Below are 57,671 nucleotides of genomic sequence, written 5' to 3'. Positions count from 1 at the left end.
ACTTATTTAAAAAATAACGATCATGTGAAACAGCTAGGATTGTTCCATTATATTGCTCAAGGGCTTCCTCTAAAACTTCCCTTGATTCAATATCAAGATGGTTTGTCGGCTCATCTAGAATTAGAAAATTGATGTCTTGATACATAAGTTGCGCAAGTCTTAACCTCATTTTTTCTCCACCGCTCAGTTGCGTTACTTTCTTAAATACTGCTGGACCATAAAATAAAAACTTAGCCAATATATGTCTTGCTTCTCCTTCTGTTACAGCTACATACTCTCTAAACGCTTCCAATACATTACTCTTCACATTTCCATACGTATGCTGTGATAAATAACCAATCTTGACACTACTACCAATTCGAATTTCACCAACGTCTGGATTTATTTCTTTTAATAGTAGTTTTAATAATGTAGTCTTTCCTGTACCATTACGACCAACGATAGCCGCACGCTCTTGAAAACGAACATGTAAATTCGCTTGTTCAAATAAAGGTCGGCCAGCAAAACCTTTACTCACTTCTTTCATTACAACAACATCTTTCCCGCTTCTCTCTTGCCCTTCAAACTGAAGACCCATCTGTTTTCGTTCTAAAATTGGCCTCTTTAATTTCTCTATACGTTCTAACGCACGTTCCATATTTCTCGCTCTTTTATGCAATCCTTCATTCGGAGGGTTCGCTTGATTTGCCCATTCACGTAGACGCTTAATTGCTTCTTTCATTTTCTTTATTTTCTTTTGTTGCTCCTGATAAGCTTGAAACTCTTGAAGTAATCTTTCTTCCTTCTCCTCAACGAACTGAGAATAATTCGTATGGTACACGTGAATCTCTCCATCTTCCAAATCAAAAATTTTCGTTACAACTTCATCAAGGAAATAGCGATCATGTGAAATAACCATAACTGTTCCAGTGTATTCTTTTAAAAATTGCTCTAACCATTCAACTGCAAATAAATCTAAATGATTTGTTGGTTCATCTAATAGAAGTAAATCTGGTTTCTGCAATAGCATATATGCAAGGCTTACTTTCGTCTGTTCTCCTCCACTTAATTCTGTAAATACTCTTGAAAATAAGTCTGTCACTTGTAAGCCATTTGCTACCTTCATTATATTTGCTTCTATTTCATAACCACCAAGAAATGCAAATTTTTCTTGAATTATTCCGTACCTCTCCATTAGCTTTTGCAAAGAAGATTGTTCCTGTTCCTCCGCCATATTTTTTTCTAGAGCATGCATTTCTTTTTCTAATTCCTTTTCTACTTTAAAAGCGGAACTCAATACATCATATACAGTCAGGACCTCATCAAACTTCGGAATTTGTGCGACATGACCAATACGTGTACCTTTCTTCATATGGATGGCTCCTGCATCCAAACTCTCCATTCCCGTTAGAAGCCCAAAGATTGTTGTCTTCCCACTACCGTTACGCCCAACTAACCCAACACGTTCACCATTCTTTATTTCAAGCGATATATTTTCAAATATGATGTTTCCACCAAAAGATTTCTTTACATTATTTACACTACAAATAGTCATTTTCCGTACTCCTTTCAATATAAAAAACCATGAGAAAGAAACATTCCCCATGGTTTTTCGGCATAGAAAAAGGAAGCCAAATAGCTCCCTTTTCACACGTTTATTAAAAATGGGTGAAGAGATTTCTATCGTTCAATAGTCACTATGCAATTGTTAAAAAAGGGCATACGTATCCCGTTAACAACTACATCATGAAAAATCGCACGACAAAAATAGATAAAATCTAAAAATTTGGCACGTGCAGCTAAAGAACGTTTCATCTCATTCACCCCTTTCGTACGGAATTTAATACTTACTTCTTTATTATACTTTCCAATTTCATGTTTGAATAGTCATTTTTCTGAAAATAATGAAGATAGACTAAACATTTCAATAAGTGACATCAAATCTTACAAAACTGTTATGTTCACGTAATGGAAAGCGATAGTACGAAAAGATGCCTCCCTATACAATAAAGATGTAAACAAGAGAGACAAACAAAAGGAGGAAACAAACATGATGAAAGAAATCGTAAAAGCAATCTTTGAGGTATTAGTGAACGGACAAGCAGTTGTAAAAGAACTAAATGAACTATAAAAAGGAGTGAAGAAATATGATGAACATGGTGAAAATGATTTTACACGCTTTAGTCGATGCAAAAGCAGTTAGCCAAGAATTAAACCAACAATAAAAAGGGGTATATGAATATGAAGAAAGCCATTATTATCATTGCAAGCACAGCAATTACTTTATACACAATAAAAAATAGAAAAAAGAAAAATAATGAAAATGTTCTATATTATCCATACACACTATTAGAGAAAAAATAAAAGACAAGGTACCCTATCGTAATGAGGATATCTTGTCTTTTATTTTTTCCATATTTCCTTTAGAGGATTTCCTTCTCCTTTTCCCGAATGTATTAAGCGGGATTTTTACACATATTTTAAAGGGGCATATATACAAATGGATACACAACAACTATATTTTTTAAACGATATCGGTAAACAAAAACCAGAAAGTATTCGGAATAGAAGCGCTGCATGTCCATTTTGCGATAAAGAACATTTAACGGATATTTTAGCAACTGATGGTTCTATTATTTGGTTGAAAAATAAATTTCCTACATTACAAGATACATTTCAAACAGTGTTAATCGAAACCGATAATTGCGAAGATCATATCGCAACATATACAGAAGAACATATGCGGAAATTAATGCAATTTTCTATTCAACATTGGTTACACTTACAGAAAAACAAGGAGTTCGCATCTGTGATTTTATATAAAAATCACGGTCCATTTTCAGGTGGAAGTTTGCATCATGCACACATGCAAATTATCGGAATGAAATATGTAGATTATCTTGAAAATATTGAAGAGGAAAATTTCCAAGGAGTAATTGTTCAAAAAAATGAACGCATTGAGCTTAATATTTCAAAGCGTCCCATTATCGGCTTCACTGAATTCAATATAATCATTGATAATATTTCATATATAGATGAAATAGCAAATTACATTCAGCAAACTGTACGTTACATACTGACAGATTTTCATAAAGGATGCAGTAGTTATAACTTATTCTTCTATTACTTAAATGGAAAAATTATTTGTAAAGTTGTTCCTAGGTTTGTCGTTTCACCGCTGTATGTAGGATATAAAATACCTCAAGTTTCTACAAAACTAGAAGACGTAAAAATACAACTAGCGGAGTATTTCACAAAATGACACGATTATCAAAAAAAATAGAGTAGGTATCAAAACCTACTCTTTTATTACACCTTTATTTCGATAGTACACATCTTCTAATCCGATGTTATACTTCATGTTATTATCCGTCCACTCCGGCCCTAAATTCCCTGGCCATCCAGATGTATTCGCTATATATTTCAGTAATGCAAAATCAGTCAAACCTTTTTGCACCCCGCGCTTATATCCTTTCATCAAATGCGGCATTGCAATTTGTGCATTTGTACGTGGATCTTTTAGCTCATCATCAGTTAAATGTTCTGGTGCAAGCCCGCCGCCGCGGTGTAGTTGAAACAATCCGAATGAAGTTCCATTATCTCCAACACTCCTTGGATTTAATCGACTTTCATGCTCAGCAATTGCAAGAGGTATCCATTCTGGAAGATTTACTTTCTTCGCTTCCTCTATAATGATTTGTTTCACCTGTTTTGCTTCTTCTGAATCAACATAACTTGTTCCATTCACTAGCTTATCCATTCCTTCAGACTTTCCTTGGAAATATAAATATACTCCAAGAACAACTAAAAATCCTACAAAGAATTTCTTCACTACCTCTACCTCTTTCTCCGCTGAAATTTGTCCCCTTTCAGCCTTCCCTTTACAATTACCTACATTCTATTACTCTTTTATCATAGCAAATAACTATACATATTATCATCATGCTTTAGACCGATTTTGTGAAAAAACAGCTGGTAAATACGTGCAAAAATGTAACTTTCATAGACTATAACGTATTTATTGTATATAATTGTAAACTGAACTCTATATATAGAATAGGAGCATACAAAATGAAAAAATGCCTAACACTCTTGTTCAGCATTTTACTACTCATCCCTACCTACACCTCTGCACAAACATCATCAAAACCAAAAGTACTTGTTTTGTATAGTACACAAGACGATAAAGTTTCAAATAATGTCCAAATCCTTAATACTCAATTAGGACATTTTACAAATGATATAACCGTAAAAAACTTAAAAGAAGCAACTTCAATTAATAACGTGTCCTCCTATACACATATTGTTTATATCGGTGAAACAAAAGAAGCGTTTTCTAATGAAACGAAACAATTTCTAGAAAACTTCTCCGGCCCTGTATTAGTATTAGGACAAAATGTTGAACAATTATCTAACCGTTTTTCTTTCATTACATTGAAGAGCGACGATATACGAGTTAATAAAATTGAATATCCAGACAAGAAGCTAAAAAACATCTTAGAAGAGGAACGATTAATTCAATCGTTTGATACAAATGGAACTGTGCTTGCTAACGCTTTAAGCTCAAATAACACTAATCCACTAATCGTTCAGCATGAAACATCTTATTATGTTGCAACACCTAATCTCTTTGACTGGATGTCTCATTACGTCGGTGAAATGTTATTTTCTTATTTCGGCCAAAAACCAACGACGAATAAAGTTGAAGCTTATTTACGTCTTGAGGATGTTCACCCAGCAGCGGATATAAATCAATTGAAAGAAATTGCTCAGTTACTAAAAGAGAAAAAGATCCCTTATATAATTACTGTTATTCCGGTATATAAAGATCCAGATACAGGAAAGATAATACATTTAGAAGATAAACCAGAACTAGTCGATCTTTTACGATCTATGCAAGATGATGGTGCAGCAATTATTATGCATGGTTATACTCACCAATTTTATGACAGCGAAACAGGTGAGGGCTTTGAGTTTTGGGATGTAAAAACAGATCAACCAATTCGCCAACCGAAGCATGAAAAACCGAAGACAAAAGATGACTTTCCAAATATAGAGGCATATAACCAATATGTAAAAAAAGGGGAAGAGTTTGAGGAAAAATATACGAAAGATCATATCGAAAAAGGAATTCAAGAACTTGTAGCTGCTAAACTATATCCTGTTGCCTTTGAAGCACCTCATTACACGATGTCTCAAAAAGGATATGAAATATTATCAAGATACTTTTCAACTTATGTAGGACAACTACAGTTAAATGATACAACTTGGAAATCCATGCACTCACCATATTATACAAGTACTCCGTCATTTTTACATGGAATGAAACTATTGCCTGAAACAGTCGGATTTATTGAAGAAGATAAGCCACAAACTATTGCTAAAATGAAAGAACGTGCTCTATCTGTTTCTAAATTATCCGATGGGATTATTGGAGCATTCTATCATCCTTACTTAGGTGTGAAACCATTAAAAGAAGTATTAAAGGATCTAGAAAGTATTCCAAATATAGAATGGATTGATTTACAAAAGGAAAAGAATGAAGTAAAAATGAAAGATATTCATATTACGACGAATAAAGACGGCATTCACGTTGAAAAACCAACCAGTGCGAATGACATAATTGATTATATAAAGCAATATGGCTTCTTCCTTATACTAGGGTTCGTTATCATTGTCTTTCTTTTATTATTAAAACGTGCGAAAAAATTAGAATCCTAATACAAAACCACCGAGCGGAACGCTTGGTGGTTTTTTGTCCTATATCAAACCGTGGCATTTTACTAAATAAATTCAACTTTTACTTTTTCCGTTACATGATTAAAACTATAATTCTCCTATCCTTTCAAATAAAATCGACTTGTATTTTCATATATTGTTTCTGCGACCTTATCAATGGATATGTTTTTTATAGAACTAATTTCCTTTAATACCTCTCGAATCATTCTTGGATGCGTTATAACACCCTCTTGAAATTCCCACGGTCCATCTGTTTCTACCATCATATATTCAAGCGGATAATACGAAACGATTTTTCTAATCTTCTCCTTATGTAAAACATCCGGTGTAATCGAAATATAATAACCATTTCTCATCATCCGTTTCATTGTTTCATCGCTTCCTTTAAACCAATGGAAGTGTGCACGTGAAACTTTATATTTCTCTAGCAAATCACATACAATGTCAGCATCTTCATAAACTGCGTGTAATACAATCGGCAAATTATACTTACTAGCTAGTTCTATAAATTTTTTCAATACAGCTATGTATGGATCTGCAGCAATTCTTTCATCTTCTTTTCTCAAATAATAGGGCAAACCTACTTCACCAATCGCAACAATTTCCTCTGCGTTCTGTTCAATAAGTTGATAAATCTGTTCACACTCTTCTTTATGAATCTGTTGCTCTGGATGAAACCCTATCGCTGGATATATAAAGGGATACTTCTTCGCTAAAGATAACGTTTCCTTACAAGATTGATAATTCATAGATACCGCAATAAGCCCCTTTATTTCCTTACTATTTTCCACCTCTTTTAGTAATCTGCTCTTCTCTTCATCCTTATATTGATCAACATGTATATGACTATCAATCCATTTCATCTTTATGCCCCCATAAAAAAAACAAGAAAGGACTTCCTTTCTTGTTTTAGCATCTATATTATTTAACAATTAAGTTTGTTATGATATCAAATAATCCAATACACACTACGGCAACAGTAAAGTAGCTACAGAAATCTTTAATTGGTAACTTCACTACTTCTTCTTTACGCATCCCATTTTTCTCCCTTCTTACTAGATCCCTAATTATTTTTCTATCTGTATCTATTATGCAAAAAATATGACAAATTTACTATCGAATTAACTTACGTAAACCTTACAATGTTGTAAGGTTTAAAAAAGATCCCCATCTTTATTCAGATGAGGATTATTAAAAATTAGTTGGTTTTTCATTCTTCATTACAAACAGAAAGTAATACATTGAGACTTTCTAGTTACACTATATGAAAATTACTATCTTTTAACTATCGAATTACATTACAGAAGGCTTACATGTTTGTAAGTTATGTGTAATGTAATTCGATAGTTCTCCTTACTTATATTTCGTACAATAAAGTTAGAAAGTAAGCCAAATAAGAAGAACAATCACATAACCAAATTACATTGCTAGTAGCTACTCTTCTTATAGCTTTCACCCATGCTACTACAATGTACCCCCTTCCCCTTTATATAACAAAAAAGCCTTAGTCTATATGGACTAAGGCTTTTTTGTTAACCTTAAAAATACCCTTACCCAGTATTTTTATTTTCGACAAAAAATAGCTGGGGGTATATTTCGCTATCTCACCGTTAAAAGTTTACTCTTCGCATTTATAGGAATATTTGCAACCTCAATCTCTTCAATGGACTCACCGTAACGCCCTTTTGCAAAAACCTTTAATGCTTCATCTCTCTTTAACATATGCTTAACCGTTTTCTTTATTTTCTGCTCTCTACCACGTTCATCAAATGCAATAAATTCATATTCATACCACTCATCACCGATATGCTGACCAATTGTATTCACAACCGTATAGTATTCTTTCGTCTTATACAGTGGATTATATTTATCGATAACCGGTCCAAGTTTCGTAGGCAGTAACATTACTACTATCACTATCATCGCTATTATAGTAGTGATCATTTTTTTCTTCATAATAAACATTCCTCCTCTGCAGGATATATATACATCCATTTTAAAAAGGGGGAATAAAATCTACTATTGAATCTCATTACATTACACTTACATTTTTGTAAGAATTAAAAAAGGTGAACGAATTTACTCGTTCACCTTTTAGCTTGCTTTAAAGCCACCGCCAAGTACATCACGTACATCATGTATAACAACGAAAGCATCTTCATCTACCCGGCTAATAACTTGTTTTAACTTAACAAGCTCTTGTTTATTAATAACAACATATAAAACTTCTTTATTTTTACCAGTATATCCGCCGCGCCCTTCTAATACAGTAACACCGCGTGTCATATTTTTCGTAATAGCTTCACGAATTAAATCTGGTTGATTCGAAATAATCGTAACAGCCGTTTTTGTGTCCATTCCTTCTACAATGAAATCAATCACCTTCGCTCCAATGAACACAGCCACAAGTGTATACATCGCCTTTTCTTGCCCTATTATAAATACAGAACCAGCAATTACAACAATATCAATAATTAGTACGCCTTTCCCTACACTCCAACCTAAATATTGATTTGCTAACTGAGCTAAAATTGCTGATCCTCCCGATGTACCTCCGGCTTTGAACATACAGCCTAATCCAATACCCACAAATAAACCAGCAAATAAAGCTGCTAATAATGTATCACTATTTACATGATACTCAATATGTTCTGTAACGTATAAAAACAAAGATGTTTCTACAATCCCTAAAATTGTATAAATCATTGTTTTCTTATCAAAAAATTTATAACCAACAGCTAGTAAAATTGCATTTATAGCAAAGTTCACAATTCCTGGTGACCAATCAAATAAGTAGTACGTAACAACCGTTAAACCAATAATTCCACCTTCCGATAAACGGTTTGGAATTGCAAAGTAATTAATACCAATTGCGAATAATAATGAACCAATTGTAATTAGTGTTATTTCCTTTATACGTTGATTAACCATAGTTCATACCCTCCCCCCATTTGACATTGTATCACTATCTCCTAGAGGTTTAGAAGTGGTTTTTATTCCGCATTTTCCCTCTTAAAAATTGAAATATTATGTTTAAACAGAGGGTTGATTAATTATTCATATTTGCTCTAACTGCACGGACAAATCGCTCCACATTCCCTTTCTGAATATACTTAGCGCGAATGGTTTCATGACTACAAGTAAATTCAAAATACGGATGAAAATCTATGCTATCTATATGCAAATATGAATACTCTTTAAATGTTGGAGAATAGTACGGAAATTTCCCGTAAAAAAGGAGACGTCTAGTAGTGGCAACAAAAACCCCATGTTGATACGATAATATAAAATTATCCTTCTCAAATATCCCTACCACAAAAGCCAGAATCTTTTCATCATCATCTACATACTTTTTCATACTCGATAAAAGTTCATTCATGCATATTCCTCCAAATTCTATTCACTGCATTAACACTTGAAAAGAATCCATGGATTATTACAGACCGGTTTAACTCCTTTATAAAGTATGAAACGCGTTTCCTGTCAAAGATATTTCAAAAAAATAATCCGTTATGCGATTATACACATAACGGATTACGATTAAACTGTAGAGCGTTCCACAAGTTCGTATGGAATTTCCAGCTTTTCTTGTTCAGAACTCTCGTCATTCACTTTTCTATGCAACATTTCAAAAGCAGTTTTCCCTATCTCCTTTAAATTTTGATCAATAGTTGTCAATTGTAACACTTGCGAGATAGGTTGATTATCAAAGCCAATAATCGCTAAATCCTCAGGAACTTGAATCCCTAATTTTTCAACTTCTGTCATAACCCCAATCGCAACTTCATCACCTGCTACTATTAATGCTTCAGGAAGATCCTGCATCTCTTTTAACTTATGAGCCACTTTTACACCATCTTCTAGTGTAAAACATTCTGTAAAAATCCATTCTTCATTAACCTCTTCGTCTATAGATTGCAATTGCTGTTTATAAACATCAAAACGTTTTTGGCTACTTGGCCCTAATTTCCTTCCCGTGCAATAACCAATTTTTTTATAACCTTTCTCAATCAAATAATCCATTCCTAATTGAAAGGCCGCTGAATGATTCGTATATACACTTGAGATGTTTGAAATATCATTGTCTTCACAAGCAATTATTGCGCCGTAAGAAGCATATGGTTCTATCGTTTCCCAATCATTTGCACGTGAACAAATAATAAGACCATCCAATTGTTTTGTTTTTAACATATGTAAACTTTTCATTTCTTCTTTTTTATTATAATTCGTTTGGCAAAGTAGCACCCTGTAATTATGCGCTAACGCAGTCTCCATCATTCCGCTCACCATCGCATCAAAACACGGATGATTAATATACGGTAAAATCACACCAACAATATTCGTTTTTCCTTTTGATAAATGAACAGCATTTGCGTTTTGCGAGTAATTCAATTTCTCAACTATCTCTATAACCGCTTTCCTTTTTTCTTCACTTACATATGGGTGATCATTCAACACTCTCGAAACAGTCGTAACTGAAACTCCCGCCATCTTTGCAATATCTTTAATATTAGCCATACACTCACCTCTACCTTTAACTTAATGAATCTCATGAACATATGTCAAATCTTCTTATCATTACACCTTCATTCGTTTCTCTTACAAAAGTGTAATTTTTCTGTAAGCTAATTCGATAGTTACTTTCCGCAACATTTCATACAATTGAGTCAGAAACAGGGTAACAACTATTCGAAAAGGAGCGGATTAATATGATGAACAAAATGAAAACGAACAATTTCTTAAATACAATGGGCATGGTATTTTCCGCTCTTATCGACGCAAAAGCTGTTGCTTCTACATTAAACAAGTAAGGAGAATATATTATGAATAACATCACTTTTAACAAATTAGATTTTTTAGGACTAGCTAGTGGCTCGCTTCTTCTTACTGCTTTTATTTACGCCGCTACGCTTGTATAACTTTGTGTCCCCTTTCCCCTTTATTATAAATAGTAATAGAAAAGACGACCGTCTATGCCCGGTCGTCTTTTCTTATTTTTGATTTGATTGCAAAGCTTCTTTTAACTCCTCAAACTTCTCATTTAATTGATCTGTCATCATTTTCATAGCGGTTTTTCGATCTATTTGTTCTCCAGCCTCAATTTGAATTGGATCTCCAAAAATCAATTGTGCCTTTTTCCCCTTTATTAATTCTTTTACACTTGATGGACCAACATAAGCTGCTGGTACTAACGGAACATTAGAACGCATCGCAATTGTCACAGCACCCGCTTTTAATGAAACATCTTCCGCTGATCTTGTTCCACTCGGAAAAATCCCTACTACCTTTCCTTCTTTTAATAAACGTGATGGAATTTTAAGTGTACTTGGTCCTGGATTCGCACGATCTACAGGGAATGCATTTACATTTTTAAAGAACCAATTTTTGAATTTCCCTTCAAATAATTCTTTTTTGGCCATGTAATGAATTTGAGTTGGATACATCCCTGTAGCTAACATTAATACATCCATAAAACTTGTATGTGTACATGCAACAACATACGGTCCACCTTCTGGTAGCTTTTCTCTTCCTTGTACTTCTACTTTCCCAGCTGTTTTAAATATATATTTCAACAAAAATGTAATTGGTTTGTACATTTATTTCGTTCCTTTCTAAACATCCGAAGTATAATCATATTCTTACAATAATTATAACACTAAGTTTTAGGAGTTGGTAATAAAATTAAGGATGAATTGTTAAATTTCAATTCTTACAAAAGTGTAATTTTCTTGTAAGCTAATTCGATAGTTACTTCTTACTATATTTCATACAATTAAGTCAGAAACAGGGCAACAATTATTCGAAAAGGAGCGGATCAATATGATGAACAAAATGAAAACGAACAATTTCTTAAATACAATGGGCATGGTATTATCGGCTCTTCTCGATGCAAAAGCTGTTGCTTCTGCATTAAACAAGTAAGGAGAATGTATTATGAATAACATTACTTTTAACAAATTAGATTTTTTAGGATTAGCTAGCGGCTCTCTTCTTCTTACTGCTTTCATTTACGCTGCTACGCTTGTATAACTTTGTGTCCCCTTTCCCCTTTATATAGAAAAAGACGACCGTCTATGCCCGGTCGTCTTTTTAATTTTTTCTTTCTTTCAATTCTTTTAAAAGCTGTATCAGCTCAGCTTGTTGTTTTATCTTTTTACGACCATTTCGATTAATTGCTGCAAGCTCACAGGCAACTCCGACGGCGAAGAAAAACAATAAACTTTCTAACATGTGAAATCCTCCATTTGCCTATTAAACAGCTTGACGTAATTGTTCTTCTTGTAAAACTCTCTTATTTATATTTTCTTCTTTTCTCTGGCAAACGTTATTGCGAATAAGCGCTGCAATAACAAGTACAGTCCCTATAATATCAAACATTGTGATCTGATACCCTTGCATCATCATAATAACTAAAGTCGTAATTGGTACAAAATTAATAAATAAAATCCCATTAATGGATGATAAAATTTTCACACCATAGTTCCAAGCAAGTAGCGCTACAATACCTGGCAATGTCATCATAAATAACAAATCATACTTCACAATAGAAATCGTTCCCATACTAGGAACTGAAACATATCCAAGCGACGTAATAATTACCGTTATAATTCCTGTAACAGTCGTACCGAATACACACGTCAACGTAGAATAACGTAATGTTGACCAATCACTACACGTTTGACCACCCATCGTATAAATAACCCAGCCTACAACACCAATAAATATAAATGCTAATGAGAACATATTATCTTTCAATGTTACAAAGAAACTCATGTCACCTTTTGTAATAACAAACACAGCTCCTACAAAAGCAATAACCATACTCGTTATCATATACTTCTTCGGTTTTATATGCTTATATCCCCATAAAATACAAATAGAAATCATCGGCATAAGTGATTCCATAATGGAAGCTACCATTACACCCGACTTACCCATTAACATTTGCCCTAAAAATATGAGGACATTATATACTGTAAATGCCATCGTTCCAAAAAAGACGAGTAACTTTCCTCTTCCCTCTAAACGAAATGCCTGTTTTCCTTCTTTCATTAACAACAATACAATCAGCATTATCGCCACTGCTCCATAACGAATAAGCGAAAAATAAAATGGATCTATGTATTCTAGCGCATGATCAGCAACTGGAAACATCGCTCCCCATGACATACTCGCAATTAAACACGCTAAAGCCCCTATTATCATTTGACCTCTTCTCACCGCAATCCCCCGTTTCTTTCTATTTGCACAAAGAGAATTGTAAAAGAAAAAATATATCACGTAAAATGATTCAAAATGATGTTAACTATCATTTATAATGATAGTTAACATCAAGGGGGATTACAAAATGGAATTAAGAGACTTACAAATCTTTAAAAGCGTTGCCGACCAGGGTAGTGTAAGTAACGCAGCAAAGGAATTAAATTATGTACAATCAAATGTAACTGCACGTATTAAACAACTAGAAAACGAATTAAAAACCCCACTCTTTTACCGCCATAAACGAGGAATGACTTTAACAGCTGAAGGAAGAAAAATGCTCGTTTATGTTAATAAAATTTTGCAAGATGTCGACGAACTAAAACAAGTATTTTTAGATAGTGAAACACCCTCCGGTATATTAAAAATCGGTACAGTAGAAACAGTAAGTACATTACCTACCATTTTATCTTCTTACTATAAAAGCTATCCGAATGTCGATTTATCATTACAAGCGGGTCTAACAGAAGAATTAATTAGAGAAGTACTTGATCATCAATTAGATGGTGCCTTTATATCAGGTCCTATTAAACATCCACTAATCGAACAATACGATGTTAGTACAGAAAAATTAGTGCTTGTAACACAAAATAAAGCTTTTCATATAGAAGAATTTACAACAACGCCTCTACTCGTTTTTAACCAAGGATGCGGATACCGTTCCAAACTAGAACGATGGCTGAAAGACGAAGGTTTGCTACCAAAAAGAATTATGGAATTCAATATATTAGAGACAATATTAAACAGCGTTGCACTCGGCCTCGGAATTACACTCGTACCACAGTCTGCTGTCCATCATCTTTCTAAAGCAGGTAAGGTACATTGTCATGCAATCCCTCAAAAATACGGCAGTATTTCAACGGTTTTCATACGCCGTAAAGATAGCTATATGACGAATTCAATGCGTAGTTTTTTAAAAACAATTGAAGAACATCATCATATCAATATGCTGTGAAAGACATTCTTACATGAATGTCTTTTTTTCTTACAAAAGTGTAAGTCTTTCGTAAGCTAATTCGATAGTTGCAAGTGGACATATTTCCTATAATTAAGACATAAGCAGGGCAACAACAATTCGAAAAGGAGCGGATACGCATGATGAACAATATGAAATCAAATAAATTTTTAAATACAATGGGCATGGTGCTATCCGCACTTGTCGATGCAAAAGCTGTTGCAACTACATTAAACAAATAAGGAGAGATTATAATGAACAACATTACTTTCAACAAATCAGACTTTATCGGACTTGCAAGTGGAGCTACTCTTCTTACGGCTTTCATTTATACACTTGCTCAAGGTCTTGTTTAACACTTTGTTTCCCCAAACCCCTTTATATAGAAAAGGCTGCTCGTCTTATAGACAAGCAGCTTTTTAGTTTGTTTCATATATAATTTGACCTGTTTTCGTAATATCATATCCGCCAATTGCATTTAATTCATTATGAAATTCTTCCGATTGCAGAATGTCTTTCACGACTTCAATCAGCTCTTCATTTTCTTTATTCTTCAAAATTACTAAATCATACTGTTCTTTCATGATTGGAATAAAGTCCACATTTACAATTTGCGAAAACTTTTCTGAACCTACTCCTACATCAGCTTTTCCATTTGCAACTTGCGTGGCAACACCCAGATGATTCGATTCTTCCCATTCATATCCACTAATATCAGCTTTATTTAATTTTTGGATTCGTAATTGTTCATCCACTAACACTCTAATACCAGAACCCTTTTCTCGATTTACAAACTTTATAGTGGATCCGGATATGTCGGCCCATGTCTTTATTTTCTTCGGATTTCCTTTTTGGACATAAAACCCTACATTTCTGGACAATAAATTAATCATAAGACATGGCTGTCCTACTAAAATACGTTTTACGTAAGGAATATTATATGTACCCGTTTCACCATCAAACAAATGCAAACTAACGATACTTCCTTCTCCTTGATACATTTTCACTAAACTCGTTAAGCTACCTTGATACGCTCTTAAAACATTAGAACTTGGCAAACGATTTTCTATACGTTTAGCTAACATATCTAACGTTAGTTCTTGACCACTAATAATACACGTGTTCAAGATACTACTACCATCGTTTTTTACAGGATTAACTTGTACTTTTCCTGTTTTCATTTGCTTTATATATTGATCTAAATCTGCTGCATCAATGCGCATCTGTCTACCAACTCTATAAGAAGGAAGTTCTCCTTTTTTAATTAAGTCGTATACAGTTAATTTTGATACTTTTAATCGCTTTGCTACTTCTTCCGTTGTGTAGGAATGATGATCCATAGACGATTCCTCACTTTCTCCTTTCATTGTAACAAAGAAAAGAATATTTCTCCTATTTTTTAAAAATAGATATATGTTCAAATTATATTCAATTATAACTAGTTATATTTAGTTATATTTAGTTATAATTAGATGTGTCGAAATGAAAGGGGATTTTTTTATGAATAAATTTACATTACGTTCCATCGGGGCACTTATACTTTCTTTCCTTCTTATATTTAGCACTGCTTGTACAAGTGGGGAAAAGCATACAAAGTCAGCTGCTAAAAAGGATAAAACAGTTGAACTCACTATCTCAGCTGCTGCAAGCTTACAAGATGCATTAAAAGAAATCGAAAAACAATATAAAGAAAAAGAGCCAAATATCAAACTTTCTTTTAACTTCGGTGCTTCTGGAGCACTTCAACAACAAATTGAACAAGGTGCACCTGCTGATTTATTCTTCTCCGCAGCAGAAGATAAATTCCAAACCCTTGTAAAAAAAGGATTCATTAATGAAAAAGAAGGGAAAAATCTTCTTGGAAATGAACTAGTTCTAGTCATCCCTAAAGATAGTTCTCTTACAAAATTTCAAGATTTAAAAGATGAGAAAATCAAAAAAATTGCACTTGGTACACCTGAATCTGTACCTGCTGGAAAATATGCAAAGGCTTCTCTAACACACGAAAACCTTTGGAATGATGTTCAAAATAAAGTCGTATTTACAAAAGATGTTCGCCAAGTGTTAACATATGTAGAAACAGGGAATATCGATGCTGGTATCGTATACAAAACAGATGCTCTCATTTCAGATAAAGTAAAGATTGGTGAAACAGCAGCAGCTACTTCTCATGAGCCAATCCACTATCCTTTAGGTGTTATAAAGGAATCTAAACATAAGAAAGAGGCGACTTCATTTTATGAGTATTTGCAGTCAAAAGATGCACAATCTATCTTTAAGAAATATGGATTTACAGTCCTGTCGTAATTACTATGAGCATTGATGCTATTATATCGCCTGTCTTTCTATCTTTAAGAGTAGCTGCGTGTGCCACTATTCTCGTTACAATTTTAGGGACGATTGTCGGGCGAGCACTAGCTCGCTCCTCATGGCGATATAAAGTACTATTAGAAACCATATTTTTATTACCAATGGTACTTCCACCAACTGTTATCGGCTTCTTTCTCATTATCATTTTTGGAAACAACAGCCCGATCGGAAGGTGGGTTGAATCATTATTTCAGCAGTCTATTATGTTCACATCTACCGCTGCGATCATCGCTTCTACAGTTGTTGCATTTCCGCTTATGTACCAATCAGCGAAAACGGGATTTTCTATAGCAAATGTACAAATTGAAGAAAGTGCTCGTGACCTTGGCGCAAGTGAATATCAAGTTTTTCTGCACGTTACACTTCCGCTCGCATTTCCTGCATTACTAAGCGGGATGATTTTGAGCTTTGTCCGCGCGCTCGGTGAGTTTGGTGCTACACTTATGTTTGCCGGGAATATCCCTGGTAAAACACAGACAATCCCGACTGCAATTTACATGGCCATTGACGCAAGTAATATGCAACTCGCCTGGACACTTGTGGTTATCACTATTAGTATGTCACTCCTATTTCTGCTATGTATTCAGCTTATTAACAAAAGAATTACTAACCCTTAAAGCAGCTTTTTTGGAAGCTGCTTCTTTATTTCTTAGGAAATAAAATATACCACCGGGAAATAACTGAATTTTACCTCTTATTTAAATATACATTTTATTTGAATTCACTTTCTAAAATAGGCAATTTCCTGTTATTATATGGAGGTGTTTCAAAAAATGAAGAAATGAAAACGCATTTATATCGTGAATTCTTCATCCTGTTTTAGCGATCGGTAATCTTCTACTCTATTAGTGGGGCATTACCGATCGTTAGAACGATATGTAACTATATTGGTATAGCAAACCGAAGGGAGTCTTGTAATGGACATTTTATTAGCGCTTCTTCCTGCAATTGCATGGGGAAACATCTTATTAGTAAGCGTAAAAATGGGCGGTGGTGCATATAGCCAAACGGTAGGTATGACAATCGGTGCTCTATTCTTCGCAACAATTATGTATGTATTTACTCAACCAGCTTTAACAATGACAATCTTAATTGTTGGGTTTATTTCAGGTTTATTCTGGGCTTTAGGACAAGTAAACCAATTAAAAACAGTTGAAAAACTAGGTGTTTCAACTACCGTAACAATTTCTACTGGTATGCAACTTGTTGCAACTTCTATCTTTGGGGTTATCGCTTTCCGTGAGTGGACTACTACTACAACGATTATTCTGGGAACGATTGCAATCCTATTAATCGTAGTTGGTGTTGTATTCACATCACTAGATGATAAAGAAAATGCTCAGCCACCAGGACAATTGAAAAAAGGACTTCTTACTTTAATTGTTTCTACTTTCGGCTATCTTGTATATGTAATTATTATTCGTTGGTATAATATCGATGGTTGGTCTGCTATTTTACCACAAGCAGTTGGTATGTTTGTTGGTGCGGTTGTACTGACATCTAAACATAAACCATTTAACAAATATGCAATCCGTAATGCTTTATCTGGTTTACTATGGGGAACTGGAAACTTATTCTTACTTCTTTCATTACCACGTGTTGGAGTAGCAACAAGCTTCCCATTATCTCAAACTGGAATCGTTATCTCAACATTCGGTGCGATTGTATTCTTAGGTGAAAAGAAAACAAAACGTCAATTGATCTTTATTGCACTAGGTAGTGTTTTAATTATCGGCGGCGCTGTATTACTTGGTATGACAAAAGCATAATCTTATATTCTATTAGTAAACCCCTGAAGCATATGTACTTCAGGGGTTTTTTAATTCTAATTATTTTCTAGATATAATTATTTGTATGTTCTTGCCCCTTATAATTGCTCTTCCACTCTAGCAAACCAGCTACACATATAAAGAGATTAATAATAGCTAATATTAGCATGACGTATAAACCAGTAGAAATATAAATTACAATGCTAACTACGTTATATAAAATCCATAAATGCCAGTTTTCTAATATTTTTCGACTTAACATAAATTGAGCCACTAGTCCCAATACGGCATTTAAAGCGTCTAAATATGGACTTGTTGACTCTAAATAACGGACTTGATAATAACCCCAACCAATCCAAGCAACTAAAATAAAACTTATATAAAAAGTCCACCCTTTCAAATCTAAACGAACTGTTGCTTTTACCTCTCCCTCCCCACTTCGTGCAATCCAATAATACCAACCATATACATTAAATATAAATTGAAAAGCGGCTAATACTGCCATTGCATATAAACCTTGTGTAATAAAAATGTATAGAAATACCGCAACAGTAATCATGCCAAATAAAAAGTTGGATACTTTTTCTCTCGCTAATAACCAAACATTAATGATCCCCATAATTGATGCGAAAATTTCAATATAACTCGATTGAATATACAATCCAACTAATACACAAATAATACTAGAAACAAGTAAAAAAAGTGGACTTCTAACCATATTTATCTCTCCCTAGATGTGTAATAAATTCCCTATTACCAGTATAAGGAATAGCCCTTTCCTTTACCATGAATTTCCGCCTTCTCATTATCCATTCCATCTACGGTAAGTCTTTTCTTTTTACAAAATTCTCTTAAAGATGATATCGTTTTTATAACATATCTCTACTAGAAAGGAATAAAGGATATGCCTAACAAACATCGAATTTTATTTATTGGTGCTGGTCGTATGGCAGAAGCTATATTTTCCGGATTACTTAAAACAAGCAAAGAATACATCGAAGAAATTATCATCTCTAACCGAAGCAACGTAGAAAAGTTAGAACAATTACAAAGGCGATATAATGTGTCTATTACAACGGATTGGAAGCAGCATATTACATCTGTCGATACGGTTGTTTTAGCAATGCCACCTTCTGCTCATGAAGAATTATTAGCTGAGCTATCTCCGTTAATATCAAATCAACTTGTCGTAACAGTAGCAGCTGGCATTGGACCATCTTATTTAGAAGCTAGACTCCCAAAAGGCACACCTGTTGCTTGGATTATGCCTAATACAGCTGCTGAAATTGGAAAGTCTATCTCCTTATATACAATAGGACAATCAGTAACCGAGATGCATCAAGAAACCCTGCAACTGCTTTTAAGAGGTATTGGTACTTCGCAACTTTGTACTGAGGAAGAAGTTCATCAGCTTACTGCAGTTACTGGAAGTGCACCAGCCTTCCTTTATTACTTTGCTGAAAGCTTAATTGAAGCAACAAAAAGTTATGGAGTCGATGAAGAAACCGCAAAACATCTTGTCATTCAAATGATTTCTGGCTCTGCTTCTATGCTCGAGCAAACGCAAAATCCAGCTAACCTCCGCGAACAAGTAACAACGCCAGGTGGTTCCACAGCTGAGGGTCTCAAAACTTTATACGAATATAATTTTTCAGAGGCAATTCAAAAAGCAGTAGAAGCAACAAACAAAAAAGCTAGGGGGAAATAATATGATTTTAACAAGTTTAAAAGATTATACAACATTACATAACGGTGTAAAAATGCCTTGGTTTGGTTTAGGTGTTTTTAAAGTAGAAGATGGTTCAGAAGTAATTGATTCTGTAAAAGCAGCAATTAAAAATGGCTACCGCAGCATCGATACTGCAGCAATCTATCAAAATGAAGAAGGCGTTGGACAAGCGATTCGTGAATCCGGTGTTTCACGTGAAGAATTATTTATTACCTCAAAAGTATGGAATAGTGATCAAGGATATGAAACAACACTTCAAGCATTTGAAACTACATTAGAGAAATTAGGTCTAGAATATTTAGATTTATATTTAGTACATTGGCCTGTAAAAGGGAAATATACTGAATCATGGAAAGCATTAGAAAAACTTTATAAAGATGGCCGTGTTCGCGCTATCGGTGTGAGTAATTTCCACATTCACCACTTACAAGACGTATTTGAAATTGCTGAAATTAAGCCAATGGTCAACCAAGTGGAATATCACCCACGTTTAGCACAAGAAGAGCTACATGCATTCTGTAAAGAACATAATATCCAGCTTGAAGCTTGGTCACCATTAATGCAAGGACAACTACTAGATAATCCAACGTTACAAGAAATTGCGACAAAATATAATAAATCAACTGCGCAAATTATTTTACGCTGGGATTTACAAAACGAAGTTGTAACAATCCCTAAATCAATTAAAGAACATCGCATTATTGAAAATGCAAACATCTTCGACTTTGAATTAAGTGCTGATGATATGAAAGCAATTCAAGCTTTAAATGAAGAACGTCGCGTTGGTCCAGATCCAGATAACTTTAACTTCTAGTAGAAAAACCACTGCCATATGCAGTGGTTTTTTCGTTTGAGAAAACTGAAAATTTAAACTATATTTCATTTGGTTGACACTTCATTATTCAAGGTGTAAGATTTTGAATTATCAAAGAAACACAAAAATTAATAAAATTTATTCGTTTACTCATTGTATCAAGAGAGGTGGAGGGACTGGCCCTTTGAAACCTCGGCAGCAGGTTCATTTTGAATACTGTGCCACTTCCTGCAAGCTTTATGCTTGAAAGATAGAATGAGGGACTTCGTTTATATACGGGTGCATAACTTGTACGTAAAAATCCCTCTTTCTCAATATGAAAAGAGGGATTTTTTATTTTTCATTTCCCTCATCATCATCCAAACTTAATTATTTAGGAGGAAAATCAAATGAAAAAGAAGTTTGTACCCGGTATTGCATCAGTTGTAGGAGTAAGTATTTTATTAACTGGTTGCGGTAGTTATAAAAACGAAGCAAGCGGAGCAAATGCAAAAGACGAGGCACCTAGCAAACAGGTTTTAAATTTATCTTCACCTACTGAAATACGAACAATGGATACGGCCCGTGCTACAGATACTGATTCTGGTCAAGTAATGAGAAACGTATTTGAAGGTTTGTATAATCTTGGTGAAGGTAACAAACCTTTCCCTGGCGTTGCAAAATCTCATGAAGTAAGTGGCGATAAAACAAAATACACATTCCATTTGCGAGATTCAAAATGGTCAAACGGCACTCCTGTTACAGCGAAAGATTTTGTGTTCGCTTGGCAGAGAGCCGTAGATCCAGCAACAGCCTCTGAATATGCATTTCTATTCTTTGATATTAAAAATGCAACAAAAATTAACAACAAAGAACTTCCAGCCGACCAACTTGGTGTAAAAGCAGTTGATGACCATACGTTTGAGGTAGAATTGGAGCGTCCTGTTCCGTATTTTATTAGCTTAACAGCGTTCCCAACATTTCTACCAATTAACGAGGAATTCTTTAAAGCACAAGGTGATAAGTACGCTTTAGAAGATAATACAATCTTGTACAATGGAGCTTTTACACTAAGCGATTGGAAGCACGAACAAAGCTTTAAATTTAAGAAGAACCCTACCTATTGGGATAAAGATACTGTCAAACTAGAAGAAATCAATTTTAACGTCGTAAAAGAAAAATCAACAGAAGTAAATTTATTCGAGTCAAAACAATTAGATCGTATAAAACTAACATCTGACTTCGTTGATAAATATAAAAAAGATGCTAACTTTAAAGAACGTCCAAATGTAGGCGTACAATTTTTACGCATGAATCAACAAAACAAAGTACTTCAAAACGTTTCTGCACGCCAAGCAATCGATCAAACAATTGATAGAAAATCCTTTGTAAATACGTTATTAAATGATGGCTCTACACCAACATTTGGTCTCGTTCCAAAAAACTTTGCAAAAGGACCTGAAGGAAAAGACTTCCGTACTACAAACGGCGATTTAACAAAAGTTGATACAAAATCTGCACAAGAGTTATGGAAAAAAGCTAAACAAGAGCTTGGTTCTGAAAAGATAACATTAGAATTATTAACGAGTGATGCTGACCTTGATAAGAAAACTGGTGAATTCTTAAAAGGACAGCTAGAAAAGAATCTAGATGGATTAACAGTAAATATAAAACCTCAGCCGCGTAAGCAACAAGTTTCGCTTTTATTAAAAGGTGACTACGAAATCGGAATTGACGGCTGGAGCCCTGACTTTGCGGATCCAATTACATTCCTTGAGCTATTTACAACGAATAACCCTTATAACTTAGATCATTACTCTAATAAGGAATTCGATGAAACAATAGCAAAAGTGAAAACAACTTTAGCTGGTGATGAAAAAGCTCGCTGGGAAGCATTACTAGAATCCGAGAAAATATTATTTAAAGACTCTGTTATCGCTCCTCTTTACCAAAAAGGCGAATCTTATTTAGAACGTTCTTATGTGAAAGGAATTGTGCAAGTAGACTTTGCGGGTCAATTAAACTTCAAGTGGGCAAAAATTGAAAAATAAAGTAAAACCGTAATAAGTGGGGGTTCTTCATCCCCACTTATTATTAGCCCACACCAATTGTTTTTTTAGCAAAATATATTAAAAGTAGGTTCTCTCACACAAGAGAATCTACTTTTTTAATATATTATTCCAAGAAATTAACATTCTATTTTTATTATTGACATATAGTTCTTTCCAGTGTTAATATTCTAAATAATCAAAGAAACAAAATATTTCACCATCAAAATATAATGTCTACTAAGTTGAAACATATAACGATAGATTATAGCTCAACATGTATATACATATAGAACACCTGATTACCTATAAACAAATATTTATAATAGGTTCCATCTCCTTCTATAGCCACTTCAAGACATGGACATTATGACGTTACGAACAACACATTTAGGGAGGAACGAACAATGAAGAAAAAAGTTGTACCTGTTGTTGCATCTGTTTTAGGGGCAAGTCTATTACTAACTGCTTGCGGGGGAAATAAAGATAATGCAGGCGGAGCGAAAGCAAACGATAAAGTACCTGATAAACAAGCAATTAACTTATCATTCGCTTCAGAAATTCCAACAATGGATGTTGCAAAAGCAACGGATGGGGAATCCATGAATGTAATGCGCAATGTTTTTGAAGGCTTATATGCAATGGGAGAAGATAATAAACCGATTCCTGGTGTTGCTGAGTCGGTTGACATTAGTCCCGATAAAACAAAATATACATTCCATCTGCGTGATTCAAAATGGTCAAACGGTACTCCTGTTACAGCAAAGGACTTCGTCTTTGCTTGGCAACGTGCCGTAAATCCTGATACAGCAGCTGAATACGCATTCTTATTCTTCGATGTACAGAATGCGAAACAAATAAACCAAAAACAATTACCAATTGATCAACTAGGGGTCAAAGCTGTTGATGACAAAACGTTAGAAGTACAACTAGACCGTCCTGTTCCCTACTTCTTAAGCTTAACGACATTCTCAACATTCTTGCCAATTAATGAAGAGTACTTAAAGTCTCAGGGCGATAAATACGGTTTAGAAACAAATCATTTAATTTACAACGGTGCTTTCACATTAGATAACTGGAAACACGAACAAAGTTTCCAATTGAAGAAAAACCCTAACTATTGGGATGCTAAAACGGTAAAATTAGAAGAAATCAACTTCAATGTCGTTAAAGATAAGTCTACAGAAGTGAACTTATATGATTCAGGACAAATTGATCGCGTTGCTTTAACTGCAGAGTTTGTTGATAAATATAAGAGCAATCCAAACTTCAAGGAACGCGCTGAAGTCGGCATTCAATTCTTACGACTAAATCAGAAAAATGAAACATTAAAAAATCAACATGCACGCCTTGCTATTAACGGCGCAATGAATAAAAAGGCTTACGTAGAAACAATTTTAAATAACGGTGCTATTCCAGCTGAAGGAATGGTTCCTGCGAAATTTGCAAAGAGTCCAGAAGGCAATGACTTCCGTAAAGAAAATGGAAATCTAGTCAAGGATGATGTGAAAACAGCGAAAGAAAACTGGAAAAAAGCAAAACAAGAACTTGGTACTGACAAAGTAACAATCGAACTATTAACAAGTGACAATGCTTTAGCTAAAAAGACTGGTGAATATTTAAAAGGTGAATTAGAAAAAAACCTAGATGGATTAACAGTGAATTTAAAACCACAACCACGTAAACAACAGTTGAAACTACTATTAAGTGGTGACTATGAAATTGGTATTGACGGCTGGGGCCCTGACTTCGCTGATCCAATTACATTCTTAGATTTATTTACAACAGATAGTGCTTATAACTTCGATAAATACTCTAACAAAGAGTACGATGAGCTAATTCATAAAGTGAAAACAGATTTAGCTGGCGATGAAAAAGCACGCTTTGAAGCAATGAAGCAAGCTGAAAAAATTCTATTACAAGACGGCGCTGTCGCTCCTTTATACCAACAAGGTCGTTCTTACTTACAACGCTCTTTCATTAAAGGACTTGTAACGACTGACTTCGGTGGTGAATTTAACTACAAGTGGACAGAAGTTGCAAAATAACAAAAGTAAAAAGGTATCCTACGAAGGATACCTTTTTACTTTTATACAACTTTAACTACAGAGCTTCTTCTTCCCTTTACCATTCCTTTTATAGCTAAAGTCTTCACTGCTACTAATTGTGTAACCAATACAATAACTAATAATGAAATAATATTTCTCTCTAAACTAACTCCTCCGAATATTATTGTATAATAGCCATTTGCTGCATATGTTACTTGAAATGGTTTGATACGTTTTAGAAAGCATTTCAGTACCTCCCTCACAACTTCAATTTACCATATACATACAAATCATTTTTGATTTAAATTGCGGATGAGCCCTTGTGACTGCAGGATAATAATTTATTTTCAACACATACATAATTACATGTTTTTGGGAAAAACTTGTATAGAACGAATTTACATAAGGAGGAATTTATAATGAGAATTCTACTATCAGTTTTATTAGCTCTTATGCTAGTACCTGCATTAACAGGATGTAAAGCGCCTGCAAAAGAAGACACAACTTCTAATAAAAAGACGACTGAAGAAGCAAAAAATGAGGCTCCTGCAGATTTAAAACTAAACTTTAATGAATTTAGTTTAGATGCAGACTATCAAGATACGAAGAAAGACTACGAAGCTGATTATAAAAATGTAGCCGCTGATAAGAAAATGGAAGCAAAGCTTGAAGACCATAAAACAAATGCAAAGTTTACAGGTGACGAGGCTATTACAAAATTAAGCCCACTTCTACAAGAATTAAAATTTGATAAAGATACTCCTGACCAAGAAGTAATCGATCAAGTAGTGAACGTGTTCAAACTTGATAAAGACTACCAAAAATTCGATTTAGAAGTTGTCTTCTCTGATGGAACGAAAAAAGAATATAAAAGAGAAATAAAATAAAGAAGTAGGCAATTGCCTACTTCTTTATTTTTTAATTTTTGCGTATCTTAGTTCTGGACTAGAACCGATAATGAACTGAACACCAGATACTGATGGTTTTTGTAAATATGAAGCACTTGGGAAAATAATTGGGATTAATGGTGAATCTGTAAACATAATATCTTCCGCTTTATGCAATAAGTCAAAACGCTTATCTTCGTTTTGTTCAACTTTTGCTTCTTTTACTAAAGCGTCAAATTCTTTATTATGCCATTTTGCATAGTTATTCGGACCATCACCTGCATATAAATCTAGTTTAGTAATTGGATCTAATAAAGAGCCGCCCCATCCCATATAAGCTAATTGGAAATCACTTTGCTTGTATGTGTCGATGTAACTCTTCCACTCTTTATTTTCTAATTTAATATCTACGCCAAGATTTTTCTTAAACATTTCTTGCATTGCTTCTGCTACTTTTTTATGTTGTGTATCTGTAGTGAATTTTAATGTTACTTCAGGTAATGTAGACCACCCTTGTTCTTTCATACCTTCTTCTAATAATTTTTTCGCTTCTGATGGATCAAATTTAACGTAATCACCTTTTTCTTTACGGAAATCACGACCACTTTGTGTTTTTGCTCCTTCTGGAACGAATGCATATGCTTCTTGCGCATTATTTTTATACAGTTTTTCAACGATAAATTTACGATCAACTGCTAAAGAGAATGCTTTACGTACTTTCGCATTTGTAAACGGCTCTTTTTCTACGTTAAACGAATAAATATAAGATGAGAATCCTGCAACACGCTTATATTCTTTATTTCCTTTTTCTTTTTCAATCATCTCTTGTGGTAAACCACTTAGTAAATCTAATTCTTTTGATTTAAATAATTGATACGCTGTTTTAGAGTCTGGAATAATACGAAACTCAATTTCTTTTAATGTTACCTTTTTATCGTAGTATTCTTTATTTTTTTGTACTGTAATAGCCTGGTTATGCTTCCACTCTTTTAACTTGAATGGTCCATTCGTAATTAACTCTTTTGGATCTGTTTTTAATTTATTATTATCATCAATCGACTTTTTAGCTAATGGAATAAATAATGAGCTTGCTAATTTCTGTTTAATAGAAGCAACTGGATGTTCAAGAGTTACCTTTAATGTTTGAGGATCAACGACTTGAATACCAACTTGTCCCTCTTCACCTTTTCCAGTATTATATGCCTCTGCCCCTTTAATGAAATACATTTCTGTCGCATTCATAGAACCCGTTTTCGGATTTAATAATCGCTTCCATGCAAATTCAAAATCATTTGCCGTAATCGGAGAACTATCTGACCATTTAATATCTTTCTTCAAATGGATTGTATATTCAGTTCCATCAGCATTTACTTCTTCTTTCTCTGCTAATTCATTTTGATATTTCCCATCACTATCTTGCGTATATAAACTTGAAAACAACTGCCCAATTATATAACCTGACGTGCTATCTGTTGCAATAGCAGAATCAAGTGTGTATGGATCACTACTAATATTCGTTACTAATCGATCGCCTTCTCCCTTACCAGCACTCGCCTTTTGCGTCTCTTTCTTACCGCAAGCGACCGAAGTAATCGCTAAAACAGTCATAATGATAAACAGTAAAAACTTCTTCATCCTACATTCTCCTTTAACCCGAAATTTTTGGTGTTGATGCTAACAATGTTTTTGTATAAGAATGTTGTGGATTACGGAACACTTCGTCCGTATTTCCAAATTCAACAAGTTCTCCTTTATATAAGACAGCCACTTTTTCACATAAATAGTGAACCATCGGCAAATCATGTGCGATAAATAAATATGTATAGCCTTGTTCCTTTTGAATTTTTTGCAGCAGATGTACAATTTGAATTTGCAATGAAACATCTAATGCTGAAATTGGTTCATCAAGAATCAATACTTCTGGCTCACACAATAACGCTCTTGCAATAGCAATTCGTTGACGTTGTCCTCCGCTAAATTCGTGCGGATAGCGATCGATATATCGTCTATCTAATCCCACACGTTCTAGCGCATCACCTGCTACTTTATCCTTTAATCCTTTATCACCTAAACCGAATGAAATATAACCTTCCGTTACGCTATCGCGTACTTTCCAGCGCGGATTTAATGCTGCTGTGGAATCTTGAAAAATGAACTGTACTTTCTGTAAAAAATCTCGCCTATGAGCTGATTTTAGCTTGTGAACGACTTGACCGTTATAATCAATTTCACCAGACGTTGGACTCTCAATCCCTGCTATGAGCTTTCCAAGTGTTGTTTTTCCTGAACCACTTTCACCAATAATGCCAAGTGTTGTTCCTTTCGGAATAGAAAGTGATATGTCTTTTAACGCTGTGATTTCTTTACTTTTACTTCCATACGTTTTCGTTACTTGCTTTATAGTAATTAAATCTGTCGTCATGAGGCATTCACCTTCTCTTTTGATTTCGCTTTATTATGCTCTAGAACATGTTGCCAACAATGTGAACTATGCTCCTTAGAATATGTTGTTCTCTCTGGGAAACGATGAATACATTCTTTTATCGCTACTGGACAACGATTTACAAAAGGACAACCAAAGCTATTTAATGTTTCAATGGAAGGTGTCGTTCCTTCTATAGCACGTAATACCTTTTCGGAATCATCCATATTCGGAATTGCTTGTAATAAACTTTTCGTATATGGATGTTTAGGAGAACCTATTACCTCCTGTATCGTTCCTTTTTCAACGACACGTCCCCCATACATAACAACTACTCGATCAGCTACTTCACGTACAAGTGCCAAATCATGTGTAATTAATAAAATACTCGTATTTTGTTTTTCTTTTCTTTCTTTTAATAGCCCCATAATTTGTTTCTGAATCGTTACATCTAACGCTGTTGTCGGCTCGTCTGCAATTACAAGCTTTGGGTGACAAGCAAACGCAATTGCTAAACAAATACGCTGCCTCATACCTCCGCTTAATTGATGTGGGTACTGTTCAAAGCGTTTCTCTGCTTCATGTATCCCTAAACCTGTTAACAAGTTAATCGCAATTTCCTTCGCTTCTCTTTTCGATTTTTTCCCATGTTGCAAAACTACTTCTGTAATTTGTTTGCCTACCTTCATCGTTGGGTTTAAAGATGAAAGCGGATCTTGAAATATAAAGGAAATATCTTTTCCGCGAATTTGATTCCATTCTGACTCTTGTAAATTCGTTAATTCCTTTGCTTGGAAAGCTATATTCCCATCATCGATATGAATTGATTCTTGATTCAAGCCGATAATGGATTGTGCTGTGACACTTTTTCCCGAACCACTTTCTCCTACAAGTGCAACTATTTCACCTTCGTTAATAGAAAAGGAAACATGTTTCACAATCGCTTGCTTACTATTCTCTTTTTCAACGGCTAACGTTACGTTTTCTAAAGATAAGATTTGTGCCATGTTTTTTCTCCTTTCGATTCCGTTTGACGATTTTTGGATCAATCGCATCTTGCAAACCATCACCAATTGCATTAAATGCGAACATAATGAGTGCAATCATGATTGCCGGGAAAAATAGCTGCCACCATTCTCCGCTCAATAATGTCCCGAGTGCATCATTCGTCATCGTCCCCCAACTTGCCGCTGGTGATTGTACTCCAAGTCCTATAAAGCTTAAAAATGATTCTGAAAAAATAGCTGCTGGAATTGTAAATGATAAATTCACGATAATAATCCCTGTTAAATTCGGAATTAAATGCCCATATATAATTTTCATATGTGATGTACCTAATCGCTCTGCTGCAATAACAAACTCTCGTTGTTTTAAAGACAATACTTGTGCTCGAATGAGACGAGCCATTCCAATCCATCCCGTTAATGCAAGAGCGATAATAATGGTGAAAAGACCTGGTTTCATAACAATTAATAGTAAAATAACAATTAATAAATATGGGATACCGTATAATACTTCAATTCCTCTTATAATCCACTCATCAATTAACGTTCCAAGGCGATTACGTCCTCTCACATATCCACTAAATCCACCAATTAGTACACCAAGACCTATATCGAGGGCAGCTGCTACTAATCCAACTGTTAGTGAAATCTTCCCACCAGCCCAAGTACGTGCCCAAATATCTCTCCCTAGATCATCTGTTCCAAACCAATGTTCACTACTCGGCGGTAAATTTGTTGCCTCTTTTACTTGTTCACTCGCAGTAAATGAAGTTAAACTTTCGCCAATAAGCGAGAAAACAATAATTAGCAATAACGTCACTGTTCCTAAAACTGCGATTGGATTCGATATAAACTTACGAAACACTTCTTTCTTTCTGCTAATCTTTTGCTGATCTTTATTTATCGTTAATTCTTTTTTCTCTTCTTTCGTTAATAACTGTTCATTAATCTCATAAGCCCCCATTTAAATATCCCCCCTCCTTATGTAATAGAACGAATACGCGGATCAACAATGCGATGAATAATATCTGTAATGAAAATACAAGCAATTAATAATGCACTATAGAAAATCGTTGTTCCCATAATCACCGGATAGTCTCGGTTAAAAATACTATCTACAAAATATTTTCCTAGGCCAGGAATTGAAAAGATTTTTTCAATAACGAAAGTCCCTGTTAAGAGTCCAGCCATTAACGGTCCAACAAATGTAAGTACTGGAACAATCGCATTTCGAAGAGCGTGCCTTATAATAATCTTCTTAATTGGTATACCTTTTGCTCTTGCTAGCTTAATATAATCACTCTGCAGTACTTCGATCATATTAGAACGAACAAACCTTGTAATAACTGCGATTGGCCCTAACGCTAACGCAAAGGATGGCAATACCGTATGTTCGAATGTTCCCCAAGAGGCTACTGGTAAAAACTCAAATTGGATAGCGAATACTTGTATAAATAGTGGCGCTAAAATAAAACTTGGAATAGAAATACCTAAAATTGCGAGCAAACTCACACTATAGTCAATTACTCTCCCATGATAGAGAGCAGCAAATGTCCCTGCCGCAATTCCTACTAACAATGAAATAACAAGTGCTTGTAGACCAATAATTGCTGATGGACCAAAGCCAGTTGTTATAATTTCTGATACACCTTGCCCGGTTGATTGAACAGATTCACCAAAATCAAAATGAACTACACCGTCTAAATAAGCAACATATTGATTCCATAACGGTTCATCAAGGTGATACTTCGCTCTCATGTTTTGGATCACTTCTTCAGGAAAGATTTTTGCATCTGATGAAAATGGATCTCCCGGAATAATATGCATAATTAGAAATGTCACTGTCGTAATAACCCATAGTGTAAACACCATAACCGATAATTTTTTAATTACATACACTTCAATAACCCCCTAAACACATGAATTTACTTTGTTTTATGGATGTACTTTTTCCATTACTTCCTTTTCTCTTTTTAGAATACAAAAAGCCTTGATCTTAAAAAATAAGATCAAGGCTTAACAAACAAAGGCCCATCACTTATCTTTCAAGACTTGCTTGCTGGAATTAGCACGGTGTTCCTATTACAGAACCCGCTGCTGAGGTGTCATAGGGCCAGTCCCTCTACCTCTCTGGATAAGTAAATTGCTATATTATTATTTGGTTCAAATTGTATATTTCGAATTATAATTCTGAAAAATTGAAAAGTCAATCAAATTGGATAAATTTAGAAAAATCAGTTTTTAATTCATTTATCGAAATTACAGTTTTCGGCTTATAATAAAAAGAAATAATGTTAAAGGAGTTATAAGATGGACCCCTTACTTCTTGGTACTATAGGATTACCCTTAACAATCGTTATACTTGTCATCATCGGCTCCTATAAACTCTTTATTAAAAAGAAACGTATTACTTCTTTTTATACTCCTTTCGATAATATTACCGGGCAAACTATTTCCGAATTTCACGAAGAACAGAAAATATTAGTATCTGAGGATGAAGACGGAGATGGCAAGAAGAAAAAATAACCCTGCACAGGCAAGGTTATTTTTTCGTTTCTGCTTGAAAACGTTTATAGTATGTCGATGCTGTTGCAAAATTAATTTCTATATCACGAATCAACGATGAATCTTCTTCTTTAGCTAACTTCTGTAATTTTTTCATCGCTTGTTCTGATTCATTCAAGAAACCAATATATACCTCATGTTCTTGCTCTTTCGACTTCGGAACACGAATTTCTTTACGTATATGATCAATATCTTCTAACATGCTCGTTGTTACCTTTTGCACGTCTTCTTTATATGTAGCATTCGTTATTTCCTTACCGCCCTTTTCTTTTGCCACTTCAAATAACTGCAGTGCTTTATTAATTTCTTTATTCATTTTTATATCGTATTTTTCATGTACTGCAAGGTATTCTTTCATCTCTTCTGTTTGTTCAGTAGATTGCTCTACCTTTTCTTTCGGTTCTTTCGTATCTTTATTTCCATTACATCCTGCTAGAAGGATCATACTTCCCATTACAGCAATACCCAAAACCTTCTTCATCTCTTCTTCTCCTTTTATCTACAGCTATTACTCATTATAGTTTCTTTTATCTCCACTTGTTATTATACCGAGAACGCCCTACTTTTTACACTTAAGACAACATCGTAATATATATACCAACATGTTTGTCACAGTATCGTCACTTTATACAAATAACTTTTGCAATGCTTTACTACATCACCTTACAAAACTGTAAGCACACATAAAGAACAAACCATGCTAGACTTACATATGCATAACGCAAACATATGTAAGGTTTTAAGGAGAATCATCTATGTACAACACAATGCCTTTTATGGGAGAAGATATTCGTGTCCTTATTCGCGAAAAATCACTTCATATCGAAAATACAGAGAGCCTTCGCCGCGTATTAAAGAAGAAGCATGCTCCATTTAAGTTAGCTCAATATTTAAAACAACAACATACAAATCAATTTCATACCGTGCTAAATATATCGGATAAATCATTAACAATCGAAATCATCGGTCATGTCTACATTGGAAACTTTGCAGATACCTTAAAGGAAATCCCACGTATACCGAAGATTGCTCCTATTATCGTTAAAAAAGCGTATAAAATTACTGACCATACCGATATTATCGACTGTGGGGAAAAAGAAGTCGATAGTAATCGCTGGGTGTGGGATAAACTTGCTGTTTTATATGATACGATCATGAATAATATGTATGAGGTATTTCAAAGAAATGAAAAAAAGAACTGATTCAAACATTCCCTTTGAATCAGTTCTTTTTTGTTAAGCCTCTAAATTTTGTCTTTGTTGCAGTTCAAACTGCTTCTCACTTCTTCTGGCCATAAATAGATAACATAATACTGCTCCTACTTCACAAAGCGCAATAACAACACCCATCGGTAACGCTGTATTACTCCCACTAATACCTACTAGCGGAGCGACAAGCGCTCCTGAAATGAACTGTAATAAGCCTAATAAAGCTGACGCTGTTCCTGCAGCTTGCTTCTGATTTCTCATCGCTAATGAGAACCCAGTTGTTGATACAACCCCGACACTTGATACAACAAGGAATAACGAACATAAAACACCGATTAAACCTATTCCTAGTACGATTGTCAGTAGTAAAGATAGGCCACCAACAGCTGCGATAATAATACCAGCAACAAATAATGTCTTCTCATTCACTTTCCCCGCTAAACGACCCGTTACCTGACTAGCAATAATAATACCGATGCCGTTAATCGCAAAGAATAAACTAAATTGCTGTGGTGATGCTCCGTATATGTTCTGCAACACAAATGGTGAGCCCGAAATGTATGCAAACATTGCCGCTGTTACTAATCCTTGTGACAATGCATATCCCATAAACAGACGGTCCTTTAACAATTTTCCGTACGTCGCCAAAGTCCCTGACAAACCACCCGTTTCTCTTTCTTCAGGAGGTAATGTTTCACGCAATACAAAAGTAGCTGAGATTAACATGAATACGCTAATTGCTCCAAGAACGATGAAAACACCGCGCCACGTTGTAAACTGTAATAATTGCCCCCCAATAATCGGTGCCAAAATAGGTGCTGCTCCGTTTACTAACATAAGCAGTGAGAAAAACTTCGTCATTTCAGAACCTGAGTACATATCACGTACCATTGCACGTGATATAACAATCCCGGCTGATCCTGAAGCTCCTTGTAGGAAGCGCAATAATACTAATGTCCAAATAGATGGCGCAACAGCACAAAGTAAAGAAGAAGCAACATAAATAATAAGAGCAATAATAAGTGGTTTGCGTCTTCCGTAAATATCGCTAATTGAGCCAACAAATAATTGTCCTACTGACAGCCCAAGCAAACAAGCTGTTAATGTAAGCTGCGCTAGGGATGCACCTGTTTGCAAATCATCCGTTAACTTCGGTAATGAAGGCAAATACATATCAATAGATAATGGCCCAATCGCCGTAAGTGTTCCTAATACAAGAATCATCCATAACCTGTTTGCCTTTACAGGTTTGTATATTTCGTGATTAACTTCATTCACTTTTTCAATTCACCCTTTCCTATACACACTGAATCGTAACAATTATAGTTACATCATAAACATACGTCAAGTACAGCGCATTTTCCTCTTTCATAATGTAAAAAAAAGCGATAGAAATTCTATCGCTTTACTTTTTCACATTGCTATTCGTAAATTTAGATACCGAGGCCATCGTCTCTCCTGTATCTAAATATGTAATTTGAATTGGGTCTCCTACTTCTGTAAACATAGCATACGGGAATTTCTTCACTGGTATCATAAATACCTTTTGTTCATTCTCTAAAAGTACGTACACGATTGTATTTTCACCTGATTTCTCTTTATATACACGTTGTACAATACCTTCTTTTTGCGCTTCTTTTCCTGTTGAGGTTGGTCTAAAGGTATCACCATTACCGCTCATTACGTTTTTATAATTCTCAAGCGCTTCTTTCTGCGTCGAACCTGTCGCAAATATTTTTGCATTAGCAGCATATACAACTGTATGTGCACGTACTAGGCCTCCGTCATCAACAACCGGAATAATCCAAGCTGGTTTACCGTATACGTTATAAATGACAGGCATTGTCCCATGCCATTTCTCTCTCTTAAAGGAATTATCTACTACTTCTGTAGCTGCTGAACCATCCATAATCCCCTTCACTTCTTTTCCATTATAGTAATATAGCTTGCCTGTGCGTGCATCTACTAATGAATAGCCTAGGGCTGAATCTACTCCTTCTTTTGGAGAAGTAAAGTCTGTAAAATAATACAGTGTTCCATCTTTACCAAAGATCGGGGTCACGCCTTCTTTCGTTCCCCACTCAGTCGGAATTTTCATATCTGTTTGTGAGAATTTCGTATTCCAAAATCCGTGAATATATTTACCAAAGTACGTATTTAACGTAGATGCAGTCTCATGATTTAATACACCATCAACAAATTTAGGTGCCTTTCCTTTATCATATCTTTTCACTTCACCTGTTTGTGCATCTACTACGACAACACCTTCTACCTCAAATCCAGATCTTCCTGAAATAAATTCACCATACGTCATTGTATAATATGGTTTTCCTTTATCATCAACCTCAAATTTAGGTTTTCCTTTAAAGATTAAATTTGGTTCTGCTTGCCTTACCACACGCTCTAAATTATTACCAAAAAACATGCTTGGCACATATTTCATTTTATAACCGAGGTGCAGTTTCGCTTCCGCATCAGGATTCGTACCTGACATCGTTACATACCCTGGAATTGTCTCAGCTTTACGCGCTTTAAAAAATCCTGAAACTTCAATCGGCGCTACATATAAAGCTTCGCCGTTTACCATTTGTGGCGTTAATTCTCCTAGCTCAAAATAAGCTACTTTCGGAATATCACCAAATACTTTTTTCATCTTATTCTCCGCTGTCTTTGGCGGCACTGTAAACGGCTGGTCATTTTCAGTAAATGGCTCTGAAATATCTTTCTCTATCTTAACAACAGAATCATATTTCTTTTGCGAGATTACTATATCGTGCAAATAACCAAAGTAGCCGTAACTTGCGAGTAAAATAAACATTAGAAGTCCTTTTAATGTACCTTCTAATTTCCCTATTTGATCTTGTGAAAATAAAACAAGCCCAATTAAAATTGCTACTGCAACAGAATAATGAGTAAGAATCGAGTCTACTCGATCATCAATTAGCCAAAAGTATTCATAGATTGCAATACCTATCCAAAATAAAACAGGAATAACTAAAATAGATGATTTCTTACCCTTTACAACCTTCTTATCTCCCTTCTTATCCACTGCTCGAAGCTTACTACTACTTCTTGTCCATGGAATCAAAAACAAAGTAAGAATAGCTAAAACTACAAATTTCATCAAAGGCACTGTCCCCTTTTCTTTTGTATTCCCTTTTAGTATAACAAATAAAGGGTATTAAGGTGAAAATAGGAATAGTTATATTTTTTTACTACTTAATACAATCCCGCTCACTACATATAGAATAGATGCAATATAAAAAATTGTACCAATCGTAAAGAAATCTACTAAATATCCCGTGGCAATAACCGCTACTGCTCCGCCAATGGATGTCCACACATGGTATTTTCCAATCTCATAACCAGCCTTTTCCTGCGCAATCTTTCGTGCTAATGAAGTCTTCTCAGTATTACGCTGCACAGCACCTAAAACTCCCATTACAATTTGAAGAATATACACATGCCATACTTCCGTGGCAATCGGAAAGCAAAGCATTAAGATTGCCATGGACCAAGCGTATATGATTAATAATTTTTTATCACCTACTTGATCAGATACCTTTCCCACTAGTGGATATACAAGTGCTGATGTTAAAGCAAATAAGCCATACGCCCAGCCAAATTGCGAGAAGCTATTTCCAACGTTTCGAAGTAATAATATATAAAAAGGAAATACCATACTTCCTGCCATCATGATAATACTTTGCGAAGCCACAAATCTTCTATATGTCATTTCGTATACTCCCTATAAAATAAATTAACAAATCTCTCTTCTGAATCTACTTCCTTCTTTTTCTTGAGAAATTCTTCAATACGAGGATATGCCCTTTTTAAATGCTCTTTCGTTGGATAAGAATAGTACGGCAAATAGTAACTACCGTTATGCTTTAAAGTAACATCAATCATCTTCCGGATGACATCCTCTGTTTTCTTTATCTCACTCTCTGAGCGTCCCTGGTTAATCAAAAGAACCAGCGCAAACATATCATCTTTCGCATAGGACAAAACTGCATTTTCATTCTTTTCCACGTAACGAATCGTAATGTTGAGTAAATTAAACTCTTCTTCATTTAATGCGTTACGTAAATCATCTATATACTCCGTGAAAGCATCTATAGGCACAAAGTATTCTTGTAACACTTCGGTCCTATTTGGATTTTCATATTCCATAAAAGCACTATCTGACCTCATAACATTATTACGCGTCTCATACTTTCCATCTGTACGTTCAAAATAACCTCTTTGTATATCCCAAAATGTATTCTTTCCCCAATCACTATAACGTGATAACCCAAGTAAAAATTTAGGTGCAGCTATAATATTTTCTTCCTTTAATTCACTGTACTCTTCTCTCATATTTTGATTTTGTGCCAAAGTATAATCCGTCACATACATCTCTTTTAAAAATGAATTTGGAGCAACAGAAATACGCGCTAAGTGCATACGAACATTCTCATCTCTTTTCACTTTCTCTTTGAAATAAGATGCGTATTCTTTATAATCTATCATTCTCGTGTGCATTTCATATAATTCATCATCTGTTAACTTCAGCGTCACATCTAAAATAACTCCAAATAAACCGTAACCCCCAATGACATATGGAAATAACTCTGCATTTTCTTCTCTACTTACATTACGTACCGTGCCATCTGCCATTAACAATCTAAATGAATCTACTGTATCAATTAGTGCCTCATGACGAATATCACGCCCATGTACATTTACACTTAATGAACCACCAACAGTAAAAATATTTTGAGACTGCATGACCTGTACCGCAAGGCCATATGGATTTATTTTCTTCTGAATATCATTCCACGTGACACCACTTTGAACTGTAATACGCTTCTTCTCTGGATCGAATTCTAATATTTTATTATATCCTTTCATATCGAGCATCGTGCCATTCGGATAATATGTCTGTCCTCCTTGGCTATGTTGCATGCCTGCAATGGAAATTTTCTCTCCTGAAACTTTTGCATCTCGCACTAATTTTATTAACGAGTGCTCTTCCGTAGCACTTTCAACACGTTTTATTTTTGTCGGAAGCAATTTACCTACATCACTCATAATAGGATGATCAATTTGTTTTTTATACGTATGTACAGACGTTGCAAGCAAAACCGTATATGCGACAATGACCACTACTATCTTTCTTTTTTTCAAAGGACACTCTCCTTATTAGCAACAAAAAGAGATACCCGTTCTTTCAGGTACCTCTCTTGACAGTGATTACTTTGCTGCTGGCAATTGTATTGGATCAAATTTATCATACGATGTAAACTTCGCATCCGTAATAATGTGCGCTTTATCCTCACCATTGCTACTCATAACCATATCTATCTTTGCTGATTCATATTTAAAATCTTTTGTAATAATATATTCTCCATCTATTTCTTCTATCTTTGCATTTTGGCCTTGTAGCATTTGTTTCTGCTTTTCATCCATACTAGCTAACATACTCTCTGTCTCTTGCCCTTTTAATGCAAACTTCAGCTTATAATTATCTCCACTTTTCTCCATCTTCACTTTATTTAAAATTTCCGATGGAATCTCTAAATTATCTACCATTCCTTGAGTCGCATTCATTCCGTTAGCATTTAATTGTTCCTCTGGTACAGACATCACTTCACCCGTATTAGGATTTTTCAACTGACCAGCAATTTTGCCACCCACATCATAAACAACAACCTCTGTACCAGAAACATTCATTTCAGAGCGAGAATTTTTTTGCTTCGGCTCTAATTGCATTTTGGCCTTTATTACATTCATCTCTGTTCCTTCAGCCTTTATTCCCACATCATATGTCATCGTTACATTTTCTTCGTTTTTAAAAGCTTCATTCGCTTTATTGAAAACATCCTTCGCTGTTAATTCCTTTTCTTTCTGCACAGCTTCTTTTTTCGGCTCATCAGTCTTTTTTGTTTTCTCATTACTACACCCTACTCCTAGACCGACTGCAAGTACTAAACTTGAAATTAAAATAAATTTTTTCATAACGTCCCCTCCTTCCCAAAAATAATATCATCTCTTTTCCTATGAAATCTATATAATTCGTAATATTCCTCTTTAAATTTATTTCCTATATAGCAACATGTTTGAGAAAAAGTTTAAATATGATGTAAATAATAACAACTCATTTCAGGAGGTCATTATGAAAGCTATTATTTGCACAAAGTATGGACCACCTAATGTTCTCCAGCTTCAAAATATAGAAAAGCCTAAACCTAAGAAAAATGAAGTATTAGTTAAAATTCACGCAACAAGTGTATCGACTGGAGATTGTAGAATACGTGGCTTTAATAGCCCCCTCTTATTTTGGATTCCTATGCGGATCATATTAGGTTTCAGAAAACCGAGAAAACCTATACTTGGCGTAGAGTTATCCGGTGAAATCGAAGACATTGGATCAGATGTAACACAATTTAAAAAAGGAGATCCAGTTTTTGCATTAACAGAACTAAACCTTGGTGGTTATGCGGAATACACATGCGTGCATGAAAGTGGATTAATAGCATTAAAACCTACCAATGTGACATATGAAGAAGCTGCCGTTATTCCTTTTGGCGGAACTTCAGCATTGCACTTCCTTAGAAAAGGACAGATAAAAAAAGGGCAACGAGTACTTATATACGGCGCCTCTGGGTCAGTAGGGACAGCTGCCGTACAGCTTGCTAAATACTTCGGGGCGACTGTCACAGCCATTTGTAGTAGTTCGAATTTCGATTTAGTAACAGCTTTAGGGGCAGACAACGTAATTGATTATATGAAAGAAGATTTTACTAAGCGGGGCGATCACTACGATATTATATTTGATGCAGTTGGAAAATATAATAAGTCTCTTTGTACAGATGCATTAATGCCTAATGGAAAATATGTATCTGTGAACGGAATGATGGCAAAAGTCAGTAAAGAAGATATGAACCTACTAAAACAACTAGCTGAAACAGAAAAGCTAAAGCCTGTTATTGATAGAACTTACCGATTAGAAGAAGTTGTAGAAGCCCATACATATGTAGAAATGGGCCATAAGAAAGGAAATGTTTCGATTACCTTAAAATAAAATATATTCTGAAAATATCATTGACAATTCTTTTTGTAAGATTTACTATTAGTACCATATTCAAAACTACATACACATACTCTTATCAAGAGTGGCGGAGGGACTGGCCCGATGATGCCCGGCAACCGAGCTTATGACGTATAAGCTAAGGTGCTAATTCCTGCAAAACGAGTTTTCGTTTTGGAAGATAAGAGAGGAATCTATTTCGTCTATTCGGCACCTCTCTTATTTTTGGGAGGTGCTTTTTATTTTGGAACGTATATGAAGGGGGATTTATAGATGAAAAAGGTATTATTAAGCATTGTAAGCGGAGCAGTATTATTATTAGGCGCATGTAGCGCGAGTTCAGATAAAGAGGTAAAAGCATTAGACGAGAAAAAGATTACTGTCGGTGTAACAGGTGGGCCGCATGAACAAATTTTTGAAAAGGTAAAAGAAGTTGCAGCAAAAGATGGTCTGGAAATTGATATAAAAGTATTTAATGATTATGTAGCGCCAAACGTATCTTTAGATGAAAAAAGCCTTGATGTAAATAGCTACCAAACAAAATCGTATTTAGATGTATTTAAAGCTGAACGCAATATGAAATTAGCTGAAGTATTTTCAACAGTAACATTCCCTATGGGCGTATATTCTAAAGATATAAAAGATGTAAAAGACTTAAAAGAGGGCGATGCAATTGCTGTACCAAATGACCCAACGAATGAACTGCGAGCTTTAAAATTATTTGAAAAAGCAGGGGTTTTAAAAGTTGATCCAAAGGCTACAGAAAAAGCGACTGCAAAAGATGTAATTGAAAATCCAAAAAAATTAAAGATTGTCGAATTAGAGGCATCTCAATTACCAACGCAACTAAGTGAAGTGAAAGCAGCTGCAATTAACACAAACTTTGCATTAGGTGCAAAATTAAGTCCGGCGAAAGATTCTATTTTCCGCGAAGGAAAAGATTCACCATATGTGAACTGGGTCGTTGTTCGTACTGAAAATAAAGATGATGCCGTTGTAAATAAATTAAAGAAAGCTTATCAATCTAAAGAAGTAAAAGAGTTTATCGAGAAAAAATTTGATGGTTCAGTTTTACCATCTTGGTAGGAGCTGACGATAATGATTGAATTAAAAAACATATCCAAAGTATTTTCAACAAAAAAAGGGACTGTTGAGGCTCTTAAGTCTACTTCCCTTAAAGTAGAAAAAGGCGAGGTATTTGGAATCATTGGGTATAGCGGCGCTGGTAAAAGCACATTGATTCGATGTGTAAATTTATTAGAAAAACCAACGACAGGAAATATCATTGTAAACGAACAAGACTTAACAACGTTATCGACAAAAGAACTAGCAAAAGCGAGACAAAAAATCGGAATGATCTTTCAAGGATTCAATTTACTTAAAACTGTTACCATCTATGAAAACATTGCATTGCCTTTACGCCTTGCTGGCATTCCAAAAGCGGAAATTAAAAAAAGGGTAGAAAAATATTTACGCATTGTCGATCTTTTCAATCGAAAAGATGCTTATCCAAGTGAACTTTCTGGCGGTCAAAAACAGCGCGTTGCAATTGCACGTGCACTATCACATGAGCCTGAAGTGTTATTAAGTGATGAAGCAACGAGCGCTTTAGATCCAGAAACAACTGATTCTATTCTTGATTTGTTATTAAAGATTAACGAAGAAATTGGAATTACGATTTTACTCATTACACACGAAATGAACGTTATCCAACGTATATGCGACCGCGTTGCCGTTATGGAACATGGATCTGTAGTCGAAAGCGGGACTGTGAAAGATATTTTCACAAACCCACAACATGTAACAACGAAGAAATTTGTAAATAGCGCCTTTGCAGCTAAAATTCCAGAAGAGGTACAGAAAGAACTACAGAATACTGGAGAAATTGTAACACTTTCATTTATTGGCACTACTTCAGGTGAACCTGCCTTAGCTGTTGCCACAAAACGTTTCCAAGTGTATCCGAATATTTTATCCGGTAATATTACGCAGTTAAAACATGAAGCATATGGGAAACTAGTCGTTCATATGCAAGGAGAACAAAATGAAATCCACCGTGCTTTATCATTTTTACAAGAGCAAGGAATCATCGTAGAAGGAGGTAGAACAGATTATGGGAAACAAGTCCTTTTTGGATGAATGGGGTAAAGTCATATGGGAAGCCACAATTCAAACCTTTCAAATGACATCTATTTCATTACTCATCTCACTCCTTATTGCACTGCCACTTGGCGTCACACTTGTTTTAACGAGACCTGGTGGGCAGCGTGAAAATAAAATCATCTATCCTATTCTTAATACAGTTATTAATATCATTCGCTCTCTTCCATTTATCATTCTATTATTCTTCATCTTACCTTTTACAAAGTTTCTAATGGGAACATCCATTGGCGTGCAAGGTGTTATCGTACCACTTGTCGTCTTCACAGCTCCCTATATCGCACGTTTAATGGAGACAGCCTTACTAGAAGTAGATCGAGGGGTTATTGAGGCCTATCAAGCGATGGGAGTCTCTACTATAAAAATCATTTGGCACGTCATGGTTAAAGAAGCTCGTCCCTCCCTTGTACTTGGATTAACAATTGCAACGATTGGCTTAATCGGCGCAACAGCAATGGCTGGTCTTGTAGGTGCTGGCGGGCTAGGGGACTTAGCATATCGCTTCGGACATTTACGCTATGAACCTGAAGTAATGTATGCAACCGTCTTTATTCTAATTATCCTCGTTCAAGGATTACAGTCTTTAGGTAATGGGGTTGCACGAAGACTGAAGAAAGATTAAAAAAGAAGGTATCTCACCAGGGTGAGATACCTTCTTTTTATCTTTTAAATCCGCCTTCTGAATGAATAACTTGCCCCGTAATCCACTCAGCTTCTTCACTTACTAAAAATTTAATGAGTCTAGCTGCATCCTTTGGCTCACCAATTCTGCCAAAAGGAAACATTGGCTTTAACCCTTGTTTTATCTCTTCAGTCATCCATCCTGTATCGGTTGGTCCTGGATTAATTGCATTCACTGTTATTCCTAATTGAGCTACTTCTGCTGACAACGTACTAGTAAGAGCATCAATAGCTCCCTTCGTTGTCGCATAAGCTAGTTCTCCTGCCATAGGACCTTGAAATTGCCCCGAAGTCATATTAACAATTCTACCACCAGATTTCTTATCAAATCCTCGGGCAAATTGACTACTGAGCAATGTAGTCGCACGAATATTAACCATATAATGCTTATCTAATTCTTCAGCAGTCAACGTAGAGAAATCATTATTCGTAGAATATGCTGCATTATTAATTAATATATGAGGGTACCCTAATTGTTCAGTAACTTTATTTAAAAGCTCTTTCGGTGCATCATTCCGAGTTAAATCTAACTCCATGCTCAATACTCTAACACCTTTTTGTAATAGCTCTTCTTTTAATTGTATTTGTTCATTTTTATCAACGCCCCAAGGCATCTCTTTATCATAATCCGTCCAATACGTAAAAAATATATCGTATCCTGCCTCAGCTAATTCTTTACAAATCGCTGCTCCTATACCGTCTAGACGACTTACGCCTGTAACAACTGCTACTTTATTTTTTAATTGGTTCATCATATACTCCTCCAAGTTTAAAGGACGCATATTTTATATAAGAGATATAAATTTCCCCACCTAGACCTCTGTCCTTACAAAAGGGATGTACAAGCCAACTATGCAGTCCTTGCATGATTTACAAATAGCTAAATAAACCCTCACTTATGAGAGAAAAATTCATCTATCCAATTTCTAATCATTACAAGTTCATCCACATATCGAGTCCTTGTCTCCTTTCCATATATCTCTGTTTCTATCATACCAATATGATGTACTATTTCAAATGATAAAAAAATAAAAACCAATATTCCATTCCAAACTTCTATCGAATTTATTATATTATAATATAATAAATAATGGAAATAATCAGAAAAATACTGGTAAATATTGACTAACCTTCTTATAATAAAACGTGGGGCTAATGTGAGAATTTAGTTTTAAACAAATAGGGGGAAGAAATATGTCAAAAAAATTACTTTCTTTATTTTCTGCAGTAATCGTAGCAGCTTTTGTAATAACCGGCTGTGGTCAAAGCGATACGACAAATAAAGAACAAAAAGAGAATGCAACAAAAGAAAGCAAAACGGAAAAAACAGATACAACGAAAGAAAGTAAACCTACTGAAAAAAAATCCGAAGATAAAAAAACTGAAGATAAAAAGCCTGAAAATACAGCTACTGGATCAAGCGACTACTCTAAGCTGATTTCCTATATGGAAAAAGAAACAGGTGGTAAAACAAAAGTTCTTTTTGAAAATAAAGAACCACAAGTCTATAAAGCTGAAGATGTTTCAGTATCAATGAATAGTTACACATTAGTTGAATTAAATGGATTCCATACAAACTTCGATATTCCGTTTAATCGTCAAACAGAAGGTGGAGTTATTCTTGTGAACTACAGCGTAAAAAATAGTTCAGCTAAAGATATTTATTATATGCCAGCATTGGACATGTCATTTACTGGCGCGCAGAAAGCATATAGTAACTATAAAGATTTAATTCCAAAAGAAGATCAGCTCCCAACTAAACTTGCTCCAACGAATGATTACTTAGTAAAAGCAGGAGAAACTATTTCTGGTTATATCGCTTATCCATTCGGAAAAGATGATCTAGCGAAAATTTCAAGTCTCTCAACAGTCTCAGTCACAGTCCCAACTGCACAAGCTAATAAAGGAAAATTTGATGCTCCAATCGGAAATCCTGGAAGCTTTTCATTAAGTTTAAACAAACAGGGTGCTGAAAAAGTTGCAACAGATAATACTTTCTACCAAGATAAAGCTACAGCTAATAACATGGGCGATAAAAAAATGTTAAAAGAGAAATCAAGTATTAATAACAACCAAGAATTAGGCGCTGTTAATGTTACATTAGACGGATACCAATTCACTCAATTCACACCAAATTCCGTCGAAGCTCCACGCTTTGCAAATTTTAAAAACGGTCTTGTTCTGTTAACAGTAAAATTCAAGCTTGATAACAAAGATGTTCAAGACGTTTCACTATCTCCTATAAGCTCTACATTAAGAGTGAATGATGGTACACAATATACGATTAATGAAGGTATGCTATTAAATTATGACTATAATGCTGCAGTTAAAACTGGAACATCTGGAGAGTTACTACAAGTATATATTTTAGATCAAGAGCAGTATGAAAAGATTTGGAAAGACAAAAGCTTTGAGATTGAGTTAGGACCTATGAGAAATAAAGAAGCTAAAGATATTTCACAAGGTAAAAAAGCTAAATTTACATTACCTAAATAAGTTACTAAGTATATATTAGAAAAGGCATATAACATATGATTGTTATATGCCTTTTTCATTTTATAAAAACACCATTTTTGTTCACACTTTATCCATTGTGAATCTTTTCACAATGGATATATAATAAACTTGTAAATACAATATTGGAGGGATTTCAATGATTATCAATTTTTTAAGAACTGATAAACGTGCTGCTTTCATATTATTACTTTTACGGCTTTACATAGGGTATAAATGGCTCGCTGCTGGGATAGGTAAAGTTTTCGGACAATCTTTTGATGCAAGTGGTTTTCTAAAGGGCGCTATCGCTCAAGCATCAGGTGACCATCCTGCAGTACAAAGTTGGTGGGCAGATTTTCTTCAACATTTTGTTCTTCCAAACGCAGACCTATTTAGCTTTTTAGTTCAATGGGGAGAAATTTTAGTAGGTCTAGGTTTAATTTTAGGCGGATTAACAAAAACAGCTGCATTTTTCGGAATCATAATGAATCTTTCATTTTTATTAAGCGGAACTGTTAGTGTAAACCCAAACCTACTTATTTTGACTATGTTCATTTTAGTTGCAGGTCATAACGCTGGACGTATTGGATTAGATGGCTATGTTTTCCCTAAACTTTTCCGTAAAAATAACCACGGAACATATAAATTAAGTAAAACTGCGTAGTAACAGTTTACTTTTAAAATATAAATAAGAAAAAGAGCCTGAGTATAGGCTCTTTTTCTTATTTATCCTAATTTAAACTTTTAACGAGCCACGAAAACCTCTGGCAGCATAGTAAGAGTCTGCTCCATTGTGGTACACGAAAACATGTCCGAAGCGATAATCACAAAATAGAGCACCACCGAGTTCTCGAATATCTGAAGGTGTTTGTACCCAACTTGATGATTTTATGTCAAAATCGCCAAGTTGTTGCAATTCCCGATATTGTTCTTCCGTTAATAGTTCAATGCCCATAGCATTTGCAACATCAATAACGTTATTTTCTGGTTTATGTTTTTTTCTTGATTCTAACGCTTCAAGATCATAACAAAGACTTCTGCGGCCTTTAGGACTCTCCTTTGAACAATCATAGAAAGTATATTCGTCCTTTTCTTCATCATAACCGACAACATCCGGCTCACCGCCAGTTACTTCCATTTCGTTAAGTGACCACAATTTTTCAGCATTAGCTTCTATCTTAGCTTCAACCTTAGCCCATTCAAGACCTTCATGGCGGTTCATATTTTTCTCAAAACGAGCTTGCAATACTTTCAATAACTCTTGACGTTTTTCTACTAGTAAGTCATTTTTATTTCCTGTCATATTAGTCCTCCCTGATGTGTGTACGGATAGTAGTTTAAGTATATATTTTATAATAAATCATCTCAAGATGAAGACCGTTTCAACCTTATGTCTTGTACAAACATCCATTATAAAGTTCTAAAACCCTCCATACTTTCTCCAAGAATATAGTGTGAAAACCACATCAAATTCTGCTTCATAATAGCTACATTCATTCCCGGCTGATTAGGACTATATGCCATTCCTTTAAATATAATTAATTCTGTATCCACTTCCATATCCATTAATCCTTGATATAGATCATATGCATTTGTAATTGGAATTCTTGCATCCTTTTCTCCATGCTGAATTAAGGTAGGCGTACAAGCTGATTTAATATACGTCATAGGTGATGTCTTCATATATATCTCTGGATCATTCCATGGAGTATTTCCTAAATACATTCTAATAAAGTAAGATATATCTGTATTTACATAATGGTTACTCCAGTTAGTAATTCCACCGCCCACTGAAATCGCCTTAAATCTACTACTAAACGTAGAACAGAAAGCGGATATATATCCTCCGTTACTCCACCCCATAACTCCTACTTTATCTTTATCTACAATCCCTTGATCAACTAGTTTATCCACTCCAGATATAATATCATCGTAGTCAGCAATTCCTTGTTTTCTATAATTTTCTTTTAAAAATTCATTACCATAACCTGAACTTCCTCTATAGTTTGGTTCTAAAACTATAAAGCCTTTTTCGATAAACTGTTCAATAGGATATTTCTCATTAAAACAGTCTGAAAATATCGGGAAGGATGCCCAAGCCGGACCACCGTGAATTACTACTAATAAAGGATATTTTTTATTTATATCAAACTCTACTGGGGTTGATATAACCCCTTCTATTTCAAGACCATCACTACTTTTCCATGAGATGATTTCCCTGTTACTTTTAAGTTTTCCTTTAAAAAATCTATTTTCATCCGTTATTTTTTTATCGTCTAAATAGATTTCAAAAGTTTCATTTGTTCTAGCCTTATTATAGGATATATGTTTTCCATCCTTTGTTATAGAAGCATCCATTATAAAGCCATCTACTTTTTCGCTTAATATTTCCACAGTTCCATCTTCAGCTAGCACCCCAATAAGATAATTCGTTTTATTCTGCCATCTAATTAAAATCCCTTTAGCTGTCCACTGTAATGGCATAACCGTACTATCGAAATCTGTTAAAGGTTGAATTAGCTCTCCATTATGAATATCATATATCTCTAACGTACTATCTTGTATATAGTTTCTATAGTAATCCCTCTCTCTTATGCTTGCTGGGTAACAAATTTTGCTGCCATCAGGAGAAAAGCAAACACTCCCTCCCAACAATTTATCCACATTCAGCTTTTGTAGCTCTCCAGCTTTAATATGGAGTATGTATAGATCTCCATTTATATAATCTGCCATATTTGAGCTTGGTGTCGCCATAAATACAACCTTTTTACCATCATTTGAAATATCAAATTCATGGATATGAAAATCCTTACCATCAGTTAATCGATAAACAACTCTGTTCTCGTGTTCATCTGTATCACTTTGTATCACCTTTTCTATTTTAATGTAATATAAACAATTATTCTGGTGTTCCTTACTTACATGATGGAAATCTCCATATAATTCCTTACGTTTCTTTATTTCCTCACATTCTTTTGACTGTGCAACATAATAAAAACCTTTACCAGCAGGATCCCATTTGAATGTACTAATTCCTTCCTTCTCATCAGTAATTTGAACCTCGCTATAACCATCTAGCGACTTAACAAATATCTGATTTTTCCCATCACCAACTGGACTAAGATATGCGATACACTTAGCATCTGGAGACCATAATGGGTGTGTACTATCTATATCCCCATTTGATAATGGGTAACTCTGCTTCTTATCTTTTTCATATATCCATACATGATTCCTATATGTATTGTCTTTCCAATCAGCCGTCTTCTTTACAAATGCTACGTTTTTACCATCATCACTTATGTTTGTACTTGATAAGGTTGGTAATGAAATAATCTCTTCTATACTTAGATATGTTTTTTTAATCGTTTTCATCAATATCCCCCCTGAAATGTCCATAAATCTCTCGTCTCTTTTTGTCGTAATCAAAGAAATTGTTCATGAATACTTAAAATAATAATGGAAGATTCAGATAAATAAAAGTGAATTCGATAAGGTAAAACTTTAATCTATAGGGTTCTATCCACTTACCAAGTCTAGATGTTATTTTTCGACACAAAAACACCCCTTTAGATAAAATATCTAAAGGGGTGCAAATTTGTAAATTTATTTTAAAACTACAACTATATTTATTAACCTACCAATCTCCTACTCAACAGTAACAGACTTAGCTAAGTTACGTGGCTTATCAACGTCACACTCGCGGTGAAGTGCTGCGTAGTATGAAATAAGTTGTAATGGAATAACTGCTACTAGCGGTGCTAGTGCTTCGTGTACAGCTGGTAATACAAAGCTGTCTCCTTCCATTTCTAAGCCTTTCATTGAGATGATACATGGGTTAGCTCCGCGTGCTACTACCTCTTTCACGTTGCCGCGAATTCCAAGGTTTACGTGCTCTTGTGTAGCAAGTGCGATAACTGGTGTACCATTTTCGATTAAAGCGATTGTACCGTGTTTTAACTCTCCTCCAGCGAATCCTTCTGCTTGGATGTAAGAGATTTCTTTTAGTTTTAACGCACCTTCTAATCCTACGTAGAAGTCTACGCTACGTCCGATGAAGAAACAGTTACGCGTTGTCGCTAAAAATTGTTTTGCTAATGCGTCCATTTCTTCTTTTTGATCACAAAGTTCTATCATTGCATTTGCTACAAGTCCTAGTTCGTGTGTTAAATCGAAATCAAGAACTTCACCTTTTGCTTTAGCAATATCAGCTGCTAAAATTGAAAGTACTGCAAGCTGTGCTGTGTAAGCTTTCGTTGATGCAACTGCAATTTCTGGTCCAGCGTATAACGGAAGTGTATAATCCGCTTCACGAGAAAGCGTAGAACCAGGTACGTTTGTAATCGTTAATGCTTTATGACCCATTTCATTCGTTTGTACAAGTACTGCACGGCTATCAGCTGTTTCACCACTTTGTGAAATGTAAATGAAGAATGGTCTTTCTGTTAATAATGGCATGTTATAAGAGAATTCACTTGCTACATGCACTTCAACTGGCATTTTTGCAAACTTCTCGATAAATTGTTTTCCAACAAGACCTGCATGATAGCTCGTTCCACATGCAATGATGTAAATACGATCGCTATCTAAAATCGCATTGCGAATGTCTTGATTTAATTCAATCTCGCCATTTTCATCTTGATACTTTTGAATTATATTACGGATTACAAGTGGTTGCTCATCGATTTCTTTAAGCATGAAATGAGGGTATGTTCCTTTTTCAATATCACTTGCATCTAATTCCGCTGTAAACGGTGCACGTTCAATCGTTTCACCTTGTAAATTTTTAATTGTAATACTTTCTTTCGTTACGATTACGATTTCTTTATCCATTAACTCAATAAATTGATCTGTAACTTGTAACATCGCCATAGCGTCGCTCGCCACAACATTAAAGTTGTCACCAACACCTACTAATAGCGGGCTTTTGTTTTTAGCAACATAAATCATGTTTGGATTTTCAGCATCAAGTAATCCGATTGCATAAGAGCCATGTAAAAGAGATAGCGTATTACGGAACGCTTCTTCTACACTTAATCCTGTGCTCACTTGTTGTTCCATAAGCTGTACGATAATCTCTGTATCTGTTTCACTTACGAACGTTACATCTTGTAAATATTCCTTTTTCACTAATTCATAGTTTTCAATTACACCGTTATGAACTAGTGTAAAGCGTTTTGATGTACTTTGATGCGGATGCGCGTTTACTTTACTTGGAACACCGTGTGTAGCCCAGCGTGTGTGTCCGATACCTACGCTTGCTGCTACGTTCTCATCTACGATTTCACGAAGTTTTGCGATACGGCCTTTTTCTTTGTATACAACAACACCGTTCTCTGCTTGTACTGCAATACCTGCTGAATCATATCCACGATATTCTAGCTTTTCTAAACCTTTTAATAAAATTTCCTTTGCATCTTGCTCTCCAATAAATCCTACGATTCCACACATGTTTAGTCGCCGTTACAAATGCTTACACTGCTCTGCGAACATGTAACGACATAGTCCGATACCATTTTTATTTATACTAAAAAAACGGATTACATATTGCTAGCCCTGTAAGCTTGTAACGGCTTTCACCTTCCTCTCGATTGGGTTTAAGTCCGTATATACTTATACAGCTAGTTTTCATCCATTCCTCTTCTCTCATCACACTTTCACCTTTGTCCACTAAGTCACCTTAATGATTTAAGTAAAAGTTTGCGGTTGTGATGAACAACCGGGAGTCATCCGCCGAAATCTCGATAAACCCCACCTCGTCAACTACACTATTTGTAGTTCTGGCGCTTTTATAATTTACAATATTTCCTTTGAGAAAAAGAACAAGACCATCTTATAACAAACATGGATAAACCGTCAATGAAATTTTTTTCATCGTCTATAAAACATATGAAAAAGGAGCACTTTTTGTGCTCCTTTTTCATATAAATTCAGCTAATTACTCAGCGCCAACTTCGGCTTTCACAACTTCTACAATGCGATGTACATATGCATCACAAACTTCTTGTGTTGGTGCTTCTGCCATTACACGAATAAGTGGCTCTGTTCCAGATGGACGAACAAGAATACGGCCATCACCGTTCATTTCTTCCTCTACAACACGAATAATTTCTTTAATTTTTTCATTTTCTAATGCTAATTTTTTATCTGTTACACGAACGTTTACTAGCAATTGTGGGAATTTCGTCATTTCTCCTGCAAGCTCAGATAATGGTTTTTTCGTCATTTTCATGATGTTTACAAGTTGAAGTGCACTTAACATTCCGTCACCAGTTGTAATGTAATCAAGTAAGATAATATGGCCTGATTGTTCTCCACCTAAGTTGTAACCACCGCGTTTCATCTCTTCCATTACATAGCGGTCACCAACTGCTGTTTTATCACTTGTAATATTGTTTGCTTCAAGTGCTTTGTAGAAACCTAGGTTACTCATAACAGTTGAAACAACTGTATTATGTTTTAATTGACCAGTTTCTTTCATGTACTTCGCACAAATAAACATAATTTGATCACCGTCAACGATGTTTCCTTTTTCGTCTACAGCAATTAAACGATCGCCATCGCCATCAAAAGCAAGTCCGATATCCGCACCTTTTTCTTTTACCAATTCAGCTAAGCCTTCTGGATGTGTAGATCCTACACCCTCGTTAATATTCATACCGTTTGGAGAAGTTCCCATTGTTGAAATATCAGCTTCTAGGTCTGCAAATAAGTATGGAGCTAGAGAAGAAGTTGCACCATGTGCACAATCTAAAGCGATATGTAGGCCAGAGAAATCTTCTTCAACAGTTTGTTTAATGTACTGTAAATATTTTTGTCCACCTTCAAAGTAATCACTCACTTGTCCAAGATTAGTACCTGTCGGACGTGGTAGTTCATCAACTTCTTTGTCTAATAAAGCTTCAATCTCAGCTTCTTGCTCATCTGTTAATTTAAAGCCGTCTGAACCAAAGAATTTAATACCGTTATCTTGTACTGGATTATGAGATGCAGAAATCATAACACCTGCTTGTGCATCTAGTGCTTTTGTTAAATAAGCAACACCCGGTGTAGAAATAACGCCAAGGCGCATTACTTCTGCTCCAGTTGATAATAGACCTGCTACTAAAGCTCCTTCTAACATATGGCCAGATACACGTGTATCACGACCGATAATTACTTTTGGACGATCTGTATCTTTTGTTAATACATAACCACCAAAACGCCCAATTTTGAAAGCTAATTCAGGTGTTAACTCCTTATTTGCAACTCCACGTACTCCATCTGTACCAAAATATTTACCCATTATGATTCGCTCCTTTTTCTTGCTCTTTTTGATTATGGTTATCTACCGTTGGTTCTTGACTAGTTTCTTTATCTTTATCTTGATTTTGGTTTTGGTTTTGATTATTTTCCTGTTCCGTTTCTTTTTCTTGATTGGATTCAGGATTTTTTGGCTTCTCATTTTGATTTTCTTGATTGGTGTTTGAATCCGGTTGTTGACCGTTACCCTGTACTTCTTTATCTGGTTTTTCTTTCTTTACAATAGTAACTTTAGCACTTTTTTGTTTTGACTCTATTGAAATATTACCAGGTCCACTCACTTGAATAGAAATATCTTTCGTCCCTGAAGATACATTTTGCAAATTAATTACCGCTGTTATTTGGGCAGCTGTTATTTTATCTACTATACTTGCTTCTCCTGAAATATCAACACTTATCTTTCCATCTTGCGGCGAAATTAGCTGAGCCGTAACATCTTTAGAAAGTCCATTTTTTTGGATTGGGATGCCATCAATCGTTTTTGTTTTCGTTTGTTTTGTTTTTTGCACTCCCACCGAAACCTTCACTTGATTCGGTTTTGCACTGGTTACACCCTTGGGTAATAAAACAGAGGCATCGAATGTTGTAGACTCTGTCAATTGACTAAGATCTACTTCGACCCCCTCTAGCGATTGTATATTATCCAAAATATCTTTTGGACCAGCTATCGTTACTTCTCTCGGCTCGACACTGATATTTGTAACTGCCAATCCTTCTGCTAAACTCCCCTTCTTCGTATACGTTACAGGAACAGTTTTTTCAGTATTATTGGCTGTAGTTTGCGTTGCCACATTCAACGTTACACTAATTTTAGATGGACTTGTTCTTACATTTAAACGTTTTCCTTCTTTATTGTATAATGTAACTTCGGGCGTTTTTGTAACAGTTTTATTAACACCTTTTAAATCAACATACGCTTTGGCAGATGAAATGCTTTCAATTTCTTCTTTCGTCCCAACTACCTCAACAGTATCCGGTTTAATGCTTGATTTTTCGAGAGTAGCCCCCGCTGGCATTTGATCCTCATTTGATAATTTCAAATCTACATGAACATATTTTCTCGCCTTTTCATGAAGAGTAACTTTAATTGTTGATGGCTGAACTGTTCCTTTCACATCGTCTGGAAGCCCGTTCGTTTTTAAAGAAATCTCATAAGTTCCTTTTGGACTATCTCGCAAATCAATTGGTATGTCAAATTGTTTTTTTGCTTTTGCTGTAGCAACTGATGCTTTTGGGCCTTCTAACTTCACCTTAACGCCCTCTGCTGGAATACCACTTACAATATATTTCTCCTCATCATACTTAAGATTAATCTCATAATTAGTTAATGTTTCTTTCGTATCATTTGCAAAAGGTAATATACCTGATGTCGTATTTTTCTCAGTTAACGTCGCTGACATAAAAAGCATACACGCCAATAGTAATGAGATCCCTTTTAAAAACCAATGATTCTCCATTAACTTATCCATGACGCTTTCTCCTCCAATTCCATAAAGACGAAGAAGTCGTTTTTTCGTTCCCACTAAATTCAGCTAATAACATATCCTTCAGCTGTTCTGTCTTCAAATCACGATGCAACTTACCATTTTTCGTTAAAGAAATTTGACCAGTTTCTTCAGACACAACTACTGTAATACTATCAGTAACTTCACTAACTCCCATTGCAGCACGATGTCTAGTTCCTAATTCTTTAGAAATAAACGGACTTTCTGATAATGGAAGATAGCATGCTGCTGCTTTAATTGTACTTCCTTGCATAATTACCGCTCCGTCATGAAGAGGTGTATTTGGAATAAAAATATTAATAAGTAATTCCGATGATACGTTTGCATTCAGCGGAATACCCGTTTCCACATAATCACCCATACCGGTCTCTTTTGACAAAGTAATTAATGCACCTATTCTACGTTTCCCCATATATTCGGTTGCTTTTGCTATCGCTGTTGCAACCATTTCAGGTTCATCATCCTCATGCGGTCCAACACGCGAAAATAAACTCCCGCGCCCTAGCTGCTCAAGTGCTCTTCGCAATTCTGGCTGAAAGATAATAATAACGGCTAAAAATCCCCATGTTAATACTTGTTCAGTTAGCCAAGATAACGTATGCAATTCAAGGAAAATACTAATCATCTTAACGACAATGATAACTGTAATCCCTTTTAAAAGTTGAACAGCTTTCGTCCCTCGGATTATGAGAATCAGCTTATATATAATAAACCATACAATGGCAATATCTAATGCCGTACTAAGATATTTCAAAATGGTCGTATCTTCAAAAGGCATGCTATCCCTTCCTCCTACTTACGAGCAATTCTATCCATATATTGAAATATTGTTTTATGCTCTATCTGTATGTATTTCCAACAACTAGTTAATTATACCATACATGAAACAAACGACAATTACAAACAACCCCCTTTAGCTCAAATTGGTAAGATTTCAAACATTTTTATCTTACAGTATAATATAAATCATTATTATACGCCTATTTTCAAATAAAAAAAGCAACTTCTCAGTTGCTTTTCTTACATTTATTTTAGTTTTTCACCGAATAAAGAACCCATTAAAGCAACTGCTGTTGTTGCCGTTCTATTTCTCTCATCTAAAATCGTATTTACCTCAACAAATTCAGCAGATGTGATAATATCCGCTTCTGCTAACATTTCCATCGCCAAGTGGCTTTCACGATAAGATAAACCACCAATTACAGGCGTCCCAACACCTGGTGCATCATGAGGATCAAGACCATCTAAATCTAATGATAAGTGTACACCATCAGTATGAGATAAATATGCGATTGTTTCTTCCATAACAGCCGTCATCCCCATACGATCAATTTCATGCATTGAGAACACTTTAATACCTTCATTTCGAATGAAATCTTTTTCTCCTTCATCCAATGCACGCGCACCGATAATTACGACATTCTCTTTTTTCACCTTCGGATATGCTCCATATAAATCTACAAGTGAAGAATGTCCATAACCTAAACTTGCTGCAAGTGACATACCGTGAATATTTCCAGATGGTGAAGTTTCCTCTGTATTTAAATCACCGTGTGCATCATACCAAATAACACCTAAGTTTTTATAATGTTTTGCTACACCAGCTAATGTACCGATAGCAATACTATGGTCACCACCTAATACAAGTGGAAAACGACCTTCTTCTATAATATGATCCACCTTACTTGCTAATTCATTACATACAGTTGCAACTTGTGTAAGGTTTCTTAATTTTGTATTTTCATCTATCTCTTTTTCTCTCTCTATACATATATCTCCCATATCTTTAACGTCATATCCAATTTCTTCAATTCTTTCAATTACCCCTGCATAACGGATTGCGCTCGGTCCCATATCAACGCCACGACGCATCTGCCCTAAATCCATTGGAACTCCAATAACTGAGATTTCTTTTTTCATAGATAGTATCCCCCTTCTGTGCCTTCACTAAATATTTTAAATCTTTTATATAGTCTGACTCAACTCGACATTTTTCTGTATGGATATACAAATTATTCACTTATATTCACGTTGAAAATCAAATTTCAAGACTATTCTATGTATAAAGTTAACTTAATGAAACAATCACAATCACTATTATTAAATAATAATAAAAAAACACCCCTACATTTAGAAGTGTTTTTCTGACGCTATTTTCCATACTGTTGCAATATTCTTCGTTGTCATTTCAATATTTTCTTCTGCTACTCTATATGCTTCTTCTAGTGTCATCGGTCTCGTTGTAATACTAAATACCGCATCTATTCCTTTCTCGTACACGGCTGAATAATCAGATGATACAGACCCTCCAATAGCAATTACAGGCACAGAAAAACGTTTCGCACGCCCCGCAACACCAACAGGAGCCTTCCCATATGCAGTTTGTTCATCTATTCTACCTTCACCAGTTATAATGAGATCTGCATCTTCTATATGTTTATCGAAATTTGTATAATCCAATACAATTTCAATGCCCTTTCGCAAGTCTCCCTTTAGCACTGAAATAACAGCCGCTCCCATTCCTCCTGCTGCCCCTGCACCAGGTATTTCAGATACATCAGAAGATACATATCTTTTAAGAATATTCGCATAATGTTTTAAATTCTCATCTAGCTCTTTCATCATCTCTACATTCGCACCCTTTTGTCTCCCAAATACGAAAGATGCTCCCTGCATTCCGACTAATGGATTATCCACATCACATGCCGCTTCTATCTTTACCCCCTTTAAGCGTGGATCCATTTGTGAAAAATCAATAGCAACAATCGAATGTAACGTACCTCCAGATGGATCTATTACTTCACCCTTATCATTTATAAATCTTACTCCTAAAGCTGCTAACATGCCTGCCCCACCATCATTTGTAGCACTTCCTCCAAGTCCTAAAATTATGTACTCCGCCCCTTGATTTAGCGCATGTAATATAAGTTCTCCTGTTCCTTTTGTCGTTGTAATAAGTGGGTTTCGCTTTTCAACTGGAACGTGCTGTAATCCTGATGCTGCTGCCATTTCAATAAACGCTGTCTTTTTATCTTTAGACACGCCATAAAAAGCTTGCACACTTTCTCTAAGCGGTCCTGTCACACTAATTGATATAATTCTCCCCCCTGTAGCATCAACAAGCGATTCAACCGTCCCTTCTCCTCCATCTCCAATTGGTATTTTCACATACTTTGCATTAGGAAAAATTGCTCTAAAACCTCTTTCAATAGCTTCACATACTTCTATAGCTTTTAGGCTTTCTTTATATGAATCAGATGCAATAACAACTTTCACAATTATCCCCCATCCCTTATTTTTACGTTTTCTTCATTTTAAACGATAAATATAAAAGTTGTCTTTTTAAACACAAAAAAGCTTACATCATATGATGTAAGCTTTTTCTATTTAGATGGAGCCTAGCGGGATCGAACCGCTGACCTCCTGCGTGCAAGGCAGGCGCTCTCCCAGCTGAGCTAAGGCCCCTTAGTAATAAAGCGGAAGACGGGATTCGAACCCGCGACCCCAACCTTGGCAAGGTTGTATTCTACCACTGAACTACTTCCGCGAAAATGGTGAGCCATGAAGGATTCGAACCTTCGACCCTCTGATTAAAAGTCAGATGCTCTACCAACTGAGCTAATGGCTCGTAAATGGCTGGGCTAGCTGGATTCGAACCAGCGCATGACGGAGTCAAAGT

At 35.2% G+C, this 57,671-nt stretch carries 56 protein-coding genes, 3 tRNA genes, 2 pseudogenes and 3 riboswitches (1 of these 64 running past the window's edge); of the genes and pseudogenes, 23 read left to right on the top strand and 38 right to left on the bottom strand.

All coding sequences use genetic code 11. From position 1 onward, the window contains the following. Both abc-f and H6481_RS28970 read right to left on the bottom strand, forming a co-directional pair. On the bottom strand, positions 1–1,585 hold the 5' portion of the coding sequence (gene abc-f / locus H6481_RS22350) for a ribosomal protection-like ABC-F family protein (protein ID WP_142307174.1). Its footprint begins 347 nt before the window's first position; only the first 1,585 of its 1,932 coding nucleotides appear in the window; its start codon is at positions 1,583–1,585; its stop codon lies off the left edge, out of view. Between the two features lie 74 nt (positions 1,586–1,659). Next, on the bottom strand, positions 1,660–1,794 hold the full coding sequence (locus H6481_RS28970; RefSeq protein WP_000830643.1) for an RAxF-45 family protein: 135 nt from the start codon (positions 1,792–1,794) through the stop codon (positions 1,660–1,662). 420 nt (positions 1,795–2,214) lie between these two features. On the opposite strand from H6481_RS28970, the gene H6481_RS22345 reads away from it, so the two are divergent. After that, entirely contained in the window at positions 2,215–2,343 is a 129-nt protein-coding gene (locus H6481_RS22345; RefSeq protein WP_001998915.1) for a hypothetical protein, read from the top strand. 136 nt (positions 2,344–2,479) lie between these two features. After that, the gene (locus H6481_RS22340) at positions 2,480–3,241 is read left to right on the top strand and encodes a DUF4931 domain-containing protein (protein ID WP_182813247.1); all 762 of its coding nucleotides are present in this window, start codon (positions 2,480–2,482) and stop codon (positions 3,239–3,241) included. Between the two features lie 36 nt (positions 3,242–3,277). On the opposite strand, the gene H6481_RS22335 is transcribed toward H6481_RS22340, so the two are convergent. Next, positions 3,278–3,811, bottom strand: a complete 534-nt coding sequence (locus tag H6481_RS22335; protein ID WP_000713253.1) for a transglycosylase SLT domain-containing protein — start codon at positions 3,809–3,811, stop codon at positions 3,278–3,280. Between the two features lie 239 nt (positions 3,812–4,050). On the opposite strand from H6481_RS22335, the gene H6481_RS22330 reads away from it, so the two are divergent. Next, complete coding sequence (locus H6481_RS22330) at positions 4,051–5,700, top strand: polysaccharide deacetylase family protein (RefSeq protein WP_182813246.1); 1,650 nt, start codon at positions 4,051–4,053, stop codon at positions 5,698–5,700. Positions 5,701–5,816: 116 nt separating this feature from the next. Here H6481_RS22330 and H6481_RS22325 read toward each other — a convergent pair whose 3' ends face one another. The 5 genes from H6481_RS22325 to H6481_RS22305 form a co-directional block, all read right to left on the bottom strand. Then, the gene (locus H6481_RS22325) at positions 5,817–6,581 is read right to left on the bottom strand and encodes a TatD family hydrolase (protein WP_078994852.1); all 765 of its coding nucleotides are present in this window, start codon (positions 6,579–6,581) and stop codon (positions 5,817–5,819) included. A gap of 736 nt (positions 6,582–7,317) precedes the next feature. Beyond that, positions 7,318–7,674, bottom strand: a complete 357-nt coding sequence (locus tag H6481_RS22320; RefSeq protein ID WP_000728426.1) for a YxeA family protein — start codon at positions 7,672–7,674, stop codon at positions 7,318–7,320. 138 nt (positions 7,675–7,812) lie between these two features. After that, a complete protein-coding gene (locus H6481_RS22315) occupies positions 7,813–8,649 on the bottom strand; it encodes a YitT family protein (protein WP_000248045.1) in 837 nt (278 codons plus the stop codon). Positions 8,650–8,767: 118 nt separating this feature from the next. Continuing rightward, positions 8,768–9,097, bottom strand: a complete 330-nt coding sequence (locus H6481_RS22310) for a PH domain-containing protein (RefSeq protein ID WP_182813244.1) — start codon at positions 9,095–9,097, stop codon at positions 8,768–8,770. 161 nt (positions 9,098–9,258) lie between these two features. Continuing rightward, positions 9,259–10,236 carry a LacI family DNA-binding transcriptional regulator gene (locus H6481_RS22305; RefSeq protein WP_001273903.1) on the bottom strand — a complete coding sequence of 326 codons (978 nt, stop codon included), beginning with the start codon at positions 10,234–10,236 and terminating at the stop codon, positions 9,259–9,261. Positions 10,237–10,541: 305 nt separating this feature from the next. Between H6481_RS22305 and H6481_RS22300 the strand changes: the two genes are divergently transcribed. Next, on the top strand, positions 10,542–10,637 hold the full coding sequence (locus tag H6481_RS22300) for a DUF3948 family protein (protein ID WP_001060007.1): 96 nt from the start codon (positions 10,542–10,544) through the stop codon (positions 10,635–10,637). Between the two features lie 72 nt (positions 10,638–10,709). Here H6481_RS22300 and H6481_RS22295 read toward each other — a convergent pair whose 3' ends face one another. Beyond that, complete coding sequence (locus H6481_RS22295) at positions 10,710–11,315, bottom strand: lysophospholipid acyltransferase family protein (RefSeq protein WP_000277778.1); 606 nt, start codon at positions 11,313–11,315, stop codon at positions 10,710–10,712. A 337-nt stretch (positions 11,316–11,652) separates the two neighbouring features. Here H6481_RS22295 and H6481_RS22290 point away from each other — a divergent pair, with 337 nt between their 5' ends. After that, positions 11,653–11,748 carry a DUF3948 family protein gene (locus H6481_RS22290; protein ID WP_001060007.1) on the top strand — a complete coding sequence of 32 codons (96 nt, stop codon included), beginning with the start codon at positions 11,653–11,655 and terminating at the stop codon, positions 11,746–11,748. Positions 11,749–11,808: 60 nt separating this feature from the next. Here H6481_RS22290 and H6481_RS22285 read toward each other — a convergent pair whose 3' ends face one another. Beyond that, a complete protein-coding gene (locus H6481_RS22285) occupies positions 11,809–11,949 on the bottom strand; it encodes a YrzO family protein (RefSeq protein WP_000894065.1) in 141 nt (46 codons plus the stop codon). A 21-nt stretch (positions 11,950–11,970) separates the two neighbouring features. After that, on the bottom strand, positions 11,971–12,939 hold the full coding sequence (locus H6481_RS22280) for a DMT family transporter (protein ID WP_002004285.1): 969 nt from the start codon (positions 12,937–12,939) through the stop codon (positions 11,971–11,973). Between the two features lie 127 nt (positions 12,940–13,066). Here H6481_RS22280 and H6481_RS22275 point away from each other — a divergent pair, with 127 nt between their 5' ends. Both H6481_RS22275 and H6481_RS22270 read left to right on the top strand, forming a co-directional pair. After that, a complete protein-coding gene (locus H6481_RS22275) occupies positions 13,067–13,933 on the top strand; it encodes a LysR family transcriptional regulator (RefSeq protein ID WP_063546223.1) in 867 nt (288 codons plus the stop codon). Positions 13,934–14,187: 254 nt separating this feature from the next. Then, positions 14,188–14,289, top strand: a complete 102-nt coding sequence (locus tag H6481_RS22270) for a DUF3948 family protein (protein WP_001060018.1) — start codon at positions 14,188–14,190, stop codon at positions 14,287–14,289. A gap of 63 nt (positions 14,290–14,352) precedes the next feature. Here H6481_RS22270 and H6481_RS22265 read toward each other — a convergent pair whose 3' ends face one another. Further along, positions 14,353–15,273, bottom strand: a complete 921-nt coding sequence (locus tag H6481_RS22265) for a substrate-binding domain-containing protein (RefSeq protein WP_182813242.1) — start codon at positions 15,271–15,273, stop codon at positions 14,353–14,355. A 160-nt stretch (positions 15,274–15,433) separates the two neighbouring features. On the opposite strand from H6481_RS22265, the gene modA reads away from it, so the two are divergent. From modA to H6481_RS22250, 3 genes are all read left to right on the top strand, one after another. Next, positions 15,434–16,240, top strand: coding sequence for a molybdate ABC transporter substrate-binding protein (gene modA, locus H6481_RS22260; protein WP_098015043.1), 807 nt, complete (start codon positions 15,434–15,436; stop codon positions 16,238–16,240). A 5-nt stretch (positions 16,241–16,245) separates the two neighbouring features. Next, positions 16,246–16,920 carry a molybdate ABC transporter permease subunit gene (modB, locus tag H6481_RS22255; RefSeq protein WP_002152004.1) on the top strand — a complete coding sequence of 225 codons (675 nt, stop codon included), beginning with the start codon at positions 16,246–16,248 and terminating at the stop codon, positions 16,918–16,920. A gap of 300 nt (positions 16,921–17,220) precedes the next feature. Next, the gene (locus H6481_RS22250; protein ID WP_000353544.1) at positions 17,221–18,072 is read left to right on the top strand and encodes a GRP family sugar transporter; all 852 of its coding nucleotides are present in this window, start codon (positions 17,221–17,223) and stop codon (positions 18,070–18,072) included. Positions 18,073–18,139: 67 nt separating this feature from the next. Here H6481_RS22250 and pnuC read toward each other — a convergent pair whose 3' ends face one another. Further along, positions 18,140–18,790 (bottom strand): nicotinamide riboside transporter PnuC, encoded by a 651-nt coding sequence (pnuC, locus tag H6481_RS22245; RefSeq protein WP_000252484.1) that lies wholly within the window; start codon positions 18,788–18,790, stop codon positions 18,140–18,142. Positions 18,791–18,976: 186 nt separating this feature from the next. Here pnuC and proC point away from each other — a divergent pair, with 186 nt between their 5' ends. The 4 genes from proC to H6481_RS22225 all read left to right on the top strand — a co-directional run bounded on the left by proC (position 18,977) and on the right by H6481_RS22225 (position 24,690). Then, positions 18,977–19,780 (top strand): pyrroline-5-carboxylate reductase, encoded by an 804-nt coding sequence (proC, locus tag H6481_RS22240; protein ID WP_063546217.1) that lies wholly within the window; start codon positions 18,977–18,979, stop codon positions 19,778–19,780. Between the two features lies 1 nt (position 19,781). After that, complete coding sequence (locus H6481_RS22235; protein WP_098818226.1) at positions 19,782–20,615, top strand: aldo/keto reductase; 834 nt, start codon at positions 19,782–19,784, stop codon at positions 20,613–20,615. Positions 20,616–20,767: 152 nt separating this feature from the next. Further along, positions 20,768–20,872: riboswitch (SAM riboswitch) on the top strand. 132 nt (positions 20,873–21,004) lie between these two features. After that, positions 21,005–22,645 (top strand): peptide ABC transporter substrate-binding protein, encoded by a 1,641-nt coding sequence (locus H6481_RS22230; protein ID WP_098818225.1) that lies wholly within the window; start codon positions 21,005–21,007, stop codon positions 22,643–22,645. 404 nt (positions 22,646–23,049) lie between these two features. Beyond that, positions 23,050–24,690: a peptide ABC transporter substrate-binding protein gene (locus tag H6481_RS22225; protein ID WP_098818224.1), complete on the top strand. Its 1,641-nt coding sequence runs from the start codon at positions 23,050–23,052 to the stop codon at positions 24,688–24,690. Positions 24,691–24,731: 41 nt separating this feature from the next. Here H6481_RS22225 and H6481_RS22220 read toward each other — a convergent pair. After that, positions 24,732–24,936: pseudogene (locus tag H6481_RS22220) on the bottom strand (hypothetical protein). Between the two features lie 173 nt (positions 24,937–25,109). On the opposite strand from H6481_RS22220, the gene H6481_RS22215 reads away from it, so the two are divergent. Further along, positions 25,110–25,577: a YusW family protein gene (locus H6481_RS22215; protein ID WP_001221557.1), complete on the top strand. Its 468-nt coding sequence runs from the start codon at positions 25,110–25,112 to the stop codon at positions 25,575–25,577. A gap of 24 nt (positions 25,578–25,601) precedes the next feature. Here H6481_RS22215 and H6481_RS22210 read toward each other — a convergent pair whose 3' ends face one another. The 5 genes from H6481_RS22210 to H6481_RS22190 are packed head-to-tail and all read right to left on the bottom strand — an operon-like array spanning position 25,602 to position 30,902. Then, entirely contained in the window at positions 25,602–27,212 is a 1,611-nt protein-coding gene (locus H6481_RS22210; protein WP_182813240.1) for a peptide ABC transporter substrate-binding protein, read from the bottom strand. Between the two features lie 13 nt (positions 27,213–27,225). Then, positions 27,226–27,999 (bottom strand): ATP-binding cassette domain-containing protein, encoded by a 774-nt coding sequence (locus tag H6481_RS22205; protein WP_000205647.1) that lies wholly within the window; start codon positions 27,997–27,999, stop codon positions 27,226–27,228. Further along, positions 27,996–29,006, bottom strand: coding sequence for an ABC transporter ATP-binding protein (locus H6481_RS22200; protein ID WP_000057272.1), 1,011 nt, complete (start codon positions 29,004–29,006; stop codon positions 27,996–27,998). Before H6481_RS22200 ends, H6481_RS22205 begins: the two co-directional genes overlap by 4 nt. Then, positions 28,963–29,967, bottom strand: coding sequence for an ABC transporter permease (locus H6481_RS22195; protein ID WP_053565433.1), 1,005 nt, complete (start codon positions 29,965–29,967; stop codon positions 28,963–28,965). Before H6481_RS22195 ends, H6481_RS22200 begins: the two co-directional genes overlap by 44 nt. Positions 29,968–29,984: 17 nt before the next feature. After that, the gene (locus H6481_RS22190) at positions 29,985–30,902 is read right to left on the bottom strand and encodes an ABC transporter permease (RefSeq protein ID WP_000289326.1); all 918 of its coding nucleotides are present in this window, start codon (positions 30,900–30,902) and stop codon (positions 29,985–29,987) included. A 136-nt stretch (positions 30,903–31,038) separates the two neighbouring features. Then, a riboswitch (SAM riboswitch) is annotated at positions 31,039–31,144 on the bottom strand. 169 nt (positions 31,145–31,313) lie between these two features. On the opposite strand from H6481_RS22190, the gene H6481_RS22185 reads away from it, so the two are divergent. Further along, positions 31,314–31,529: a DUF3951 domain-containing protein gene (locus H6481_RS22185; RefSeq protein ID WP_088025488.1), complete on the top strand. Its 216-nt coding sequence runs from the start codon at positions 31,314–31,316 to the stop codon at positions 31,527–31,529. Positions 31,530–31,545: 16 nt separating this feature from the next. Here H6481_RS22185 and H6481_RS22180 read toward each other — a convergent pair whose 3' ends face one another. Beyond that, positions 31,546–32,049, bottom strand: a complete 504-nt coding sequence (locus H6481_RS22180; RefSeq protein ID WP_000756522.1) for a hypothetical protein — start codon at positions 32,047–32,049, stop codon at positions 31,546–31,548. A 274-nt stretch (positions 32,050–32,323) separates the two neighbouring features. Between H6481_RS22180 and H6481_RS22175 the strand changes: the two genes are divergently transcribed. Further along, the gene (locus tag H6481_RS22175) at positions 32,324–32,770 is read left to right on the top strand and encodes a hypothetical protein (RefSeq protein ID WP_000282869.1); all 447 of its coding nucleotides are present in this window, start codon (positions 32,324–32,326) and stop codon (positions 32,768–32,770) included. Positions 32,771–32,803: 33 nt separating this feature from the next. On the opposite strand, the gene H6481_RS22170 is transcribed toward H6481_RS22175, so the two are convergent. From H6481_RS22170 to H6481_RS22150, 5 genes are all read right to left on the bottom strand, one after another. Then, positions 32,804–34,063, bottom strand: coding sequence for a multidrug effflux MFS transporter (locus tag H6481_RS22170; RefSeq protein WP_259347389.1), 1,260 nt, complete (start codon positions 34,061–34,063; stop codon positions 32,804–32,806). 118 nt (positions 34,064–34,181) lie between these two features. After that, positions 34,182–35,900: a DUF3981 domain-containing protein gene (locus tag H6481_RS22165; RefSeq protein ID WP_069354754.1), complete on the bottom strand. Its 1,719-nt coding sequence runs from the start codon at positions 35,898–35,900 to the stop codon at positions 34,182–34,184. A 78-nt stretch (positions 35,901–35,978) separates the two neighbouring features. Then, entirely contained in the window at positions 35,979–36,512 is a 534-nt protein-coding gene (locus H6481_RS22160; protein WP_182813236.1) for an MFS transporter, read from the bottom strand. Continuing rightward, positions 36,509–37,945: an FAD-binding oxidoreductase gene (locus H6481_RS22155; RefSeq protein ID WP_064531589.1), complete on the bottom strand. Its 1,437-nt coding sequence runs from the start codon at positions 37,943–37,945 to the stop codon at positions 36,509–36,511. Before H6481_RS22155 ends, H6481_RS22160 begins: the two co-directional genes overlap by 4 nt. 66 nt (positions 37,946–38,011) lie before the next feature. Further along, positions 38,012–38,776, bottom strand: a complete 765-nt coding sequence (locus H6481_RS22150) for a DUF6612 family protein (protein WP_000713524.1) — start codon at positions 38,774–38,776, stop codon at positions 38,012–38,014. Positions 38,777–38,933: 157 nt separating this feature from the next. Here H6481_RS22150 and H6481_RS22145 point away from each other — a divergent pair, with 157 nt between their 5' ends. The 4 genes from H6481_RS22145 (at position 38,934) to H6481_RS22130 (ending at position 42,630) form a co-directional block, all read left to right on the top strand. Further along, entirely contained in the window at positions 38,934–39,842 is a 909-nt protein-coding gene (locus H6481_RS22145; RefSeq protein WP_000643855.1) for an NAD(P)-dependent alcohol dehydrogenase, read from the top strand. 79 nt (positions 39,843–39,921) lie between these two features. After that, positions 39,922–40,036, top strand: a riboswitch (SAM riboswitch). Between the two features lie 85 nt (positions 40,037–40,121). Beyond that, the gene (locus tag H6481_RS22140) at positions 40,122–40,934 is read left to right on the top strand and encodes a MetQ/NlpA family ABC transporter substrate-binding protein (protein WP_069354752.1); all 813 of its coding nucleotides are present in this window, start codon (positions 40,122–40,124) and stop codon (positions 40,932–40,934) included. A gap of 12 nt (positions 40,935–40,946) precedes the next feature. Beyond that, positions 40,947–41,987: an ATP-binding cassette domain-containing protein gene (locus H6481_RS22135; protein WP_016084002.1), complete on the top strand. Its 1,041-nt coding sequence runs from the start codon at positions 40,947–40,949 to the stop codon at positions 41,985–41,987. Continuing rightward, positions 41,962–42,630: a methionine ABC transporter permease gene (locus H6481_RS22130; RefSeq protein ID WP_061660792.1), complete on the top strand. Its 669-nt coding sequence runs from the start codon at positions 41,962–41,964 to the stop codon at positions 42,628–42,630. Before H6481_RS22135 ends, H6481_RS22130 begins: the two co-directional genes overlap by 26 nt. Positions 42,631–42,667: 37 nt before the next feature. Here H6481_RS22130 and H6481_RS22125 read toward each other — a convergent pair whose 3' ends face one another. Continuing rightward, on the bottom strand, positions 42,668–43,444 hold the full coding sequence (locus H6481_RS22125) for an SDR family oxidoreductase (RefSeq protein WP_002094237.1): 777 nt from the start codon (positions 43,442–43,444) through the stop codon (positions 42,668–42,670). Positions 43,445–43,883: 439 nt separating this feature from the next. On the opposite strand from H6481_RS22125, the gene H6481_RS22120 reads away from it, so the two are divergent. Next, on the top strand, positions 43,884–45,185 hold the full coding sequence (locus H6481_RS22120; protein WP_071731284.1) for a DUF5068 domain-containing protein: 1,302 nt from the start codon (positions 43,884–43,886) through the stop codon (positions 45,183–45,185). A 157-nt stretch (positions 45,186–45,342) separates the two neighbouring features. After that, on the top strand, positions 45,343–45,849 hold the full coding sequence (locus H6481_RS22115) for a DoxX family protein (RefSeq protein WP_182813234.1): 507 nt from the start codon (positions 45,343–45,345) through the stop codon (positions 45,847–45,849). 72 nt (positions 45,850–45,921) lie between these two features. On the opposite strand, the gene H6481_RS22110 is transcribed toward H6481_RS22115, so the two are convergent. The 12 genes and pseudogenes from H6481_RS22110 to H6481_RS22060 all read right to left on the bottom strand — a co-directional run bounded on the left by H6481_RS22110 (position 45,922) and on the right by H6481_RS22060 (position 57,620). Continuing rightward, on the bottom strand, positions 45,922–46,488 hold the full coding sequence (locus H6481_RS22110; protein ID WP_000147402.1) for a DUF4256 domain-containing protein: 567 nt from the start codon (positions 46,486–46,488) through the stop codon (positions 45,922–45,924). Positions 46,489–46,595: 107 nt separating this feature from the next. Next, positions 46,596–48,560, bottom strand: a complete 1,965-nt coding sequence (locus H6481_RS22105; RefSeq protein ID WP_182813232.1) for a S9 family peptidase — start codon at positions 48,558–48,560, stop codon at positions 46,596–46,598. A gap of 273 nt (positions 48,561–48,833) precedes the next feature. Continuing rightward, a complete protein-coding gene (gene glmS, locus H6481_RS22100; protein WP_000334155.1) occupies positions 48,834–50,636 on the bottom strand; it encodes a glutamine--fructose-6-phosphate transaminase (isomerizing) in 1,803 nt (600 codons plus the stop codon). 12 nt (positions 50,637–50,648) lie between these two features. Then, positions 50,649–50,835: pseudogene (locus H6481_RS28965) on the bottom strand (hypothetical protein). Between the two features lie 288 nt (positions 50,836–51,123). Further along, positions 51,124–52,470 (bottom strand): phosphoglucosamine mutase, encoded by a 1,347-nt coding sequence (glmM, locus tag H6481_RS22095; RefSeq protein ID WP_000521476.1) that lies wholly within the window; start codon positions 52,468–52,470, stop codon positions 51,124–51,126. Beyond that, on the bottom strand, positions 52,463–53,956 hold the full coding sequence (locus tag H6481_RS22090; RefSeq protein WP_182813230.1) for a CdaR family protein: 1,494 nt from the start codon (positions 53,954–53,956) through the stop codon (positions 52,463–52,465). The genes glmM and H6481_RS22090 overlap by 8 nt, the downstream gene beginning before the upstream one ends. Beyond that, positions 53,949–54,770 carry a diadenylate cyclase CdaA gene (cdaA, locus tag H6481_RS22085; RefSeq protein ID WP_001115694.1) on the bottom strand — a complete coding sequence of 274 codons (822 nt, stop codon included), beginning with the start codon at positions 54,768–54,770 and terminating at the stop codon, positions 53,949–53,951. Before cdaA ends, H6481_RS22090 begins: the two co-directional genes overlap by 8 nt. 248 nt (positions 54,771–55,018) lie before the next feature. Then, a complete protein-coding gene (rocF, locus tag H6481_RS22080; RefSeq protein WP_000711563.1) occupies positions 55,019–55,912 on the bottom strand; it encodes an arginase in 894 nt (297 codons plus the stop codon). A 210-nt stretch (positions 55,913–56,122) separates the two neighbouring features. Beyond that, entirely contained in the window at positions 56,123–57,268 is a 1,146-nt protein-coding gene (locus H6481_RS22075) for a glycerate kinase (RefSeq protein ID WP_063546195.1), read from the bottom strand. A gap of 116 nt (positions 57,269–57,384) precedes the next feature. Beyond that, positions 57,385–57,457: transfer RNA gene (locus tag H6481_RS22070), tRNA-Ala, on the bottom strand. A gap of 10 nt (positions 57,458–57,467) precedes the next feature. Further along, a tRNA-Gly gene (locus H6481_RS22065) sits at positions 57,468–57,539 on the bottom strand. 5 nt (positions 57,540–57,544) lie between these two features. Continuing rightward, positions 57,545–57,620 (bottom strand) — tRNA-Lys (locus tag H6481_RS22060). Positions 57,621–57,671: the final 51 nt, after the last annotated feature.

It is taken from the genome of Bacillus sp. ME78 (assembly GCF_903970865.1).
Classification (GTDB): Bacteria; Bacillota; Bacilli; order Bacillales; family Bacillaceae_G; genus Bacillus_A; species Bacillus_A cereus.
Note: the sequence above shows the minus strand (reverse complement) of the source record. Positions and strands in the feature narration are given on the sequence as shown.

Bases quoted from the DNA above. Each gene is read 5' to 3' on its own strand.
- H6481_RS28970 (WP_000830643.1), bottom strand. From the start codon at position 1,794: ATGAAACGTTCTTTAGCTGCACGTGCCAAATTTTTAGATTTTATCTAT.
- H6481_RS22345 (WP_001998915.1), top strand. From the start codon at position 2,215: ATGAATATGAAGAAAGCCATTATTATCATTGCAAGCACAGCAATTACT.
- H6481_RS22340 (WP_182813247.1), top strand. From the start codon at position 2,480: ATGGATACACAACAACTATATTTTTTAAACGATATCGGTAAACAAAAA.
- H6481_RS22330 (WP_182813246.1), top strand. From the start codon at position 4,051: ATGAAAAAATGCCTAACACTCTTGTTCAGCATTTTACTACTCATCCCT.
- H6481_RS22325 (WP_078994852.1), bottom strand. From the start codon at position 6,581: ATGAAATGGATTGATAGTCATATACATGTTGATCAATATAAGGATGAA.
- H6481_RS22320 (WP_000728426.1), bottom strand. From the start codon at position 7,674: ATGAAGAAAAAAATGATCACTACTATAATAGCGATGATAGTGATAGTA.
- H6481_RS22315 (WP_000248045.1), bottom strand. From the start codon at position 8,649: ATGGTTAATCAACGTATAAAGGAAATAACACTAATTACAATTGGTTCA.
- H6481_RS22310 (WP_182813244.1), bottom strand. From the start codon at position 9,097: ATGAATGAACTTTTATCGAGTATGAAAAAGTATGTAGATGATGATGAA.
- H6481_RS22305 (WP_001273903.1), bottom strand. From the start codon at position 10,236: ATGGCTAATATTAAAGATATTGCAAAGATGGCGGGAGTTTCAGTTACG.
- H6481_RS22300 (WP_001060007.1), top strand. From the start codon at position 10,542: ATGAATAACATCACTTTTAACAAATTAGATTTTTTAGGACTAGCTAGT.
- H6481_RS22295 (WP_000277778.1), bottom strand. From the start codon at position 11,315: ATGTACAAACCAATTACATTTTTGTTGAAATATATATTTAAAACAGCT.
- H6481_RS22290 (WP_001060007.1), top strand. From the start codon at position 11,653: ATGAATAACATTACTTTTAACAAATTAGATTTTTTAGGATTAGCTAGC.
- H6481_RS22285 (WP_000894065.1), bottom strand. From the start codon at position 11,949: ATGTTAGAAAGTTTATTGTTTTTCTTCGCCGTCGGAGTTGCCTGTGAG.
- H6481_RS22275 (WP_063546223.1), top strand. From the start codon at position 13,067: ATGGAATTAAGAGACTTACAAATCTTTAAAAGCGTTGCCGACCAGGGT.
- H6481_RS22270 (WP_001060018.1), top strand. From the start codon at position 14,188: ATGAACAACATTACTTTCAACAAATCAGACTTTATCGGACTTGCAAGT.
- H6481_RS22265 (WP_182813242.1), bottom strand. From the start codon at position 15,273: ATGGATCATCATTCCTACACAACGGAAGAAGTAGCAAAGCGATTAAAA.
- modA (WP_098015043.1), top strand. From the start codon at position 15,434: ATGAATAAATTTACATTACGTTCCATCGGGGCACTTATACTTTCTTTC.
- modB (WP_002152004.1), top strand. From the start codon at position 16,246: ATGAGCATTGATGCTATTATATCGCCTGTCTTTCTATCTTTAAGAGTA.
- H6481_RS22250 (WP_000353544.1), top strand. From the start codon at position 17,221: ATGGACATTTTATTAGCGCTTCTTCCTGCAATTGCATGGGGAAACATC.
- pnuC (WP_000252484.1), bottom strand. From the start codon at position 18,790: ATGGTTAGAAGTCCACTTTTTTTACTTGTTTCTAGTATTATTTGTGTA.
- proC (WP_063546217.1), top strand. From the start codon at position 18,977: ATGCCTAACAAACATCGAATTTTATTTATTGGTGCTGGTCGTATGGCA.
- H6481_RS22235 (WP_098818226.1), top strand. From the start codon at position 19,782: ATGATTTTAACAAGTTTAAAAGATTATACAACATTACATAACGGTGTA.
- H6481_RS22230 (WP_098818225.1), top strand. From the start codon at position 21,005: ATGAAAAAGAAGTTTGTACCCGGTATTGCATCAGTTGTAGGAGTAAGT.
- H6481_RS22225 (WP_098818224.1), top strand. From the start codon at position 23,050: ATGAAGAAAAAAGTTGTACCTGTTGTTGCATCTGTTTTAGGGGCAAGT.
- H6481_RS22215 (WP_001221557.1), top strand. From the start codon at position 25,110: ATGAGAATTCTACTATCAGTTTTATTAGCTCTTATGCTAGTACCTGCA.
- H6481_RS22210 (WP_182813240.1), bottom strand. From the start codon at position 27,212: ATGAAGAAGTTTTTACTGTTTATCATTATGACTGTTTTAGCGATTACT.
- H6481_RS22205 (WP_000205647.1), bottom strand. From the start codon at position 27,999: ATGACGACAGATTTAATTACTATAAAGCAAGTAACGAAAACGTATGGA.
- H6481_RS22200 (WP_000057272.1), bottom strand. From the start codon at position 29,006: ATGGCACAAATCTTATCTTTAGAAAACGTAACGTTAGCCGTTGAAAAA.
- H6481_RS22195 (WP_053565433.1), bottom strand. From the start codon at position 29,967: ATGGGGGCTTATGAGATTAATGAACAGTTATTAACGAAAGAAGAGAAA.
- H6481_RS22185 (WP_088025488.1), top strand. From the start codon at position 31,314: ATGGACCCCTTACTTCTTGGTACTATAGGATTACCCTTAACAATCGTT.
- H6481_RS22180 (WP_000756522.1), bottom strand. From the start codon at position 32,049: ATGAAGAAGGTTTTGGGTATTGCTGTAATGGGAAGTATGATCCTTCTA.
- H6481_RS22175 (WP_000282869.1), top strand. From the start codon at position 32,324: ATGTACAACACAATGCCTTTTATGGGAGAAGATATTCGTGTCCTTATT.
- H6481_RS22165 (WP_069354754.1), bottom strand. From the start codon at position 35,900: ATGAAATTTGTAGTTTTAGCTATTCTTACTTTGTTTTTGATTCCATGG.
- H6481_RS22160 (WP_182813236.1), bottom strand. From the start codon at position 36,512: ATGACATATAGAAGATTTGTGGCTTCGCAAAGTATTATCATGATGGCA.
- H6481_RS22150 (WP_000713524.1), bottom strand. From the start codon at position 38,776: ATGAAAAAATTTATTTTAATTTCAAGTTTAGTACTTGCAGTCGGTCTA.
- H6481_RS22145 (WP_000643855.1), top strand. From the start codon at position 38,934: ATGAAAGCTATTATTTGCACAAAGTATGGACCACCTAATGTTCTCCAG.
- H6481_RS22140 (WP_069354752.1), top strand. From the start codon at position 40,122: ATGAAAAAGGTATTATTAAGCATTGTAAGCGGAGCAGTATTATTATTA.
- H6481_RS22135 (WP_016084002.1), top strand. From the start codon at position 40,947: ATGATTGAATTAAAAAACATATCCAAAGTATTTTCAACAAAAAAAGGG.
- H6481_RS22130 (WP_061660792.1), top strand. From the start codon at position 41,962: ATGGGAAACAAGTCCTTTTTGGATGAATGGGGTAAAGTCATATGGGAA.
- H6481_RS22125 (WP_002094237.1), bottom strand. From the start codon at position 43,444: ATGATGAACCAATTAAAAAATAAAGTAGCAGTTGTTACAGGCGTAAGT.
- H6481_RS22120 (WP_071731284.1), top strand. From the start codon at position 43,884: ATGTCAAAAAAATTACTTTCTTTATTTTCTGCAGTAATCGTAGCAGCT.
- H6481_RS22115 (WP_182813234.1), top strand. From the start codon at position 45,343: ATGATTATCAATTTTTTAAGAACTGATAAACGTGCTGCTTTCATATTA.
- H6481_RS22110 (WP_000147402.1), bottom strand. From the start codon at position 46,488: ATGACAGGAAATAAAAATGACTTACTAGTAGAAAAACGTCAAGAGTTA.
- H6481_RS22105 (WP_182813232.1), bottom strand. From the start codon at position 48,560: ATGAAAACGATTAAAAAAACATATCTAAGTATAGAAGAGATTATTTCA.
- glmS (WP_000334155.1), bottom strand. From the start codon at position 50,636: ATGTGTGGAATCGTAGGATTTATTGGAGAGCAAGATGCAAAGGAAATT.
- glmM (WP_000521476.1), bottom strand. From the start codon at position 52,470: ATGGGTAAATATTTTGGTACAGATGGAGTACGTGGAGTTGCAAATAAG.
- H6481_RS22090 (WP_182813230.1), bottom strand. From the start codon at position 53,956: ATGGATAAGTTAATGGAGAATCATTGGTTTTTAAAAGGGATCTCATTA.
- cdaA (WP_001115694.1), bottom strand. From the start codon at position 54,770: ATGCCTTTTGAAGATACGACCATTTTGAAATATCTTAGTACGGCATTA.
- rocF (WP_000711563.1), bottom strand. From the start codon at position 55,912: ATGAAAAAAGAAATCTCAGTTATTGGAGTTCCAATGGATTTAGGGCAG.